General features: G+C 30.0%; 53 protein-coding genes (1 of these 53 running past the window's edge). 38 read left to right on the top strand and 15 right to left on the bottom strand.

The window, feature by feature from the left end; all coding sequences use genetic code 11:
- On the top strand, positions 1-289 hold the 3' portion of the coding sequence (locus VIM70_RS20395) for a GNAT family N-acetyltransferase (RefSeq protein WP_331947619.1). 245 nt of this gene lie to the left of the window's left edge; 289 of the gene's 534 nt are visible here — the last part of the coding sequence; its start codon lies beyond the left edge, outside the window; the stop codon is at positions 287-289.
- 247 nt (positions 290-536) lie between these two features.
- Here VIM70_RS20395 and VIM70_RS20390 read toward each other — a convergent pair whose 3' ends face one another.
- A complete protein-coding gene (locus VIM70_RS20390; protein ID WP_331947626.1) occupies positions 537-1040 on the bottom strand; it encodes an ATP-binding protein in 504 nt (167 codons plus the stop codon).
- 131 nt (positions 1041-1171) lie between these two features.
- Here VIM70_RS20390 and VIM70_RS20385 point away from each other — a divergent pair, with 131 nt between their 5' ends.
- Together VIM70_RS20385 and VIM70_RS20380 are read left to right on the top strand one after the other, a co-directional pair.
- A complete protein-coding gene (locus tag VIM70_RS20385; protein WP_331947618.1) occupies positions 1172-1585 on the top strand; it encodes a hypothetical protein in 414 nt (137 codons plus the stop codon).
- 83 nt (positions 1586-1668) lie between these two features.
- Positions 1669-2163, top strand: coding sequence for a GNAT family N-acetyltransferase (locus VIM70_RS20380; RefSeq protein ID WP_331947617.1), 495 nt, complete (start codon positions 1669-1671; stop codon positions 2161-2163).
- Positions 2164-2946: 783 nt separating this feature from the next.
- On the opposite strand, the gene VIM70_RS20375 is transcribed toward VIM70_RS20380, so the two are convergent.
- The 3 genes from VIM70_RS20375 to VIM70_RS20365 form a co-directional block, all read right to left on the bottom strand.
- A complete protein-coding gene (locus VIM70_RS20375) occupies positions 2947-5880 on the bottom strand; it encodes a DEAD/DEAH box helicase (RefSeq protein ID WP_331947625.1) in 2934 nt (977 codons plus the stop codon).
- Between the two features lie 440 nt (positions 5881-6320).
- Positions 6321-6719, bottom strand: a complete 399-nt coding sequence (locus tag VIM70_RS20370; RefSeq protein WP_331947616.1) for a (deoxy)nucleoside triphosphate pyrophosphohydrolase — start codon at positions 6717-6719, stop codon at positions 6321-6323.
- Between the two features lie 36 nt (positions 6720-6755).
- Entirely contained in the window at positions 6756-9407 is a 2652-nt protein-coding gene (locus VIM70_RS20365; RefSeq protein WP_331947615.1) for a hypothetical protein, read from the bottom strand.
- Positions 9408-10043: 636 nt separating this feature from the next.
- On the opposite strand from VIM70_RS20365, the gene VIM70_RS20360 reads away from it, so the two are divergent.
- From VIM70_RS20360 to VIM70_RS20315, 10 genes are all read left to right on the top strand, one after another.
- Complete coding sequence (locus tag VIM70_RS20360; RefSeq protein WP_331947614.1) at positions 10044-10682, top strand: CPBP family intramembrane glutamic endopeptidase; 639 nt, start codon at positions 10044-10046, stop codon at positions 10680-10682.
- A gap of 158 nt (positions 10683-10840) precedes the next feature.
- Complete coding sequence (locus VIM70_RS20355) at positions 10841-12370, top strand: RNA-binding domain-containing protein (protein ID WP_331947613.1); 1530 nt, start codon at positions 10841-10843, stop codon at positions 12368-12370.
- A 249-nt stretch (positions 12371-12619) separates the two neighbouring features.
- Positions 12620-12880 (top strand): hypothetical protein, encoded by a 261-nt coding sequence (locus VIM70_RS20350; RefSeq protein WP_331947612.1) that lies wholly within the window; start codon positions 12620-12622, stop codon positions 12878-12880.
- 1 nt (position 12881) lies between these two features.
- The gene (locus VIM70_RS20345; RefSeq protein ID WP_331947611.1) at positions 12882-13076 is read left to right on the top strand and encodes a hypothetical protein; all 195 of its coding nucleotides are present in this window, start codon (positions 12882-12884) and stop codon (positions 13074-13076) included.
- Between the two features lie 354 nt (positions 13077-13430).
- Positions 13431-14018, top strand: a complete 588-nt coding sequence (locus VIM70_RS20340; protein ID WP_331947610.1) for a hypothetical protein — start codon at positions 13431-13433, stop codon at positions 14016-14018.
- Positions 14019-14089: 71 nt separating this feature from the next.
- The gene (locus VIM70_RS20335; protein WP_331947609.1) at positions 14090-14929 is read left to right on the top strand and encodes an SEC-C metal-binding domain-containing protein; all 840 of its coding nucleotides are present in this window, start codon (positions 14090-14092) and stop codon (positions 14927-14929) included.
- A 98-nt stretch (positions 14930-15027) separates the two neighbouring features.
- Positions 15028-16230 (top strand): plasmid pRiA4b ORF-3 family protein, encoded by a 1203-nt coding sequence (locus tag VIM70_RS20330; protein ID WP_331947608.1) that lies wholly within the window; start codon positions 15028-15030, stop codon positions 16228-16230.
- A gap of 845 nt (positions 16231-17075) precedes the next feature.
- Positions 17076-17882: a serine protease gene (locus VIM70_RS20325; protein ID WP_331947607.1), complete on the top strand. Its 807-nt coding sequence runs from the start codon at positions 17076-17078 to the stop codon at positions 17880-17882.
- 91 nt (positions 17883-17973) lie between these two features.
- The gene (locus tag VIM70_RS20320) at positions 17974-18138 is read left to right on the top strand and encodes a hypothetical protein (protein ID WP_331947606.1); all 165 of its coding nucleotides are present in this window, start codon (positions 17974-17976) and stop codon (positions 18136-18138) included.
- A gap of 124 nt (positions 18139-18262) precedes the next feature.
- Entirely contained in the window at positions 18263-19258 is a 996-nt protein-coding gene (locus VIM70_RS20315) for a hypothetical protein (protein WP_331947605.1), read from the top strand.
- A 99-nt stretch (positions 19259-19357) separates the two neighbouring features.
- Here VIM70_RS20315 and VIM70_RS20310 read toward each other — a convergent pair whose 3' ends face one another.
- Positions 19358-19798: a hypothetical protein gene (locus VIM70_RS20310; protein ID WP_331947604.1), complete on the bottom strand. Its 441-nt coding sequence runs from the start codon at positions 19796-19798 to the stop codon at positions 19358-19360.
- Positions 19799-20059: 261 nt separating this feature from the next.
- Between VIM70_RS20310 and VIM70_RS20305 the strand changes: the two genes are divergently transcribed.
- A complete protein-coding gene (locus VIM70_RS20305) occupies positions 20060-20941 on the top strand; it encodes a lipoprotein (RefSeq protein WP_331947603.1) in 882 nt (293 codons plus the stop codon).
- A 71-nt stretch (positions 20942-21012) separates the two neighbouring features.
- Here the strand turns inward: VIM70_RS20305 and VIM70_RS20300 are convergent, their stop codons facing one another.
- The 3 genes from VIM70_RS20300 to VIM70_RS20290 form a co-directional block, all read right to left on the bottom strand.
- Positions 21013-22596, bottom strand: a complete 1584-nt coding sequence (locus VIM70_RS20300; RefSeq protein WP_331947602.1) for a hypothetical protein — start codon at positions 22594-22596, stop codon at positions 21013-21015.
- Positions 22589-23299, bottom strand: a complete 711-nt coding sequence (locus VIM70_RS20295) for an ABC transporter ATP-binding protein (protein ID WP_331947601.1) — start codon at positions 23297-23299, stop codon at positions 22589-22591. The genes VIM70_RS20300 and VIM70_RS20295 overlap by 8 nt, the downstream gene beginning before the upstream one ends.
- Positions 23300-23432: 133 nt before the next feature.
- Positions 23433-23738 (bottom strand): putative quinol monooxygenase, encoded by a 306-nt coding sequence (locus VIM70_RS20290; RefSeq protein WP_331947600.1) that lies wholly within the window; start codon positions 23736-23738, stop codon positions 23433-23435.
- Positions 23739-24022: 284 nt separating this feature from the next.
- Here VIM70_RS20290 and VIM70_RS20285 point away from each other — a divergent pair, with 284 nt between their 5' ends.
- From VIM70_RS20285 to VIM70_RS20245, 9 genes are all read left to right on the top strand, one after another.
- On the top strand, positions 24023-25048 hold the full coding sequence (locus tag VIM70_RS20285) for an aldo/keto reductase (RefSeq protein ID WP_331947599.1): 1026 nt from the start codon (positions 24023-24025) through the stop codon (positions 25046-25048).
- Between the two features lie 134 nt (positions 25049-25182).
- Positions 25183-25536, top strand: a complete 354-nt coding sequence (locus VIM70_RS20280) for an acylphosphatase (protein WP_331947598.1) — start codon at positions 25183-25185, stop codon at positions 25534-25536.
- 80 nt (positions 25537-25616) lie between these two features.
- Positions 25617-26462: a DegV family protein gene (locus VIM70_RS20275; protein WP_331947597.1), complete on the top strand. Its 846-nt coding sequence runs from the start codon at positions 25617-25619 to the stop codon at positions 26460-26462.
- 80 nt (positions 26463-26542) lie between these two features.
- Positions 26543-27379 carry a nitroreductase family protein gene (locus tag VIM70_RS20270; protein ID WP_331947596.1) on the top strand — a complete coding sequence of 279 codons (837 nt, stop codon included), beginning with the start codon at positions 26543-26545 and terminating at the stop codon, positions 27377-27379.
- Positions 27380-27639: 260 nt separating this feature from the next.
- Positions 27640-29583, top strand: coding sequence for a sigma-54-dependent Fis family transcriptional regulator (locus VIM70_RS20265; protein ID WP_331947595.1), 1944 nt, complete (start codon positions 27640-27642; stop codon positions 29581-29583).
- 337 nt (positions 29584-29920) lie between these two features.
- Positions 29921-31003: a 2,3-butanediol dehydrogenase gene (locus tag VIM70_RS20260; RefSeq protein WP_331947594.1), complete on the top strand. Its 1083-nt coding sequence runs from the start codon at positions 29921-29923 to the stop codon at positions 31001-31003.
- 248 nt (positions 31004-31251) lie between these two features.
- A complete protein-coding gene (locus tag VIM70_RS20255; protein ID WP_331947593.1) occupies positions 31252-31824 on the top strand; it encodes a hypothetical protein in 573 nt (190 codons plus the stop codon).
- A gap of 130 nt (positions 31825-31954) precedes the next feature.
- Positions 31955-33334, top strand: coding sequence for a bifunctional UDP-sugar hydrolase/5'-nucleotidase (locus VIM70_RS20250; protein WP_331947592.1), 1380 nt, complete (start codon positions 31955-31957; stop codon positions 33332-33334).
- A gap of 30 nt (positions 33335-33364) precedes the next feature.
- Positions 33365-34180 carry a purine-nucleoside phosphorylase gene (locus VIM70_RS20245; RefSeq protein WP_331947624.1) on the top strand — a complete coding sequence of 272 codons (816 nt, stop codon included), beginning with the start codon at positions 33365-33367 and terminating at the stop codon, positions 34178-34180.
- 74 nt (positions 34181-34254) lie between these two features.
- Here VIM70_RS20245 and VIM70_RS20240 read toward each other — a convergent pair whose 3' ends face one another.
- Positions 34255-34383 carry a small, acid-soluble spore protein, alpha/beta type gene (locus VIM70_RS20240; RefSeq protein ID WP_331947591.1) on the bottom strand — a complete coding sequence of 43 codons (129 nt, stop codon included), beginning with the start codon at positions 34381-34383 and terminating at the stop codon, positions 34255-34257.
- Positions 34384-34622: 239 nt separating this feature from the next.
- On the opposite strand from VIM70_RS20240, the gene VIM70_RS20235 reads away from it, so the two are divergent.
- A complete protein-coding gene (locus VIM70_RS20235) occupies positions 34623-34787 on the top strand; it encodes a hypothetical protein (RefSeq protein ID WP_331947590.1) in 165 nt (54 codons plus the stop codon).
- Positions 34788-34883: 96 nt separating this feature from the next.
- On the opposite strand, the gene VIM70_RS20230 is transcribed toward VIM70_RS20235, so the two are convergent.
- A complete protein-coding gene (locus VIM70_RS20230) occupies positions 34884-35789 on the bottom strand; it encodes a YitT family protein (protein WP_331947589.1) in 906 nt (301 codons plus the stop codon).
- A 168-nt stretch (positions 35790-35957) separates the two neighbouring features.
- Between VIM70_RS20230 and VIM70_RS20225 the strand changes: the two genes are divergently transcribed.
- Positions 35958-36233, top strand: coding sequence for a GNAT family N-acetyltransferase (locus VIM70_RS20225; protein WP_331947588.1), 276 nt, complete (start codon positions 35958-35960; stop codon positions 36231-36233).
- A 49-nt stretch (positions 36234-36282) separates the two neighbouring features.
- On the opposite strand, the gene VIM70_RS20220 is transcribed toward VIM70_RS20225, so the two are convergent.
- Positions 36283-37635 carry a metallophosphoesterase gene (locus VIM70_RS20220; protein ID WP_331947587.1) on the bottom strand — a complete coding sequence of 451 codons (1353 nt, stop codon included), beginning with the start codon at positions 37633-37635 and terminating at the stop codon, positions 36283-36285.
- 306 nt (positions 37636-37941) lie between these two features.
- On the opposite strand from VIM70_RS20220, the gene VIM70_RS20215 reads away from it, so the two are divergent.
- The 3 genes from VIM70_RS20215 (at position 37942) to VIM70_RS20205 (ending at position 41176) form a co-directional block, all read left to right on the top strand.
- Complete coding sequence (locus tag VIM70_RS20215) at positions 37942-39345, top strand: glutamate decarboxylase (protein ID WP_331947586.1); 1404 nt, start codon at positions 37942-37944, stop codon at positions 39343-39345.
- A gap of 234 nt (positions 39346-39579) precedes the next feature.
- The gene (locus VIM70_RS20210; protein ID WP_331947585.1) at positions 39580-40812 is read left to right on the top strand and encodes an FprA family A-type flavoprotein; all 1233 of its coding nucleotides are present in this window, start codon (positions 39580-39582) and stop codon (positions 40810-40812) included.
- Positions 40813-40834: 22 nt separating this feature from the next.
- Entirely contained in the window at positions 40835-41176 is a 342-nt protein-coding gene (locus VIM70_RS20205) for a cupin domain-containing protein (RefSeq protein ID WP_331947584.1), read from the top strand.
- A gap of 97 nt (positions 41177-41273) precedes the next feature.
- Here the strand turns inward: VIM70_RS20205 and VIM70_RS20200 are convergent, their stop codons facing one another.
- The 3 genes from VIM70_RS20200 to VIM70_RS20190 form a co-directional block, all read right to left on the bottom strand.
- Entirely contained in the window at positions 41274-42896 is a 1623-nt protein-coding gene (locus VIM70_RS20200) for a mannitol dehydrogenase family protein (protein ID WP_331947583.1), read from the bottom strand.
- A 31-nt stretch (positions 42897-42927) separates the two neighbouring features.
- Positions 42928-44001, bottom strand: a complete 1074-nt coding sequence (gene uxuA, locus VIM70_RS20195; protein ID WP_331947582.1) for a mannonate dehydratase — start codon at positions 43999-44001, stop codon at positions 42928-42930.
- A 158-nt stretch (positions 44002-44159) separates the two neighbouring features.
- Complete coding sequence (locus tag VIM70_RS20190; RefSeq protein WP_331947581.1) at positions 44160-44843, bottom strand: GntR family transcriptional regulator; 684 nt, start codon at positions 44841-44843, stop codon at positions 44160-44162.
- A 290-nt stretch (positions 44844-45133) separates the two neighbouring features.
- Between VIM70_RS20190 and VIM70_RS20185 the strand changes: the two genes are divergently transcribed.
- From VIM70_RS20185 to ilvD, 6 genes are read left to right on the top strand one after another with little or no spacing between them, the layout of a single operon-like run.
- On the top strand, positions 45134-48067 hold the full coding sequence (locus VIM70_RS20185; RefSeq protein WP_331947580.1) for a sigma 54-interacting transcriptional regulator: 2934 nt from the start codon (positions 45134-45136) through the stop codon (positions 48065-48067).
- Between the two features lie 49 nt (positions 48068-48116).
- On the top strand, positions 48117-48734 hold the full coding sequence (locus VIM70_RS20180; RefSeq protein ID WP_331947579.1) for a bifunctional 4-hydroxy-2-oxoglutarate aldolase/2-dehydro-3-deoxy-phosphogluconate aldolase: 618 nt from the start codon (positions 48117-48119) through the stop codon (positions 48732-48734).
- An 11-nt stretch (positions 48735-48745) separates the two neighbouring features.
- A complete protein-coding gene (locus VIM70_RS20175; protein WP_331947578.1) occupies positions 48746-49213 on the top strand; it encodes a PTS sugar transporter subunit IIA in 468 nt (155 codons plus the stop codon).
- A gap of 29 nt (positions 49214-49242) precedes the next feature.
- Positions 49243-49521, top strand: coding sequence for a PTS sugar transporter subunit IIB (locus VIM70_RS20170; RefSeq protein WP_331947577.1), 279 nt, complete (start codon positions 49243-49245; stop codon positions 49519-49521).
- A gap of 23 nt (positions 49522-49544) precedes the next feature.
- Positions 49545-50915: a PTS galactitol transporter subunit IIC gene (locus VIM70_RS20165; protein ID WP_331947576.1), complete on the top strand. Its 1371-nt coding sequence runs from the start codon at positions 49545-49547 to the stop codon at positions 50913-50915.
- A gap of 41 nt (positions 50916-50956) precedes the next feature.
- On the top strand, positions 50957-52597 hold the full coding sequence (gene ilvD / locus VIM70_RS20160) for a dihydroxy-acid dehydratase (RefSeq protein ID WP_333783853.1): 1641 nt from the start codon (positions 50957-50959) through the stop codon (positions 52595-52597).
- A gap of 173 nt (positions 52598-52770) precedes the next feature.
- On the opposite strand, the gene VIM70_RS20155 is transcribed toward ilvD, so the two are convergent.
- Positions 52771-54765: an FAD-dependent oxidoreductase gene (locus VIM70_RS20155; protein WP_331947575.1), complete on the bottom strand. Its 1995-nt coding sequence runs from the start codon at positions 54763-54765 to the stop codon at positions 52771-52773.
- A 170-nt stretch (positions 54766-54935) separates the two neighbouring features.
- On the opposite strand from VIM70_RS20155, the gene VIM70_RS20150 reads away from it, so the two are divergent.
- The 4 genes from VIM70_RS20150 (at position 54936) to VIM70_RS20140 (ending at position 57540) form a co-directional block, all read left to right on the top strand.
- Complete coding sequence (locus VIM70_RS20150; RefSeq protein WP_331947574.1) at positions 54936-55481, top strand: PadR family transcriptional regulator; 546 nt, start codon at positions 54936-54938, stop codon at positions 55479-55481.
- Between the two features lie 28 nt (positions 55482-55509).
- Positions 55510-55584, top strand: coding sequence for a small, acid-soluble spore protein, alpha/beta type (locus VIM70_RS23490; protein WP_414648732.1), 75 nt, complete (start codon positions 55510-55512; stop codon positions 55582-55584).
- A 254-nt stretch (positions 55585-55838) separates the two neighbouring features.
- Positions 55839-56903 carry an acyltransferase family protein gene (locus VIM70_RS20145; protein ID WP_331947573.1) on the top strand — a complete coding sequence of 355 codons (1065 nt, stop codon included), beginning with the start codon at positions 55839-55841 and terminating at the stop codon, positions 56901-56903.
- A gap of 217 nt (positions 56904-57120) precedes the next feature.
- Positions 57121-57540 carry a PilZ domain-containing protein gene (locus tag VIM70_RS20140; protein ID WP_331947572.1) on the top strand — a complete coding sequence of 140 codons (420 nt, stop codon included), beginning with the start codon at positions 57121-57123 and terminating at the stop codon, positions 57538-57540.
- Positions 57541-57671: the final 131 nt, after the last annotated feature.

The following is a 57671-nucleotide window of genomic DNA, read 5'->3' as shown; positions in this document are numbered from 1 at the left end:
GGTTATACTTACTGGCATCGCTATATTAAAGAAAAAACAATCAGAAAAGAAAATCTGTACTTTTAGAGTTCATGAAAAGTATCGTAATCAAGGTATAGGAACTGAATTGTTTGAGGAATGTTTTAAATATCTAGGTACAAGGAAACCTATAATAACTATAGCTCATGATAGGAAAGAATTGTTTGAAAAGCATATAAGTAATTTTAATTTTAAAGAAAATCAAAGTTTAAAAGATTACTATACACAGGGGTCTATAGAATATGTGTATAATGGATTTTTAGAAGATTAGAAAAACAAAAACATATAAAATAATACTTTAATCTTCATTATAATAATAAGAGTAGAATGACGTCAATTTAGATGTTTGGATATGCTTAAGGAAGCATCATATAATGATTATAAGCTGAGGTCTATATAATGAACTTACAGCATAGGTGTTGGCCAATATTACTGTATAAAATTAAGTTATTGATAGATGTTAGACAGTGAGTGATTAGGTACCCATAGCATATGGGTACCTCTTTTATATGAATATGTTAATCAAAAAAATCAATAAGTTTATTACTTACACACTTATCATCCATTACAGATAAATCTATACATATATAAGGTACATTTAATATAGAAGCGATTTTTTGTGAATAGGCTAACTCTTTGTTATTTAAATCTTGTAACATATTTAAATCATATTCATAGTTATTTCTTGATTTTAGTCTGGTATAGATAGTATTTATGTCCACAGTTAATACTACTATTTTTTTTATGCCCAAATTTATAAAAGTTCCTTTTGGAACTTGTTCGGGCTGCTTATATTTATTAATGAGATAAAAATGACCATCTAATAAGTAGTTCTTTTCATTATTAAATGAAGCTCTGATGATTTTAACTAGTACATCTTGGTTTTCAACAATTTCATCAATAAACAAAGAGTCAAAGGGTTTATTCTTATAGTTGGATATTAAACTACTAGCGGAATAATGTTCTAAGTTATATTTTTTAGAAATACAATTACAAAAGGTTGTCTTTCCAACACCGTGTATACCGCCTATAAAAAATATATTTTTATTAATAGTATTACCTCCTAAGATCTAATTAGAAAATATCTATGTATAGTGATACAATAATGGTACTATAAACATGTTTTATAGATGTTATATTAAAGGAGTAATAAATGTTATATGATATGATATTATCTATTAACCCCTGTTATGTGAAAGAAATCATAAGTGGCAAGAAAATATATGAATTTAGGAAATCTAAACATTGTAAAGAAATTCAAAGAGTATATATATACGAGACAAGACCTACAAAAAAAATAATTGGGTATTTTAAATACAATGGTATTATCTCTGATGATAAGTATAACATATGGGATATGTGTAAAGGTAATGCCGGTATCTGCAAGGAGGATTATTTTGATTACTATAAGCATTCACTAAAAGCATATGCGTATATAATAGAGGATTTTGTATTGTTAAAAGACCAAATAAATCCATATGAATTAATAGAAGGATTTACTGCACCTCAGTCATATCGGTATATTAAAAGAGGGATAATAGATGAATTGATTAGTAACCTAATATAATTAATAGGGGGTTATAAAATATATATTAAGTCTATATGGCTTTGTGTTATAATATAATAAAACTAGGTGGGGGATGGGTGAAGGTGAATAAATACATATATCTATCAGATAAGGATACTTCTTCACAAATATTTAGAGATTATACAGATGAAATATTTAAAAAGCTTTATTTTTTAAAAAGGAGCTATCCAAATTTTAAAGACTGGTATTATAACAAGGTAGTGCCTGATATTCAGTATGGAAGACGAGAAATTATAATTAATAAAACCGATGGTCATATTTCTGCTGTAAGTATATTGAAAAAAAGTGAAGAAAAGAAGATTTGTACATTTGTAGTTTTTCCCAAGTATCAAAATAGAGGTATAGGAAAAGAAATGTTACAAAAGAGCATGAAATTTTTAGATACTAAAAAACCTATTATAACAGTTTCTTCAGAAAACATTGATAGCTTTAGGCATCTTCTAAATGAGTTTAACTTTACGAAATATGATGAGATAAAAAATTGCTATAAAAATCGATCATCTGAATATGTTTTTAATGGTTATTTAAACATTAAGGAATGCTATAAAAGTGCCTAATTTAAAGGTCAAATATAAGTTAGAATCAATTTGAGATTTTTCTGCTAACTAAATTGTAAATGTGATTTGTAATGAAAGGCCCCCTAATTAAATGGGAGCTTTATTTTTGTAGGTTAAAGACATAAAGTCCCACTGATTCATAATTAAAAAGAACATAGAATAGCAGTAGAGAGAAGCTATTCAGTTTTTATGTTTAACATTAAAAACAATAGCTATAAACCCTAGCCCTTTCATATATATATAATTAAAGTTAAATTTATATATGAATTAATCTACAGGTCTAATGTTTCTCCATTATTGAAGCATTTCTATTGACTTATTTTAACTAAATTTAAGGATAGCTAAATTTTAATATTGAGATTTAATTATATTTATTAGTAATAATAAAAATTATATATTTCATATGGTACGAATCACATACCAGTAGCCAATAAGTGTAGGTGAAGGTCTACGAAGTTGTTTAAAGCTTGTTGGAGACTATTTGGAGACTATGGATATTAAAAGGTATAGTAAAATAGTATAAGTTACTATAAAATAACAATATAAATTGTTGATATACAAGGGATTGGCGGTATATGATTTAAGCTGGAAGAGGCCATCTACCACACTATGAACCAATTGGTCGCACGTTTGACCCCAGTTCGTCACCATAAAAGCCCTAGAAATTTTAATCTTCTAGAGCTTTTGTTGTTTTTAAAATTGTCTACAACAACCTGTTCTTTAGTTAAGAAAGAAACACAGAGAGCAGTTCATAATTGTTGTAAACATAAAATACCGCTGTTGCTATGAGATAATGAAATCAAACAAATCTTCTCTTATAGGAGTATATAACTGATACCTAATTTCCACAGCAGTCTTATTAGTATTTCCCATAATAATTGGGTTAGGAGTGCCTACGGTATTAATTTTTCCAAGATAATAAAACTCTTTTGATAATTTATCATCCTTGTTTTTTCTTACAAATAAACTCATTTCAACACCATCTTTTTTAGCATTATATGCTTGTACAACATCTGCAGATTTTTCTGTTCTCCCTGATTTAGATATTGCAATTAATTGTGATGCGGACTCAAATCTATCTTCATAATTTATAGAAGCATTAATATCTTGGGATTTGTTATAATTAATAAATACAGGGTAGGTTTTAGTTTTCTTATCAAATCTATAACCGCCAATATTAAGAGCTACTTCGCATTTTTCCCATTCTAATAATTTACACACGTCCTCATATGTATACTTTTGATACAATTGAAAATTTGTATTCATATAATTGGTACTATAAAATCTTTTATGTCTATCTATACCAAACTCTATAAGTTCTAGAACCATATTCTTAAATTCTTCATTCTTCAGATTCCCAATGAAAACCTCTGAGGTTTTATAATCTAAACCATCTTTTTCTATGAAAATACAATCCTTATATGTTGCTTTAGCAGTACCGCTTGCAAACTGATTTGTAAGCACATTTACTATTGAGGTCTCTGTACTATCCTTGAAATCTATATAATATTGCTCTTTTAAAATATGTCTTAGCCTATATATTAAATCAACTTTATAATTTATAGCACACCTAATCATCTCTAACTCATGGATTCGTTTTCCAGAAGCAAGTTTTTTAGAAATGAATTCTATAAAAGATTCTTGGACAGCATCAAGCTCAATAGTATATTCTTTTTCATACTTTGTTAAAAACTTATGATATGAGCCTAAGCTGTTATTATCAAAAATTCTTATAGGATCAATGGAGTCATGTAAATCAAAATCATTTAAGCTAGGGATTTTACCTAGTTTTTGTTTTAAATTTTTGTAACTCTCTTTAATAATTTTAATATCATTAAAATTGGCTTTATCAATAGATTCAAAAATACGTTTCTTAGAAATTTCATCAAAATTCACAGTAGAGCAACCTGGAATTATTCTATTACCTTCCATAACATATTTCCTAATAGTATCTTTATTATAGGTTCGATCTCCTGAAAGTGCTATAGGAATGAAAAAGTTACTATCATAGTTTCCTACAAAGTCTATGATGACAACAAATTCTTTATAATTGTATTTTCTAAGACCACGTCCTAATTGTTGGATAAAGATTATGGCGGATTTAGTAGCCCGTAGCATAACAACTTGATTAACTGAGGGTATGTCTATTCCTTCATTAAAAATATCAACTGTAAAAATATAATCCAAACAATTAGTGAGTTCATCTTGTTCTAAGCGCTCAATAGCTGTTTCACGTTCTAGTTGAGTATTATCTCCTGTTAAAGCTAATGTTTTTAAGCCACATTTATTAAACTTAATCGATAATTCTTTAGCTTCTTTTTTATCACTACAAAATATTAGGCCTTTTACTCGATCACCACAATAGCCATAAAAGCTAATTTTATTGATAATATGATTAACCCTTTGGTCATCTACTAAATATTTAAAATCTGTAGTATCATCTAATCCATTACCATCTATAGATATATCTGTGATTCCAAAATAGTGGAATGGACAAAGTAAATCTTCTTCTAAAGCTTGTTGCAGACGAATTTCATAAGCCACATTATGATCAAACATTTTAAAAATATCAAAATCATCAGATCTTTCTGGAGTAGCTGTCATACCTAATAGAAATTCTGGCTCAAAATAATCAACAATCTTTTGATAACTAATAGCACCGGCCTTATGAACTTCATCTATAACGATATAATCAAATTCCTTCTTAGGAAAGCTTAATAATACTTCATCTTTGGATAAAGTCTGAACTGTTGAAAATATAAAATCTTTATCAATATCTTTTGAGTTACCTGAAAGAATACCCATACTTTTAGTATCCCCGAAAACATCTTTAAAGCTATCTAAGGCTTGTTTTGAAATTTGTTCTCTATGTACAATAAATAGCGCTCTTGTTGGATTAAAATTTCTAATATCAAAAGCTGATAAATAAGTTTTACCTGTACCTGTAGCTGAAATTAATAAAGCTTTTTTAGCTCCGTTTTCTCTTACCTTGTCTAAAGCTTGAATTGCAGATACCTGCATTTTATTTGGCTTTAGTGTGTATTGAGAAAGTCTAGGAACACTGCTTTTCCTAGCAGATTCTCTTTGTTTTAAATATATCTTTTCATAAACATCAATCCACTCTAAAGTTAAATTAGCAGCTTCATGCCACATAGCTCGAAACTCATTTAATACTTCATTTGTTAACGAGCCTTCTTCTAAAGAGGATATCTTTATATTCCATTCTTTATTTTTAGTTAATGCAGCTTGAGTCAAGTTAGAACTACCAATAATAAGCCTATAATGATCACTATGTTTAAAAATGTATCCTTTAGTATGAAAGTTATTTTTAGAATATAGTTTAATATTAATATTCGAAAACTCTAAAAGCTTCTTTAATGCCTTAGGTTCACTAAAGTTTAGGTAATCTGTGGTTAAAATTTCACCTTTGATTCCTTTGTTCTCTAAGTATTTAAAGGTCTCTAATAGAGGTGTAACACCGCTACTTGTAATAAATGCCACAGATATCATAAACTGATCGCAGTTCATCAGCTCTACAACGATATCACTTAATACTTTACTACCTTTACTATAATCATTTAAAATAAGCTTTGGTCTCAATGCTAAATTGGAATTTACTAAGTTGTTTATTAATCCTGTTTCATTCGCACTTAAAATTTCCTTGGCAATATTAATTTGAATATGACTGCTTTCATCAATAGGTTTAATATCTATAATAGATTCTAAATCTTTATTTTTATCTATTTCAGTTAAAGTTTTCAACCTTACACTTCCTTCAAAAGCTGCTTATTTTTATTTGTGAATCTATAATTAATTATGGATTTAAGGTTATCTATCAACTATTTATCATATATATACGTTTATAGATGTAGACGGTTTTGTTATAAACATAATAAATATCCTGATTGGTAACAACCTCAATATGATGTAATTTCACTTAATATTATAACAGATATGTATAATTATAACTTGGACAATTATATTGGAAAATACAATCGTATTCTACCTACACTATTAATGTTTATTAAGGCATACTAACTAGTCAAACAGTTTTCTTGAGATGTACTAGTAATTATAGAATCCAAGTTAAAATAAGAGGATGGAATGCCAATATGCTTATATACAAAATACAGAAAAGGTATAGCAATTTAATTATGCTATACCTTTTCGAGTGTTAGCTGATTTACAGCCTTCATATCTGCTGGAGCCCAGTTTAGAGAAAGTAAATTTTCTCTATGTAACCATATCAATTTTGAATGTTCACTTGCGGTAGGTGTACCAGATGTTATGCGGCACTTAACAGTAATTAAATTTACTTTAAACGTATCATATTCATGAGTATTATCATTGAATACATCAATAAATTCAACATCACAAGCAAGTTCTTCTTTTATTTCTCTTTCAATAGCTTCTTTTAAAGTTTCACTACCCTCTATCTTACCACCAGCAAACTCCCACATGTTTGGGAGAGACATTATCGGCGAGCGAAGTGCGCATAATATTTCATTATTTTCATTTTCTATAACTGCACCTACAACTTTTATTAGTCTTTTCATATAAAACACCTCTAATTAAGTTTAGCATAAAAGGGGTTAGTCTACCATGTTATCATCTGCAATAAAATCTATATCAACATTCTTCTCACGAAGTTTACTAATATAAAGCACTGCACACCTAAATGTCTTTTTATTCTTTGGATTTTCTTGTCTCACTGAAAAATTCACAGGCTTATTGTAGCATTTACAGTATTGCATATTACTTAATTGTTTTTTGAAACTACTCAGTGGTAACACCTCATGAGTCACATTATGCTCTCTACAGTACTTTACAAACCTATCGTAAAAGCATGTATAATTAAGGCGAAGCACAAAATCTCCATCTAAATCCAGCACAGCATCATAGTCGATATTTCTTAAAAGTTCATTATTAGCTGCCATACGATTCATGGTTTCAAAATTTTGTTCTATAACTGTTTTATTGGAAGAACCCCCATCTAACAAGTCCTCATAAGCACCTGTTTCAATTGATGAAATAATCTCCTTCATAGTAAAACCTGTGCATTCCTCCATATTTAAATTTAAATCATCAAATACCTTCTTAAGTAAAGCTATACCAATCATACAGTTAGCTATAGAAGTTTTAACTCTATCATTTTTAATATCATTACCAATCAGTTTTTCAAAAATCGCACTATGGATTTCTTTAATTTTTTCCTCTTCCATTTTTAAGGCCTCCTTCAAAAGACTCGCTCCAAGTTTATTAAGTAAAATAGAATTTTTCTTTAATTTTTCTAGACTTTCTTTTGTTATCTCATCAAAATAGGAAGTTGCAAATATAACTCTAAGGCTCCTTCCTATGTTTGCCGTTTCCTCAATACCTACCTCTCCAGACAAAATCACTGAAGCTCTAGGAATAAAACTTCTATTTTTATCTAAGGTGGCTACCCCTTTTATTCCTTTGTAGTTATCATAGGAATTTCTCATAACCCCTGATATTAAATCCACTTTATACTTACCTATTATGTGAGGCTTGTACTCTTCCAAAATAAGAGGTATAAAATTACTACTGCTGGCGGTTTTATTTAAGGCAAAGTCTGTACATTGCGCCGCATTTAATATTCCATCCTCCATGCACAATATGGGTGTAATAATATATTTTACTGCGCTGCTTTTACCACTACTGCGTTCACCTTCTATTAAAAGGTGGTTGTATTGAATTTTATTATGTTTAAGCTTTTCTTTCAGAAACAAACCACTTACATAACCTAATATGGCTGCAGTATTTTTAAGTATGCTAAATTTAAATAAATAAGGTGTTATTGTTAAAAGCTCCTCTTTTGTAATAACATCATTCTTTAGAATGTTAGTATTAAGTTCCACATATTGATTTTGCATAGCTATATCTAGCGTGGGCTTTCCCTCAGAATTTATAGCACCATGCTCAGTTGCGAAGAACCACTGATTATTAATTCTATGAAAACCACTGAAGGTAACACCCTTCCTTATTTCACGAGTTTTACTTGAAATAATAAATCTTATATATTGAAGGTCCTCTATCCTTCCTATATAAAAAGTTTTAAAGCTGTTTAGTGCTCTTCTAAAAGATAATACATCATCAAAATCAGAGCTTTTAAATGTCCTCTCACCTATAACCCCTTCCTCCGTAACAATATGTCCTATAATTTGAGTATCCCCTTCATTTTCAATGTAATATTTAGGATTAATGATAAAATTAGAAATATTGATTATTTGTTTCTTATAATATTTGTAGTAACAAAACTCATCTTCATAAATATTTCCTATAGGTTTATTCTGCTTTGCGTCACTATCTACTGTTTCATCTGTTGCATTAACCAAAGTAATTAATTCTTCTAGAGTGCCTCCATTTCCTACCCAATCTACAATATCCTCCTTAAGTTTTAAACGTGGAAGTTCTATTATTTTTATAGATTTAGCCACATTTTTTATTGCATTTAGAACATCTTTTGCATAAGCCTTACCACTTTCATCATTATCGGGTAGGATTACTATATTAGCATCGGTTAGTGAAGCAACATAATCTGCACTATAAGCTGAAAATCCCCTAGCTCCAAAAGCAGTGGTAGTTCCGACTTGTCCTAACTTGAAAATTTCATCTGCACATTTTTCTCCTTCTACAAAGAAAATAGTCTTATCATTATTAATGCCCTCTAAAACCTGCGGTAGCTTATAAATAATATGTCTTGTACCCTTTAATCCAAAGCTCCAACTACTATTATCTTTAGTATAAGCCATGAAATCCTTCTTTCTGTTGCCTTTATCCATCCACTCTCGTCTACAAATCTTATATAATATATTTCCAAGTTCATCCTCATAATAATAATTAGCTATAGTCTCCTTGTGATAATCAAAATTTTGTTTTGCCGGTAAGTCACATTTTGTAGAAGTTTCAGGTTTTTCTGTTTCAATTTCAATATTATATTTTGCACTTAAAAATTTCATCCCATTGTGGAATCCCTCAATTCCTTCTTTATACGAGGCGGCAGCTAAAATATCACCTTTAGCTCCACAACTAAAGCAGTTCCAATACCTTCCACTGCTTCCTGGCACAATGGCTGCACTTGGATCCTCATCTTTATGACTATGTGCACTTTTATTAAAACAAGTAAATTTTCTATTTTTATTTTTGCTACTATGTTCCATTACATATTCTTTTAAATGGTCCTGTATTTCACTAATACATTTTTGTGTAATTTTGATTCCCATAAAAAACCCCCTAATTACTTTTGTACGGCTTAGATCACTAAGCATTATCTCTAGGATAAATCCCTGAAAAATAACAAGAATTGTGTTTGTATTACACTTTCAGTAAACATATATGACCTTGTGCTGGAGATTTGCAGCAAAATCATTAAATTATTACTAAAAACTTTTAATAATAGTAATATTGTAAATAAATAAGAAATATGTAATTAGCTTAGTTCATTGATTTATAAGGCTTTATCAGTAATTCACTTATTGAATTACAAATTTATCATGGGGGTATTCACTGTAGAAGAGTTTTAAAAGTTCAAATTTCATTTTTAAAGACAATTTTTGTACTTATATTAATAAGGTTTTTTTGTTTTTTTGTAATATATATATATATTTATGTTTCAATGTAGATTTCTTAGGGGATTGCGAGAATTACATGAGGTGGTAATAAATTAAAAAAAACTGTAATGAAACGGTAATTAGTAGTAAATTCATGTTGCACATAAAATCCTCCGTGAAGAATTATATTGCAAATAAATTTGATAGATTATGTTATAATTTTTAATATTTAAAACTTATGTTATAATTAATATATATAATTGTAATATATGGAAAAAAATTATAAATAATGTGAAAAGGAGTATTTGAATGAAAAATAGAAATGAATTATTGAAAACTTATATTCAAATTGCAATTTTTGGATTTCTATGCTTAAGTGTAGGTTTGAATAATGTTGCTGGCTTAAGCTTAACTATTCTTTTTTCAATATTGTATTTATTTATTGAAAACAAAAGGAACGAAGGGATGGAAGACATCGGTTTTATTCGAAAAAACATTTTATCTGATATAAAAAAATATTGGTGGTTAATTTTGATTCCTGTTGTTTCGTGTATTGTATCAGTTAGTTTGTCTAAATTTGTCCTGCCAGGGTTCTACTTGTCTCTTTTAGACACAAAACCGATGTTATCATTTGATAAATCGTTTTTACAGATACCTAAATTATTGATTTTAGCGTTTGCTGAGGAAATAGCATTTAGAGGTTTTTTTCAGACTAAGCTTTGCAATATTATTAAACCAATTTGGGCTATCATCATTACTTCATTATTTTTTGTCATAGCAAATTTTTCGGGTGGCTTCACTTCAGCTCTTATTTATATCTTGTTTTTTATTTTTATAGATAATATTATTTATGGCGTGATTTATCAAAAAACTAAGAATATTTACACGTGCACTATTTCACATTTTTTAGCAAATATCATTGGGACATTTATTCTTTTACTTATTTGATTAAACATAGGGAGTATGAGAGAACTCTGTAGAGTTTTCACTTATTTTTTTGTTTAAGAAAGGTAGCACATGGTATATACTAATAGTATAAGAAAATGATTAAAGTTAAATGAAAATATTTTTGAAATAAAGAATTTATATAAAATGGAGTGATATTAATGGGATTGCCGATAAATATAGAACAACTTTTTAATGGAACTACCATTGAATGGGAAAGAATTGAATTTAAAAAAGGATGGAATCCAAATGAAATAATGCATACTATATCAGCATTTGCTAATGATATAAACAACTGGGGTGGTGGATATATTGTTGTTGGTGTTGACGAATTTAATGGTAGACCAACATTACCACCGGATGGTGTAGAGGCAGATCATATAGATAAGATACAAAAGGAACTATTGAACTATTGTCATTTACTAAAGCCTGTATACTTTCCAATTTTAGAGCCATTAATATATAAAGGTAAACATATTTTAGTGATATGGGTTCCTGGTGGACAAAATAGACCATATGAATGTCCTAAAGATTTTTATGGAAAATATAAAGAATATAAATACTATGTAAGACATTTTTCTAATACAATAGAAGCAAAAGATACTGAGAGACGGGAGTTATATAATTTAGCAGGGAATATACCATTTGATGACAGAGTTTGCTATAACGCGGAGATAGAAGATTTGAAATTAAACTTAATAAGAGAATACTTGGGTTCTGTTAAAAGTGATTTATATGACCGTATAAATGATATTCCTAAAGAACTATTATGTAGACAGATGAATATTGTAGAAGGTTCACAAGAGTATATAAAACCTAAAAATATAGGAATTCTTATGTTCAGTAATAATCCACAAAAATTCATGCCTATGAGTCAAATTGAACTTGTATACTTTGAAAACACATCTGCTGATGATGTTTTTATTGAAAAAACTTTTACGGGACCTATACATGAGCAAATAATAGATACATTAAAATATATAAAAAACTCAATTATAAAAGAAAAAATAATAAAATTACCAGATGAAGCTGAAGCTATTAGGGTCTTTAATTATCCTTATGCTGCTTTAGAAGAAGCTATAGTTAATGCTGTATATCATAGAAGTTACGAAGTAAGAGAACCTATAGAGATAAGAATAGATGCAGAAAAAATAATTATATTAAACTATCCAGGACCAGATAAATCTATTAGAAAATCTGATATAGATTCCGGTAAAGTTGTGGCTAGAAGATATAGAAATAGAAGAATTGGGGAGTTTTTAAAAGAATTAAAACTTACCGAAGGAAGATCTACAGGAATCCCTAAAATAATAAAATCAATGGCTACAAACAATTCACCACACCCAATATTTGATACAGATGAAGATAGAAGTTATTTTTTAGTGGAATTACCTATAAATCTATATTTTAATGATGAAAATAAATATCAAGATAAGGCCCAAGATAAGGCCCAAGATGATGTTTATTTACAAGAATTAAAAGTTTTAGGGCTAAATGAAACTGAATTGAAAATACTTCAAATGCTTAAAACAAGCATAATATCTAAAAGGCAAATTGCATTTAATTTAGGATATAAATCAATAACAGGAAATATAAAAAAAGCTATACGAAATCTATTAGATAACAAATTAATTGAATATACAATACCGAATAAATCAACTAGTAAAAATCAAAAGTATAAATTAAGGTAATAATTGGTATAATTTTCAGGGTATTTGTCTAAAAAACTTCATACCAGTTTTTATATAATCGAAAATCATCAAATTCGATTCGCTCCTAAAACCGCCAAGTTATGTGAATGAACTGTATTTATATTACGAATCAAGATATTTTATTCTGAGGCAGGTATTTCTGCCTCTTTTAGGGTTCCATCTACATATTTTTGCTTAATTGATCCATATTTAATTCAATACAATTTTTAAAAGACATTTGTTTTTCAAATGGCTCCAGGCTACAGAGAAGTTTATAAAAAGTATATTATGCTAAGTAAGGGACTAGCTTTAGGTGATGGGCTTTATCAGATGACTCCAAAAAACTATATTTACTCTATGAGATGTGGTGTTAAAGGAAGTCAATTATTTAATAATGCAGAAATAGATGGGGATGATTTACACAGAATATTGCTAGCAATAGCAAATTTATTCGAATATCTTAATACAAAATATGGTGAGGATGAAAAATTAAATGAGGAAGGTGCGTAATATGACTAAGACTCTGTATGATCCAGCTGTAGAACAAGGAGGGAAAGAAAAAGGGATGGAAGAAGGAGCTATTAATGCTAGAGAAGAAATGGTAAAAGAAATGTTGTTAGATGGAGAAAGTATTGCAAAAATTAAGAAGTACTCTAAGCTAAGTGAGGAAGAAATAACAAAAATACAAAATAAAATAATGCAATAGAAATATCATAAAATAATAGAAAATACAATGAACCTATACATCAATAATGATGTGGGGATTTTTTGTTGTAAAAGTTAGATTTAGTACTAATGTTTGAACGCTAATATTTTAAAGAATATTTTACAAAATTGAATAGATTTATTCTATTGAGAAAAATTTTAAGCATATTATGTTAAACTGTGATATGGTTAATAAATTCGGGACGTTCTTTGCAAACAAGAGCACAGATGCTCATTTTGATAACGATCATCTATATGAGTTTTACTAAACTCAGTCCCACCTTGTTTGAAGCATCGATAGATCTGCAGAAAGATTGACTTAACAAATGATATATTAGAGGGATGTGTAAAATTAATGTCAAAATGTTTGTTATGCAATAAGAAAATAAAAATCCATAGAAGTTGCCAGGCTTTGAATGCCGAAATATGTTCTACTTGTTGTGGTACAAAAATAAATAAAGAGATTAAATGTACTGACGATTGTGGTTACTTTATTGAAAGTATCATTAAAGAAAATAAGAAAAGCATTATGAAATTAGTAAAAGAATCTTTTAATGAAGTTTATCCAGATTTGTTTCAAGAAGAAAAAGTTTTAGATGTTGTAGGACCGTTTGAAGTATTTTTATTACAAGATTATTATAAAAATCGTGAGGTTAACGATGAGTTTTTATTTGAGTGTTTCATGAAGATGTATTACTCTCTAGAGGGTAAAGGAGAAATTTATATTTACAATACTTATGAATTTAAAATAATTGATGAGTTTAAAAAAATTGCTGTTGACACCAAAACAGATATTGAATTACAGAAGAGAATATTGCTAAGACTCATGAAATCTATAGAGCAAATGACTGGTGGAATGTTTCGTAATAGAATGTATTTTGAGTTATTAAGAGGTCAGTTTACTGGTACAGTAAATATCGCGCCTATGTTTGATCAAGAGTAATACAATATATTTAACTACTATAAAAATCATATAATGAATTGTATCATTAGATTATAAAGGTGGGAGAAATAATGAAAAAAGAAATTCCAAAGGATTTGATAATTAAATCAAAGTTTTATTCATCAAGAATGATTATAAAAGAAATATATTGCACTAATGCCAACTGTGAGTGTAGGCAGGTTACACTTAAATTCTTGAAAATAGATGAAGAAAATAATGAAGACAAAATAATTTTTAGTGTAACATTAAACATTGATACCCTTAAAATACTAGATAAAATTAGCTATGATATGTCTGTTAAGGCTGATCAGATAATAGCTGAGTTTATAACTGATTTTGATTTGTTAATAAAGGATAGATTTAATAAAAATGATAGAATAAGCAAGGGACTGGAAGAGGAAACCATTGTAAAACCTATTAGTCAGAAAGCAATAGACCTTACATTGGATGGAAGTTGTGTATCTTTTGATGAAATATTTGACAATGTGGAAATAATCAACTTCAGAGATAAAAAGAGCAATTTAATTTATATTCAGGATCAATATTGTATGAATCCTAAGTGTCCTTGTAATGAAACATTTATTTCTTTTATAGTAGTTAATGAAGTGGATGAAACTGGTGAAAATGTTTTTACATTAAGATACAGTTTAATGAGTGGAAAATATGATGTTGAATCTATGGTATGTGATGATAATTATATGAATGATATATTAAAGTCATTTAAAAAAGAAGAAAAACAAATACGGGAAAATTTAAAGAAACGGTATAGGGACATGAAAATCATCGGTAAGCAAATATATAATGAAAACAAGATGAATACAGTGCCACGAATATCTAGGTTGCAAGTAGGAAGAAATGATGTGTGCCCTTGTGGAAGTGGCAAGAAGTATAAAAAATGCTGTGGGCGATAACGCAAGAGCAGAAGAATATGGTTAGAAAAGTAAGGGAGCAGTATTTTATAAGGAGCATGGCAGATAATCTATGGTGAAGGTGGGAGAATTAAAACATAATGAAATTTAAAAGCAACGAAAAGATAAAGAATTTCTTATCAGATTTCAATAAGTTTGTAGATTATATATGCACAAAAGATGTAACAATAGGAAAAGCTACTAAATATATATCAAAAAAGTTTTTATTCGAAATGAATGAAATAATGAGTATTAAACAACAAGACATTACAGTTAATAGTACTCAAACATCATATCCTATGCTTTATTTATTTTATAGATTGGCAGTAGAAAGCAAATTATTTACTGAATTAAAAATAAAGGGTGGTAAATTAGCATTAAAACCTACAGAAAGAGTTGAGGTTTTCAAGCAGTTAAATGAGTTAGAGAAATATATTTTTTTGTTAGAAGTATTATGGGTAGATTGTGACTTTGAAAAACTTGAATTTCAATCTTATAATCGTTTAGAAGCAATGAAAGTTGCTATAGGAATGGAAAGGGTTGTTGGAAAAAAAGCAAATAAACGGTTTTTAATAAATGAATTTGTAAGGGATATAAGCACCATATTATTATATTTATCTTATTTTGGAGTTATGGATGTTATGGAAGATGATCAAATGAAATTGAAATATAGTATATCGCAAATTTTCTATGTGAAGGAGGTTATAATAACTCCAGTGGGCGAAAAGATAATTAAAATATTAGATAAAAAAAGAAATTTAACAGAGTGGAATATTAGCCACAGAAAAGAATATGGCGAATGGAATGTAGAATTTGATGAAGAATTTTTTATTCCATTCAAAGGTATATTTGATGATGTAGAGCTAGAAAAAACACTACCTAGAAAGAAAATTAAGTTTAAAGAAGGGATATATACATTTAAGGTATCACTAGATAAAAATACTTGGTCAAAAATACAATTATCTGCACATGATACTTTAGATGAGTTGCATATTTTAATTCAAAATGCATTTGAATTTGATGATGACCATATGTATTCATTTTTTATGGACGGAGAACCATGGTCAAAAAATTCATTTAAATGTCCTTTTGATAACGAAGGCCCTAGTACAGATGAAGTGGAAATTGGAGAGTTAGATTTAATAGAAAAACAAAGTTTTCTATATATATTTGATTTTGGTGATGAGTGGCGATTTAATATAGAAGTTATCGGGGTTCAAAATGAAGATATTAAAAATTTCCAGGGGAAAATAATTGAAATCAAAGGGGAATCACCTCAGCAATATCCGTATGATGAGTGGTAATTATATTTACTCGAATAAGGAGATATTAATGCTAGAGAAGAAATGGTAAAAGAAATGTTGTTAGAGGGAGAAAGTATTGCAAAAATTAAGAAGTACTCTAAGCTAAGTGAGGAAGAAATAACAAAAATACAAAAAAATAATGCAATAAACCGACAATTAATATTTATACTTAAGCAGAACTAGCATAAGTAAGGATCAGTAATATGGTGCTTATCCAAATTGCCAGACACTGTCCGGCGAATTAGGGTGGTCAAATAATAGTGAATTAGCATTTTTCTTATATAAATGCAAAAACGATAATTGTAAATTGTGGACAAGTATATTTTTATCATAATATTGTGGATAAAATGGTTATTGACCCAGTGTAAATTGTGCATAAGTTGCATTTCTAATTTTTCAACAGCAAAAAGGGAATTCAATAAAATGAATTCCCCTTTAATATATTCGTATATTCAATTTTAAATTAAGTAGGGTATAGTAATTTATTTTAATTTAAGTTATTTTTCTTTGTCTTATCACATATCCTAAAGACCTCTTATTTATAAAATGCTACTACCCTCTAAAAACTCTGAAGATTTAATTTTATACATTGGACTATCCCCTTTCTATTAGCGATTACTTTACTTTATCTAATGAAAGTTAATATCTGTGTGGAATTAATTCCACTTCTTGTACTAAGTTAATTCTGTTTCTTTGTTTATAAACTAATGATAACACGGTAATTGATATTTGTAAAGACTTATTTTTAATTAATAATAAATATTGATAATATTTTGTAAAACAAGAGACGTAATGTTATATGTATAAAGTACAAAGAGACAACACTATTGAGGAAGGTAATATAGATGAAAACTAAACAAAAAATAACATTTATAATGATACTTGTTTCCATTATAATCATTCTTCCATCAATTAAGCCATTCTACAATCAAGCGATGAATAGAGAATTTATAGAGAATGTCGGGAGTAATGCACTTTCAGCGAATATTAAGATTGTTCAACTTAAATATAGTAACGGTGGAAACAGCAGTTCCATAGCTGTTTCAGCTGGAGGTAGTGGAGTGATTATCCGTAAGGAAGACAATAGGTACTTTGCACTAACGGCCAAGCATGTGATTTCTGAATTGGATGATGTAGATAAAACTCAAATCGTCGTTATGGGATATGATGAGCTGGACTTTAAAGATACACTAAATATGGGAGGAGAATATAAAGGAATAGCGAACTATTACATGCAATTTCCTGAAATAACAGTGGAATACACGGACGCAAAATATGATTTAGCTTTGATTAGTTTTATGAGTGATAAAGTCTACACCACTTTATCATTGGCAGAAGATATCCCTAAATATGGGGATAAAGTAGCATCTATGAGTAATCCATATGGTAAAAGAAACATTATTACTGCAGGAAAACTAGGAAGTAAGAAATTTTGGACCTATGTAGATAAAGCAGGAAAAATAAAATATCCAATTGTAAAACATTCAGCTATAATATCTGGAGGAAGCAGCGGCAGTGCTTTACTTAATGAAAACTTGGAGATTGTGGGTATAAATTTAGGGGGTAATGAGAAGTTATTTCACCAGTTTACTTCTGGGATGGCGATGCCAATTGATCGAATCCATGATTTTTTAAAAGAATGGGAAAATTAAATTTTGGTATATCCCATACAATTTAGCAGAATTTATATCAATAACTTCATTAAAAAAGTTGCTGAATTGTATCAAAATCATAGTTATAGTAGTGAAAGAGGGAGTAGCAAGAATAAACTTAGAATCTATAAAAGAAATAGATAACATAGTCCCAATTCAAACAGGAACTAGACTTGTAACTTATAAGGGTGATGGTGTTGTAACCGGTGTGAGGGGATTAGAAGTGGGGATTTTAAATGTTATGGTGAATTTATAAGTAGAAGTTTTTTAGGTAATAGAACATAAGGTGTGAGCTATTATGAAAGAAATATATGTGATGGAATTGTAAAGTACGCATAAAAATGATAAAATAAAACAAAGATAGAAAGTAGGTGTAACGGTTGATAAACACTGAAAATGAACAACGGGTAAAGTTAGATGAGATATTAAAGTCGCTGTTTGCAGTATCAAAGAAAGTACTAATTACAATGATGAATAGCTTATTCAAAGAAGATTTTGATGCTGAAATGACAGAAATAACATTCGAAAATAATGAATTTGTTTCAGATGATTACGATATAATACGTGGTGATTTGTTTTTAAAGATTTCTAAGGGGAATAAACCATATCATTATCATATAGAACTTCAAACTAAAAATGATGCAACTATGGTAATAAGAATGTTTGAATATGGATTTAAAAAAGCAAAGGAACTAGCAAAATATAAGGTAGATGATACAGAAGAAATAGTTATATTTATTCCAAAGCAATTGGTGATATTTGTTGAGCAGAATAGAAATATTAAAGATGAATTAAAAATGAAATTAATCTTCCCAAATGGACAGGAAATAAAATATGCTGTGCCAACAATGAAATATTGGGAATATAGTGACATTGACATTATGCAAGATAAAATATATCCACTGCTTCCATTGCAAGTATTCAAACTTAGGTACAAAATGGAACAAATAAAAAAGAAATATGGTGAAGGAAGTTCTGAAATAAAAGAAACTATTATGGAAGCCAAAAGGATATCAGAAACAATATCTAAAGAAGGAAGTCAATTATTTAATAATGCAGAAATAGATGGGGATGATCTACACAGAATATTGCTAGCAATAGCAAACTTATTCGAATATCTTAATACAAAATATGGTGAGGATGAAAAATTAAATGAGGAGGTGCGTAATATGACTAAGACTCTGTATGATCCAGCTGTAGAACAAAGAGGGATAGAAAAAGGGATAGAAAAAGGAATAGAAAAAGGAGCTATTAATGCTCGAGAAGAAATGGTAAAAGAAATGTTGTTAGATGGAGAAAGTATTGCAAAAATTAAGAAGTACTCCAAGCTAAGTGAGGAAGAAATAACAAAAATACAAAATAAAATAATGCAATAAAACAATACAAAATACTGTAGATTAATTTCTGCGGTATTTTGTACTTAGTGGTTGATATTGATAAGGATGCTACAACTAGTGTAAAAAAATCGAAGTAACTTAAATTTTCTCGTTATATTTGAAAAAACTTGTAATAACCACATATCCAAGTATCACTTGAAATAAGGATATATAGCTTGAACCATACCTAAAGAAATAATGTAATGGATATGATATTATTTCTCGTAAAAATTGACTCTTACCTAAAAACCAGACATTTGTAAGAGAAAAATATAATGATGGTATTCCAACTAAAATTAATTTTGGAAAATTAATTTTCCACATTCCCTCTTTTCTGAATTCACTTAATAAATGTTCTAACCCCAAAATCAACCCAATACATACACCAAGAAGCAAATTAATGACTAAATAGAAATACATAGCAGATTCAAATCTTAAGTGTGAATCTAAATATAATTTTTCGACATACTCCCTTAGAATTATCATGAAGAATATTAATATAATGAAAATTAAATATTTTAACCAAGATTTCATTTTCATAGTTGCCCCCTAAATTAAATTCTGATATGCAATTTTTTAAAAGTGTTTACTAAATTATAGTTTATCTATACACTAATAATAACATAAATTTCAAATATAAGGGATTGGAAAAGTTATATTAAAAAATAATGGTGTTTTTTCAGAAGGGGCCAGTTTCACAGATTTTAGCTTTAATACTGATTAATATTTAAAATAACAACAAAGACGTCGTAATTGTAATGTTATAATAAGGAAAATATAATATATATAGGAGAGATTAATGTGAAAAAAATAATATTAATTATTATGTTAACAACTATATTGACAGGGTGTTCAAGTGAAAAACAGGCAGTAAGAAATGCTCAACTTAATAATAATCAAGAACAGACAAAATCAGTAATTACAGAGCAAAGTGCTAAAGATACTAATAGTAAAGCGTTTTCTAGTTTGCTTAAAAATATGGATATTAGTAAGAGTTTATTTAAAAAAGGATATTACGATTATAACGGAACTATAAATAATAATATTAAAATTCAAATGAGTATATATAAGCAAGACAGAGAGATAGTTGGGACATATTTTTATGAAAAGCAGGGGAAGGAAATTAAACTAAAAGGGAAGTCGGATGAGAAAGATATTATTTTATATGAATATGATGCGGCAGGTAAAAATACGGGTATATTTATGGGGACAATGAAAACTGTTGATAAAATTGAGGGAAAATGGGTAAGTGCTGATAATAAAACTAGTTATCCATTTACATTAACACTTAAAAGTAACATTGTGGCAGACGTATATGGGAAAAGATATGCGGTAGCGTTGAATACTAAAAGTGACAAAGATGTTGAGGATTTCGCTCGCAAAATTCAAAGCTATGTAGTAAATGGAGATAAGCAGCAATTAGCTGAGCAAATAAAATACCCTATAAATGCTAAAATTAATGGTAAAGTTGTAAATATACAAAGTAAAGAGTATTTTATTAAGAATTATGATCAAATTTTTTATCCGAATTATAAGATAGCAATTAGTAATTCCTTTACAAAAAATCTATTTGTAAATTATCAAGGGATAATGTTTGGCCAGGATGAATTTAATATTTGGATTAATGAGGTGACTCCTACTGGTGGGATTCCTAAATTACTAATAACGGCTATAAATAATTAAAATGTGAATTTGTGTCAACACTGTTGACACAAATTCAATACTCTTACTTAAGCAGAGTTAGCAAATTTTTATTATCTTAACTTAAAAGTTCTAGGAGCTAATTTATAAGTTAAAATAAGCGCCACTGGCATATATAAAATGGTTACTATTAGCACACCTAGTGTAAAGAAGTATGAAGAAGTATGAATTTGAAGGCAACCATAACATACCAAATACATTACTACAGTTATGATTGTAAATGATGGACTTTCTACCGTTAGTTCTGCAGTATACGGCTGTAGTACATAATACATAAATAAATGATGTATGGAAAAAAAACAGGATAAGCAAATTATACATAAAAACAATGGTATTAAGCTAATAAGCCTAGAACTAGACCCATTTGCAACTATAACACCAGCTATAGCTAGACATAAAGCTATGGCAGGCACTATATTAAGGAGAATAGTCATCTTAAGTCTTGTTGTGAAGTTAGTTAAAATTATATTACCTTCACGATAATAATGGTATCTTAAGAGGCTTATATCACAATTATAGAACATAGCCTTGCAAATTGTGTCTCCCGTTGACATGAGGTACATTATGAATACTAGAAATGGCGTACTCCTCCCAATTATATCCGGTATAAGTAACCTAGTACTCGGAAAAAACAGAATTATACAAATACAAATTAAAAATATAACACCTATAGTCGTAACTATTGCTTTTATCGGAGATACCAAAATTCTTCTATGACGAAGGAAGAACAATGAATTTAAATATTCATAGCCTTGTTTCTTATCATAAATCTTTGTGATTAAGTCTTTTTTATTCATTTTGGTTTCATCTAGTTTTACACTTTCAAAATTTAAATCCGCCTCAAAGTTCTCCATTCCAAATAGCTTATCTCTAGTTAACATGAATTTTGATATTTGGGGGTATTTATTATATTTCCATAGATATATGAAAGAAACTGCTCCCAAAATTAATAGTGGAATTATTATATAAATATTAAATAGTATAAACTGAAAATTAATAGTTATTCCAAGTACAGGTAAAACATAGCTAGCTGCAAGTCCTCCCAGTAGTGCCGAGAATATAAATATGGATTTCTCTGCAAGTATCATTCCCGTCTTTTCATATGTATAGAGATGTAGCCAACCACTCATAAACCTGAACGCTATTAATTCAATTATAAGAACTACAGCCTTAAGTGGTGAAAATCCAAGCATTAATCCCATAACAAGCATAGGAAAGAGAAAATATATAAATTGTGTTAATCTTATATATATTATTTGGCCAAGATAGTATTTTCTAGGGTCGACTTTCATTAGGTTTATCATATAAAAGGCTGACATATTATTAATATCAAAAACAGTAGATTCCATCAGTGATCCCAAAATAAAACTTAAAAAGAAAAATATATGTAGGAATTCAGGTAAAATTGGTGATGAAGTGCCCGCGATAAAAAGTGAGGGCAAAATAATCATAAATCCAAGGTACAGGAACTTCTTAAAAAAAGTACATAGTAATTCCCAAACTTCAGAAATAATTCCCATAATAACTATAGAGTGTGTTTGCTTTCCAACCAAAGGAATTCTCTTAAGAAAATATATAGATATGTTAGCATTCTGAGTGAAGGAAACCTTAAAGCTATTTACAAAGGTTCTAACCATTGGTTTCCCCCTTCAACAGCTCCATAATCTTCTCTTCAAACTCAAGACCCTTTATAACAGTAGTATCTATTTCTTTTAAAATGCCGTTATTTAATATTACTATTTCGTCGCATAAGTCTGTGGCAAGCTGCAAAATGTGAGTAGAGATAATAATAATGTGTTCACTTTTCATTTTCTTCAATAAATTTTTAATCTCAAGAGCAACGATCACATCAAAGGAAGTCAAAGGTTCATCTAGTAAGATTGTAGGGGGCTTAGTTATTAAAAGACAAACCATTTGTAGTTTGTTTTTCATTCCATGAGAATATCCCTTTATCAATCGGTATCTGTCACCTTCATTTATTTTAATAATATCAAAATACTCATCTATGCTAAGTAAATCTTTAATTTTATCCTTGTTAATATCGATATAAAACTTTAAGAACTCTTGCCCTGTTAGAAACTCTGGTAGAACAGGATCAGAAAATACATACCCTACCTTTGAGTAATCTATGTCCTCTTCAATATGTCCTTCTTCAAGCATCATTACCTTACCATTTTCAAACTTAAGATCACCGCTTATACAGTTAAAGAGGGTGGTTTTTCCTGCTCCATTACGTCCCAGTAGTCCATAGATTTTACCTCTTTCAAAAGTAAAGGATACCTTTTTCAGCACCTGGTTTTCACCATAATCTTTTTCGATGTTTTGGAATACTAATTTCATGTTTATTCCACCCCACTATTTACGTTCTATTATATAAAATAACATTACTATATAAATTAAATCATAACAATAAGAATTAATTGGTAAATAAGGGGGTGAGCATACTTATGTTAAAATTTATAGGAGGGATAACTTAATAATTATCTTCAGTAGGGGCAATAACACTATACATAACACGTTCTCTTGGTTTTGCAAGTAAAGGATTTACGGTGTTATCCCATTTAGTAAAATGTTTAGTTTTTTTATGTTCTTCAACAGCCACTTCATTTTTATAGACTTCATATAACATAAAACTATTTGAGTCATCTTTATTTTGTAGCACATCAAAACGTATAATTCCTTCTTCTTTTATTGAATTTTTCTGATTTTCTATGGTTGCCTCTATAAATGTTTCTATACATTCATCTTTTACAGTTATGGTTGCGCTTTTAATTATCATTATACATACCTCCAAATTAATTTAAACTATGTGTTTTCTTAATATAGGGTGCAATTTTTTACTGAATTATATTTTATTTATATACTAACTATAACATAAATTAAATATTTAAGAATACTTTGTACTGGGTAAATTACTTATAGCAGGATTTCTTTAAATAGTGTTGAATACTTATATATAAAGTACTTATGAAAAGCTTCAATTTCTATATAATTTTTAATAGTTTTACACTAATAACCGAATGTATTAGAATCAAAGATATAAAAACTATGGAGGTCTGTAAAATGGATAAAATAAAATTAGGAAGAACAAATTTAATGGTCACAAGAAGTGGTTTTGGAGCATTACCAGTGCAGAGGGTGTCTTTTGAAGAAGCCAAAAATATTCTACGAAAAGCATATGATAATGGAATAAACTTCTTCGATACTGCAAGAGCATATTCTGATAGCGAAGAAAAAATAGGATATTCCCTTTCAGATGTAAGAGATAAAATCATAATTGCAACTAAAAGCCATGCAACAGATAGGAAAAGTCTACTTGAGCATTTACAAATAAGTCTAAAAAATCTGAAAACAGATTATATAGATATTTATCAATTACATAACCCTGATGTACTGCCTGATCCTAAGGATCCAGAAGGTCTATATGCAGGTCTTTTAGAAGCTAAGCAAAAAGGTCTTGTTCGTTTTATAGGAATTACAAATCATAAATTGAAGAATGCAATGGATGCTGCCGCTTCAGGATTATATGACACTATACAATTTCCCTTATGTTCTTTATCTTCTGAAAAAGATTTATTGTTAATAAACGAATGTAAAAAAAGAAATGTGGGACTAATTGCAATGAAGGCACTCTCCGGAGGTCTATTAACTAATGTTGCCTCAGCCTTTGCATTCCTAAGACAATATGATAATCTTGTACCAATATGGGGAATACAAAGAGAAACTGAATTAGATGATTTTATTTCCCTTGAGAAAAATCCTCCATTATTAGATGAAGTCATGTGGGAAAATATTAAAAAGGATAGAATTGAATTTGCAGGAGATTTCTGTCGTGGTTGTGGGTATTGTCTTCCATGCCCTGCTGGAATTGAAATTCCTACAGCTGCTCGAATGTCACTTCTTCTTAAAAGGGCTCCTTATCAAGGATTCCTAGAGGATAGTTTTAAAGAAAAAATGGAACTTATAAATAATTGTATAGAATGTGGACACTGCAAAAATAACTGTCCTTATAAGCTCGATACTCCTAATCTTTTAAAAAGAGAACTTAAAAACTACACTGAATTTTATGCTAAACATAAAAATGCTTAAACAAGCATCACAAAAATTTTCACTAAGAAAAGGCATCTGTTTGGTCAGTTGCCTTCTTTCCGTCCTAGCCTTGCATATAATAGAAGTAGTTTTAAGCAATAGAATGTCAATTAGGAAAAGGAGCACGTTTAAGAATGAACGCTTTTAAGCAATTAAGAGACGGTTATATAATTAGCCATGTAAACCATATTAAGTTTCCTATAGTTACTTCAAGCAATATAATCAGAAAAAAGGTTACTTTTTCTGGAAGAGTACAAATGGTAGGATTTCGCTTTGAAATATATTGTATTGCAGAAAGAATGAAATTAACGGGATGGGTGAAAAACTTAGAAGACGGAAGTGTGGAAACAGAATTACAAGGGGAAGAGTCGCAAATTTATTTTCTGGTCAATAACATGAAGTCATTGAAACGAGCATATGTAAAGAATATGACTATGCGTGATGTGCCTATAAGCGCAGGTGAGAAAAACTTTACAATATTAAGATAAAAAATAAATAATGATTTTTAATTTTAAATATATAAAACATCTTATTATTTTTTTATATGTGTGAAAGGAGGGTTACTAAAATGAATAAAATTACAATTGTAACTGATAGTACATGTGATTTAGACATAAATTTAATGGCAGAATACAACATAAAGTTTGCTCCTATAACTGTAGACATAAATGGAGAAGTATATCTAGATAAAATTAATATAGATAGTACTACTTTTTTTGAAAAAATAAAGGGAAAGAACATTTATCCTAAAACTGCACTTGTACAACCCTATGCTTTTGAAAAAATGTTTGAAAAAGAGCTAGCCGAAGGGAATGATATATTATGTATAACCCTTTCAGGAGAGCTTAGCGGAACTAATAATTCTGCGCATATAGCAAAAGATAGTATGGAAAGTGATAGGATACATATAATTGACTCTAAAACAGTAACTATTGCGTTAGGTTTTCTAGTAGTTGAGGCTGCAAAAAAGGTTAGAGAAGGTAAAAATATAGCTGAAATAATAAGTTATATAAACAAATTAATATTAAGGCAAGAATCAATTATTTATTTAGATACAATGGAAATGCTTAAACGAGGTGGAAGAATTTCTCCAGCAAAGGCGGCTATAGGAGGGATGTTTGGTATAAAACCTATTCTCTCTATAAAAAAAGGTTTGCTTGAGCCAATTGATAAGGCTAAAGGCAGAAAAGCAGCAGTCAAAAAGATAGTGGAATATATAAGAAGTAAGAACTTAGATACAGCTTTTACAATAATGGTGGCATATTCAGGAGATAAAATAGAATGCGATAAATTAGTCAAAATATTATCTCAAGAATTCAATATAACAGATCTTATGATAGGAGAAATTGGACCTTCTGTTGGATCACATAGTGGGCCAGGCGCATTAGCTGTATTTTTTATAAGTAAATCATAAACCCTTTAAAATTAGGAAACGAAATGGTATAAAATATCAAAACGAAGTTAAAACTCAATAATAAATTAAAAGGAGCTAATATGGAATTTCAAAAGTCAGTTATTGAACTTATAAAGATGAGGAAATCAAGCAGAACATTTGATCAAACAAATATTAAAAGTATAACCCTTAAAAGTCTAGAGGATTATATTACAAAAATTAATGAAGAAACAAAATTAAGGGCTAGGTTTATACTTACTCAAAGTAATGATAATGATGGTAGGAAAGTAAAAAAATTAGGGACATATGGGATTATAACTGGTGCTAATTCATTTATCATTGGAATAGTAGATAAAGAAGAAAAAGATGCACTTGAATTTGGGTATTTATTTGAAAAAATTGTGCTCTTCGCAACGGATTTGGGGCTTCAAACATGTTGGCTCGGTGGAACTTTTAATAAGGGTAATTTTGAACAAAATATTAATTTACTCGATAATGAATTTATACCCATTGTTTCTCCAGTAGGAACAAAAAAAGAAAAGCCTAGAGTTTTTGAATCAGCTATGAGAGCAGTTATTGGTGCTAATAAAAGAAAACCCTGGAGTGAATTGTTTTTTGAAATTGATACTTTAGTGCCACTAAATGAAGAGAATGAGGGTGAATATGCTGTTCCATTAGAGATGGTAAGACTTGGACCTTCTGCTTCAAACAAACAACCTTGGAGAATCATAAAGGATAAGAATGCATATCATTTTTTCGTTTGCAGAACAAAAGGATATGGATTAACTGGTTTTGATATGCAAAAAAATGATATTGGTATAGCCAAATGCCATTTTGAGTTATCTGCAAATGAACTTGGGTTAAAAGGCACGTGGGAAAAAATGAAAAATATAAATACACCAAATGACTGGGAATACATTTGTACTTGGTCTAAATAATATTTTTAACAACAAAAAGGGGATTCTATAAAATGAATTCCCTTTAATATATTCGTATATTCAATTTTAATTTAAGTTATTTTCCTTTGTCTTATCACATATCCTAAAGACCTCTTATTTATAAAATTCTACTACCCTCTAAAAAAAAGGGGTCTGGATAGCATAATAAACAAAACTAGAATTAAATATGTGTTTTATTAGTGTAAAAATTACCTTAAAGTGTCATAATAAAATTATACTAGAAGTAAGGAGTGAAGATTATGTCAGGGTATATGCAGTTTATTTCTAATGCTTGGAAAGTATTTGTGGAGCAAGGGGATATGAATAATGAGGTAAGATTAGAAATAGCAGACTCCTGGAAAAGATGCAAGGGATACGGTGTAGATTTTATGAATGGTTGTGGTAATGATGCTTATAGGGTATCTGTAGAATCTAAAATTAAAGAAAATGAAGAACTTGTTTCCGTAGCCCATACTATAATGGAGGATATACATAATATCATAGTGGGTTCTGGATTTGCTTTGTTTTTATCAGATAGAGACGGATATATACTTGATATTGTTGGAGAAAGTAACATTATACAAAAGGCAAATGAGTTGAAGTTTGTAAAAGGAGCACTGTGGTCAGAAAGAACGGTGGGCACTAATGCTATAGGAACAGCTCTTTATTTAGATAAACCTTTACAGACCATAGGGGCTGAACATTATGGCATAAAACAACATTCTTGGACATGTTCTTCAGCACCTATTCATGATGAAGAGGGAAATATAATAGGATGTATAAATATGTCAGGTATCTGTCGTGATGCACACTTACATACTTTGGGGATAGTTACTGCAGCAGCTGAATCTATAAAAAAGCAGCTGGCACTTATTATTTCTTACGATTTATTAAACATAACAGTTGATTCAATTGTTGAAGGTATGATAGTAATTGATGAGAATTTTAATATCAAAAGGATAAATGATAGAGCTGAAAAAATTTTAGGCATAACACAAAATGAAATATTTAAAATGAATATAAAAGAAACATTAAAAGATTTAAATTTTGATAATATGCTATCAAGTTCTAGGCATGCTTATAATAATATAGAATGTGATTTTCACATAAGAAATAAGAGAATAAAATGTATAATAAATGCAGTTGCCATGAAGGTTAATCATAAATTTATGGGTGTAGTTATAACTTTTAGAGAAACTGAGTATGTACATAAGTTGGTTAATAAGGTAGTAGGATATAAGGCAACCTATAAATTTGATAATATTATAAGTGATAATGAAAAAATGAAAAGTGTAATAGAATTTGCAAAGAAAGCTGCGAAAAGTGATTGTAATATACTAATTGAAGGTTCAAGTGGTACAGGTAAAGAGCTAGTGGCTCAATCTATACATAATTATAGTAAAAGGGCACAGGGACCTTTTGTAGCTATAAATTGCGCATCTATACCAAGAGAATTGGTAGAAAGTGAACTTTTTGGATATGATAGAGGCGCATTTACGGGAGCTATAAAAGAGGGGCACCCTGGGAAATTTGAGCTTGCAGATGGAGGAACTATTTTCTTAGATGAATTAGGAGAACTTCCTTTAGATATTCAATCTAAATTATTAAGGGTATTAGATAACAATAAAATTGTTAGAGTTGGTGGAACCTATGAGAAGGATGTAAATGTTAGAATTATATGTGCAACCAATAAGAGGCTAAAGGAAGAAGTAAAAAAGAAAACTTTTAGAGAAGATCTTTATTATAGGTTAAATGTAATGAACATAAAAATTATTCCACTTGTAGAAAGAAAAGAGGATATTGAAGTACTAGCAAAATATTTCATAGACAAACTAAATATAAAAAATAATGATAAAATTAAAATTATGAGTAAGGCTTACATTACAAATCTCAAGAATTATGAATGGCCGGGTAATGTTAGAGAACTTAGAAATTTTATAGAAAGAGATTATTATTCAAGCGAAGGTAATATAATTGGAATAGAAAACTCAGATATAGGAGAAACAAGTAAATGTATAGAAAAAACTAAAGATAAAGAAATTAAAGATCAAGACATTATACCTATAGATGTTTTAGAGAAAGAGAGTATAACAAAGGCTCTTAAATTTTGTCATGGGAACATAGTAAAAGCGGCTCTAATGTTAAAAATAAGTAGATCTAGTATATATAGGAAAATTAAAAAATATAATATTAACAATGTTTAAATAAATATTACGTTTTTAATTGGAATTGATAAATAATTAGATTTAAAGTGTATCAAAATGAGAGTTTAAATATGTAAAATGTCAAAAAGACACACTAATTAATGTGTCTTTTTGACATAATAGTTATTTTTAATGATTTACTTAAGACTTTTTATTTTGTAAAATGAAAAAAATTAAACGATTATCTTAAGCTATAGCTATTCTAAAGCAGTGAGATAAATAATATTTCAATAATATTACCTTGTAATTATTATTTTGGAATGATAATTGCTATATAAGTATGTGAGAAAATTAACAATAAAACATATGATTTTATCATTTAGGAGGAATTTTTATTATGAAAGCAGCATTATGGTATGGAGTAAAAGACGTTAGAGTTGAAGAAATAGAAGAACCAAAAGTTAATAAAGGAAATGTTAAAATTAAAGTAAAATGGTGTGGAATATGTGGATCGGATTTACACGAATATTTAGGCGGACCAATTTTTATACCAGTCGGACAACCTCATCCTTTAAGTGGTAACGTTGCACCAGTTGTTTTAGGTCATGAATTTTCAGGTGACGTTGTAGAAATTGGAGAAAACGTAACTAATATTAAGGTTGGAGATAGAGTTACAGTGGAACCTATTGTAGCTTGTGGTAAATGCCCAGCATGTAAAGAAGGAAAATATAATCTATGCTCATCATTAGGATTCCATGGACTTTGTGGAAGTGGCGGTGGACTTGCTGAATATACTGTATTCCCAGAAGAATATGTACATAAAATACCAGACAGTATGTCCTATGAACAAGCAGCGTTGATAGAACCAATGGCAGTTGCGCTTCACTCTATTAGAATGGCTAATTTTAATACAGGAGATACTGCAATTGTACTTGGTTCAGGTCCAATAGGTCTTGCAACAATTGAATGCCTAAAAGCTGCAGGGGCTAGACTTATAGTAGTCCTACAAAGAAAATCAATAAGACAAGAATATGCAAAAAGAGCAGGCGCAAATGTTGTTCTTGATCCAAATGAAGTTGATATAGCTAAGGAAGTTAAAAAACTTACAGGTGGAGTAGGTGTAGATGTAGCTTTTGAAACTACTGGAGCTAAAATAGGGTTTGATACAGGGATTGATAGTATAAAATACGAAGGAACTATGGTTATAACAAGTATTTGGGAAGGTGATGTAAGCTTTAATCCTAATGTTTTAGTATTCACTGAAAAGAAAATAGTCGGGACATTAGCATATAGGCATGAATTCCCATCGACAATTGCATTAATGAATGATGGAAGAATTAAAGCTGAGGGATATATAACTAAAAAAATAGCTCTTGATGATATAGTAGAAGAAGGCTTTAAAACTTTAACTGGACCAGAAAAGAAGAAACAGGTAAAGATACTTGTAACGCCAGATAAGTCACTTTTATCTGACTGTTAAAAAATCTAGTTAGGCTGAAGTAAAATATTGCAACTAGTATTAGAAAGAAGGTATAGCAAAATTAAATTTTGCTATACCTTTTCTTATTTAAGGCGGTTTAAGGAAGTTAATAGAAAGGGTGGATAACAAAGTTACCTAATAAATACCTTATATTTGAAATATATGTTATATTTAGTATATACATAAAATATAATTTAGTAATTACGTGTAAAGATTATGAAATTAAGTAAGAATAAAGGGGGATTTCAATGATGAAAAAAATCTTATTAGTTACTTTGGTTAGTTCAATATTAATTTTAAGTTTATCAAGTTGTAAATCTAAAACTTTAGAAGATTCACCTATGGTATCAACTTCTCATCAACCCCAAACTAGCGTACAAATAAAAAATCAATCTGTATATGACAATAGTATACTTTCAGCCAACAAATTGATGAATAGCTTTAAAATATCGTCAACTAACACTTCATTTCCTGATGATTATGCTGGCCACTATTTAGATGGTAATGGGATATTGCATGTCAATTTAGTTTCAAATAAAAATCTACAAACTTATAAATCAATTGTTAATAATGATAGTGTAATTTTTTCAATTCAAAAATTTTCACTTAATTCACTTTATGGTATACAAAAATTATTAACTCAGTATATGATAGAATATGAAATAAATTCTATCAGTATTATGGAACAAACAAATACAGTTGATATTAGCTTAAAGGATATTAAGTTTAAAGATGATATTATCAATATAGTTACCAAAGCAGGCTATAATATTAAATGTGTTAAATTTGATGTAAATGCTAAGGGTATACAACCTGCATAAGTAAATATTTTCTAAAATAACATTGCTCACAATGATGTTTCCAGGAAGGCCTTTTATTAATTATTTCTATAATTCAGTGGTATAATTACCATAATAATATAAATATTGCATAAGATTGGGGAGATATAAAATGAAGCTAAATATACTTCATACCAATGATATTCACAGTAATTACGAGAACTTTTCTAAGATAGTAAGCAAAATAAAAGAATTAAAAGATGAAAATACAATAATATTAGATGCAGGTGATTTTGCAGATTTTAAAAGGTTAGAATTGCAGGGAACAGATGGGCTTGCGGCTATAGAGTTATTAGAGTATGCGGGTTATGATGCCATAGCTATAGGTAACAATGAAACTTTTAATGGATACGATACATTAGTTAATATGGCAACAAAATCAAAGGTTCCTTTTCTAAGTTGTAATATTGTTACACTAAAGAAAACTGACGTTGAAGGCGTGAAAAAAAGTATTATATTACATAAAAATAATCTAAGGATTTTAGTTATAGGAACATCACCGGATTTGGGCCCATTTAATGAACTATCTGGTTTTAAAGTTGAAGATTATTTAGAGACAATAAAACAGGAAATAATGCTAAATAAAGATAAGTATGATTTGTGTATAGTATTATCTCATTCAGGAATAGATGCTGATAGAAAAATAGCGGAGCTAGAAGAAGTTAATGTAATAATAGGTGGTCATTCTCATATACTTATGGACAAGCCTGAGACTGTTTGTAATACTATAATTCATACCTCAGGATGTTTTGGAGAACATTTGGGACTTCTAAGAATAGAAATTGATCACACAAAAGTAGAATTATTAGAGGATAAGAATATTAGAACTTACGAATGTTCCTCCAATGACAAAATCAATCAGATATTAAAGGAAAATAAAGAAAAAGCAATAGTAACTCTTAGTAAAAATTTATATAATATTGACGTCGATTTATGGCACGATGTAGTTGAGGAGAATCCTATTACTAATTTATTGGCTGATGCATTGGCAGATGTTTTTAAAACTGATATTGGATTAATAAATAGCGGAGTAATAAATGGTGGAATCAGAAAAGGTGGAGTTTCTCGAAAAAAACTTTTAGAAATATGTCACTCACCATTGAATCCAACATATTTTGAGGTGTTAGGTAAACATCTTAAAGAAGCCCTTCAGAATTCCTTAGATAGTGAATTTTGTTTTATGGAAGGTAAGGGACCGGGGTTTAGGGGCAAATATTTAGGAAGACTTCATGTTTCTAATGCTTTGATAAAGCATGATGGAAGAAGGATAACAAATATTATTATTAATGGTGAAAGTCTTGAGCAGGAGAGATGGTATGGTGTTGCCTCTTCAGATTATCTTCATAGAGGAACTGGATATACTTCTCTAAAAAACAATAGAAATGTAAGATATAACAAAGAATATTTAAGAGATACCTTAAGAGAATACCTATGTAAGAAAGAGTTCGTTAAAAAAGCTTTTAATGATAGATGGATACTAAAAGATATTTAAAATTTCTAGGAGGATAAGAACATGAATAACATGTATGATAAGGTTACAGAATCAGTAAAATATATACAAAGCAAAATGAATTTAAAGCCTAAGGTGGCAATTATTTTAGGCTCAGGACTCGGTGATTTGGTTGATGCCATAGAAAATAAACAATACATTGATTATAAGGATATACCAAACTTTCCTCAATCAACAGTTGAAGGACACGAAGGCAGATTAGTCCTGGGAAAAATAAAGGATGTAGAGGTCCTTGCAATGCAGGGCAGATTTCATTATTTCGAAGGTTATACCATGAAGGAAGTTGCTTACCCAGTGTTCGTGATGAAGCTTTTGGGGATTGAAAAGCTTATAGTAACTAATGCCTGCGGGGGCATAAATACAAGCTTTAAACCAGGAACATTAATGATTATTAATGATTTTATTAATTTAGTTTCTGATAACCCTTTGATCGGAATTAATGATGAAAGATTTGGACCAAGATTTCCTGATATGTCTGAACCATATAAGCTTGTATTAATAGATAAAGCAAAGAAGATTGCTGGCGAAATGGGTATTGAATATAAAGAAGGCGTGTACGCAGGGTTCATGGGACCTTATTATGAAACAGCAGCAGAAATAAGATCAATAGGAAGACAAGGTGCAGATGCTGTTGGAATGTCTACAGTTCCTGAAACAATAGCTGCAAATTATTTAGGCATAGATGTACTTGGAATAGCTTGCATTACAAATATGGCTACAGGTATACAAAAGCAAAAACACTCTCACGCAAGAGTTATTGAAACTGCTAAAAAAGCATCAGTAGATTTATGCAAGTGGGTAGCTAAAATAGTAGAGAATATTGGGTAGTTACTTAAAAAGAGAGATGTCCGAGGACATCTCTCTTCTACTAATATTAAAGAAAATTTATTTGTGTTTTTTTCTTATTTTTTAAAGCTTTTATCAAACGCTATTTCATTAGCAGTTTCGTACTTCACTTTATCTAATTCCTTTTGTGTTTTTTGAACAGGTGTTTTACTTTTTTGATTACTTTTTTTGTCTACATGTGACATTGCAAGAACCTCCTTATATTAATTAAGAATACAAAAAAATATTAGTTTGCCTCTGAATAATAAATATTCTAATATTAATATAACCAAAGTTTTTAAGTGTATGTAAGAAAATTTCAAGTGGTATAATCATTGATTTTTATTTCATAAAATATCATTTCATTTGGGATACTACTATTAGACATCTTTAATGTTATTTTATCCAGATGCTTAAATAGTATATTTAAAAGGAGGAATTTTTCATGAATGAAAAAGGCGATGGACAAAAATTTGTTAATATGGCAAAGGTAGGTAACTTTACTAAACATGCTGTAGAAGATTTTGAAGAAAATATAGTAAATCAAAAGGATTATTTAGAGAAAGTTAAGGAAAATGAGGGGGCTAAGACACCTAACAAGTTTCATTAGCAAGTAGCTAACCGCTAATAATTTGCTGCGAGTCCAGTCAATCCTAAAAAAAGGGAGTTAATTTTATTATGAACTCCCTTTTGTATATAAAAATTTTTACTTTTCTGATAAACGATCAAATCCTATTCCTTTGCCCCATACTGAGATTACTGGCAAAACATCTATAAAGGCATCAGGGTCCGTTTCTGCTATATATCTCTTAATTAACATAGATTCTCTTGGAGAACAGAGTGTTTGAAGTTTTAAGCGTGTTAAGTTCTTATAACCACCTTTTATCTCATAACTGGTAACTCCTCTTTTAATGTTGTGAATTATATATTGAGTTATAGCTTGATGATGATCGCTTATTATCTCAAGCATGACCTTCTTTGAACCAAATCCAAACATCACAGCGTTAATCATATTAACCATTATGATTTGTGAAATAATAGCATAAAGTGCGATATTAGAATTATATACTATAACTGATGATGCAATTAGTGTTCCATCAATACAAAGTAAAATCTCACTTATGCTTATAAAAGTAAAAATCTTATGATGAAGAATTTTGGCAACAGTATCAGTCCCACCCATTGAAAATCCTCTTTTTAGCACAAGGCCAGATCCAATTCCAGCAATAAGTCCAAAATAAACTGAGGCCAGCATCAAATCATTTTTTATAAAGCAATAATTAAATCTCTCAAAAACTATCAATACAAAAGGAAATACTATGGACAGTGTAATTATTTTAATACCTTCTCTTTTACCCATAGATATCCAAGCAACAGCTAAAACTAAAATAGATAGAACATAATAGATATAGGTATACTTAATATTAATCAATTTTTCTAATATGATTGATACCCCAGTTATCCCTCCTGTTATTAATCCATTGGGTCTTAGAATAGCAGTAATTGAAAATGCAATCAATACACAGCCTACTGCTACAAATAGGAAATCCACTACATTCTTATTAAAGTCAAGGTTCTTCAAATTATCACCTTCCTGTAAATTAGTACTCATTTAAATTATGTCCACTTCAAGTTTTTCCATGCCCAATAGTATTATAATCTATAGAATTTTTAAATTTAAATAGAGCGTAATTTAAGAAAAGAGGATATAATAAAGTTAGTTTGTAAACTAATTTTATTGTAAATGATTCAATGAATAGCTAAGTAAGGAGGATTTATTATGATAGATATAAAAAAAGGAGAAAAGAGTTTTTTTGTAGGTGATAATGAAGAAGAAGCATTAGCTAAGGTAGAACTGGTACATGATGGAGATGTGATAATCATTGAGCATACTTTTGTATCTGAGCAGTTAAAAGGCCAAAATATAGGCGGACAATTGCTTAAAAAGGTTGTTGATTTTGCGAGAGAAAACAACAAAACAATAATTCCTATCTGTCCCTATGCTAAAGCTAAATTGAATAAAGATGATCAGTATTTTGATGTCTTGCACAAGTAAGCAAATGATCGGGCCTTTATTTGTTTTTTTTTTATTACTTAAAGGCCTCTTATTTTATATTAGTATAATTGGGTATATGCAATTTATTATTATCTATTCCATTATTGTATGCACTTTCTAAAAATTTTTTCAGAAAATTATCCTCATTTGACTCTAATAATTTGAAGCCCTTAGAATTTATTATTGTTTCTTTATTTTTATTTGTTGTTCCCATATTTCGTGCTTCATTCTGCATTACTTTAGTTTTAGCAACCTCTTTACTTTGCTCATCCGTAAACTCCTCGGTTAGATATAACCTACTAATTGCAGTATTATAGGTATGGCTTTCGTAGAAGTTTTTTGAATACTCGTTAAAGTTAATTAAATTTGGATCCTGCAAGTTTAATTTTTTTGCATAGCTTTGAACATCTACTTGAGAAGTACTATAGTCAAAGCCATTTTTAGGTGAATATTTTAAAATACCATATTGCTCTGGGTATACAATTAGCGCACTTGTTGCAATATCATAAATTGGACCACTACCATTATTTTGTAGCTTTATATCTTGAATATGAATATGTCCACTTAAAGCAATTCTTAAGCCTGCTTCCTTAAAAACCTTGACTGCCTCTTTGCTGTTATCAATTGTAAAATCATTAGTAATTCCCTCTACATGGTCTAATAGATTTTGGTGCATCACTGTAACAATCTTTGCATTATGATCCTTTGCAAGTTTGCTACACTTTTTTATCCAATCAAGAGTACTAGCACTGATTTTTCCTCCGGCCTCTGGATAACCAAGTTTTATATTATCTTTATATTTAGTGGTATCCAGCATTAATAACCAAGTGTCACTTGAAGGGGCTGCTAGATAACTTAAGGTGCTTTTATCTCTTAATACTGCTTCATTGTAACCAAAGTTTGCATATATTTTACTGAAATCAACATCGCTTATATAGTCTGTTTTATATTGCTTATCGCCTTTAAAGCTTCTTGCGTAAGGATTGAAAACATCATGATTTCCTGGAATCACATAAACTGCTGTACCTGAACTTTCCACTTCTTTAAGTTTCTTCGCAAGTTCTATATGACTAGCTTTTTCTCCATTTGTTGTTAAATCACCACTTAGAATTAGCACGTCAGGTCTCTTAATTTTAATATTAGCTACAAATGCATTTACGATATCTTCTATATAATTTAGTTGTCTTCCATCTCGTGTGTCTGTAAATGTCTTATAAGCTTTTCCATTGTCACTTAGACTTTTAGCTAAATAATGAATGTCTGACGCAACAAAAAACGTAACATTCTGATTTGCTTTTATTTTAGGATTAATTTTATTAGATGCTAATTTAATGGTGAAGGAAGTAAAAATAAAAGCAAGTATAAGAAGTCCTGTTATTAATAATATTTTTTTGTTTTTCATTTATATCCTCCAAAGTGGCCATCGCTTTTTCTTAGTTATAAGAGTATTTATTTTTTAAATTGCTATAACTATATTATAAACAAAAATCTTATGAAAACTCAATTCTTTTAGGATTAAATAATAATATATTGAGGATGAATTTGCTGTATTTAAAACTTGTTTACCATTAATCATACAGTAGTTGGGTAAATAGTGTGTAATGTAGAAAAAAAGGATATAATAAAGTAATGTGTACAAAGAAACTTTGTGAGATTTAATTCAGAATCAGTAAAATAATATTATGTAGAGAGTAAGGTGGAATAGAATATGGCATTGCATCGTAAGAAGAAAAATAGACAAGAAGATGGGTATAAGGATCTATATGCAAATTCAATAGCTCTGACTCAGTTGCCAAAAAATGAGTTGCCTGAAAGAACTTCTGATCCTAAAGTTATTCGGCAATTGGTGATTGATGAACTTTTCATGGATGGCAACTCACGTCAAAACCTGGCAACCTTTTGTACTACTTACATTGAAGATGAAGTTCGTGATCTCATGGATTTGTCAATTGACAAAAATATGATAGACAAAGATGAGTACCCGCAAACTGCTGAGATTGAACATCGATGTGTGAGCATATTGGCAAATCTTTGGCATTCACCTAAAAAAGAAGATACCATTGGATGTTCAACGACCGGATCTAGTGAGGCCGCAATGCTTGGTGGCTTGGCGCTGAAATGGAAGTGGCGCAAGCGACGCGTAGCGGAGGGGAAATCTACAAATAATCCTAACTTTGTATGCGGACCTGTGCAGATATGTTGGCATAAATTTGCACGGTACTTTGATGTTGAAATTAGAGAAGTTCCATTAACGCTTGATGAGTTAGGTATTAATCCAGATAAACTAAATGATTATTGCGATGAAAACACAATTGGAGTAGTGGCAACTTTGGGCAGCACATTTACGGGAATTTATGAACCTGTGGAGGAGTTAGCTAGAGCACTAGATAAAATCCAAAATGAAAGAGGCTTAGATATCCCTATTCATGTAGATGGAGCTAGCGGAGCATTTATTGCACCATTTATACAGAGTAACCTAAAGTGGGATTTTTGTATTCCTAGAGTTAAATCTATTAATGCCTCAGGTCATAAATTTGGAATGGCCCCACTTGGTGTTGGTTGGATAATTTGGAGGACTACAGATGATTTGCCTAAGGAATTAATCTTTAATGTTGATTATTTAGGAGGGCAAATGCCAACCTTTGCACTGAATTTTTCAAGGCCAGCTGGCCAAATTATTGCTCAGTACTATAATTTTTTACGATTGGGTCGTGATGGCTATACTGAAATTCAAAATGAATGTGCGAGTACTGCTCAGTATTTAGGTGAGCAATTAGGAAAAATAGATTTATTGGATATATTATATGATGGATATGGCGGTATACCAGCAGTTTGCTATGCCCTGAAAAATGAAACTACAACGGGATTTTCACTTTATGATCTTTCTGATCGTTTAAGAATGCATGGTTGGCAAATTGCATCCTATCCACTCCCAAGTAACCGTCAGAATATAACCGTGCAACGTATTTTGATTCGTCACGGGGTTAGTCGTGATATGATATTTTTACTTCTTCGTGATTTCCGTATTGAATTGGAATATTTAAAGAATAATCTTGTACTAAAAAATAATCCAGTATTAAATAATAGCGACAAAGTTAGTTTCCATCATTAATTAATACGTGAATAAGTCCTGTAACCATGGAGTGGGACTGCAATAAATAAATAAGATTTAAATGATAAACATAAAAATCACCTGTAGATATTTGAACAATATCTACAGGTGATTTTTGTTGTTATTTTAAAAATGTGATTTAAATCATATTCTTATAACTTAAATAAATATAGAATAGGGTTATAGGAAAGCAAGAACATGTGAAAATAAATTAAAGCATTGGAGGAATAGATTATGAAAAAAAATATTATGCTAGGTGAAAATATATTTTGGGTTGGTAAAGTAGATGATAGAGATGTACCTTTTCATAGATTAACATTAACTAAAGGAACTACTTATAACAGTTATTTATTAATGACTGAAAAGCCTACAGTGATTGATACTGTTGATATGAGTTTTGGAAGAGAATATATTGAAAATTTAAAAAATATAATTGCTCTTGATAAAATTAAATACATTGTAATTAATCACACTGAACCTGATCATTCTGGTGCCCTTGGAAGTTTGGCAGCTAGTGCTAAAAATGCAGTAATTGTGTGCACAAAGCTTGCTGTAGATCAACTTAAGGAAATGTACAAACTGCATAATAGAGAATTTCTAGTAGTAGGGGATGGAGATACTCTTGATATAGGAGGCAAGACACTAAAATTCATTGAAACACCGTATCTTCATACTCAGGAGACTATGATAACTTATAGCATCGAAGATAAGATTTTATTTCCTTGTGATATCTTTAGTACCCACATAGCTAATTATGAGTATTTTAATGATATGGCAAAAGAGGACATAAAGGATGATTATATTGGGTACTATAAATTGATAATGCACCCTCATAGAAGATATGTTCAGAATATGATTGAGAAAATAAAGGATTTAGACATTAAGATAATAGCACCATCCCATGGATTTATTATTAGAGATAATGTTCAAAGTTTTATAGATATTTATGATGATATGAGTAAAAATAAAGATGCAGGTAAAAAAACACTTATTTTATACTCTACGATGACAGGTAGGACAAAAAAAATTGCTACTGTAATTAAGGAGAAATTTGAAGACCAAAATATAGCTTCTGAGATTATGGATGTAAATAAGATATCAAAAGAAGATGTGATTAAAGCCATAAAAGAAGCCGATGCAATTTTCTTTGGTAGCTCCACTAAATATGCAGATATTATTGGAAATATGGAGGATGTATTGAAGAATCTTAGTGTTATGAACCTAGAAGATAAGATAGGTGCAGCATTTGGTTCTTATGGTTGGAGTGGAGAAGCTGTAGAAGTGGTTCAGGATTACTTGACGGGAAGCAATATTAAAGTTCTTAATACTTCTGATGTAATTAAGTCTACTGGTATGATTGATATAGAATTCCCAATAAGAATTAAATTTTCACCAAGTGAGGACAATCTAAAGAGTATTAAAAGGGCCATTGTATATACTGCCGATTTATTACTAAGTACAATATAAAATTAAAAGAGGAGGAATAAATATGAATGCAAAATTTTTCAAAAATATTGAGGTTGCAAAAGCATTAGGACTAAAAGAAGAGGTATTATACGTAGAGAAACAAGTTGTGAGTAAAACACTAACACAGACAAGTAACGTTAATATATCACTATTTGCTTTTGATAAAGGAGAAGAAATAAGTACACATTCAGCACCTGGAGATGCCTTAGTATATGTAACAGAAGGACAGGTAACGATAACAGTAGGAGATAATGAGCCTGTTAAAGTTTCAGAGGGTGAAATGATATTGATGCCAGCTAACATTCCTCATGGATTAATTGCTAATGAGAAATTTAAGATGATGTTAGTTATAGTTAAAGGATAGTAAATATATAGATTATATTATAAGTTTAAAGGTATAGCAAAATTTTGCTATACCTTTTATTTGTTGAAATTATGAACAATGGCCTTAGGAATTAGGTTCAAATAAAGCCATGTAAGCTGCAATATTTTTTTAAGGTAGAACGAATTGCACCTTTTCCAGCAATTAATTCACTAAAGTAAGATTCAATTTTTTCACCCAATCCTACTTCATATAAATCAACACCAAAGATCGACTTATTAGATAAAATTTTAATTAAAGTCTCATGAATATTTTGAACACTATTAAGTTTAATATCAGCTATTATTTGAGTTAATGATGAAAGCATAGGATCAGGGCTTAATTCAAATGAATTTCCTTCATCATCTATTGCCATTAAATAACGACACCATCCTGCTACAGCGAGGGGTATAAATGTTAGTTTTTTAGCATCCAAGTCAGGATTTTCAGTGTATGCTTTAATGGTCTCACCAAAACGTATACCTAATTTTTGTGAAGTATCGCTAACAATTCTTTGCGGTGTATCTGGCATAAATGGATTTGGCAAGCGTACCTTCATTACTTCATCTATAAAGTCTTTCGGTGATATAATTCCTGGGTTTACAACAACAGGTAATCCCTCTTTGTACCCTATATTTTCTATTAGTGTTACAAGCTCTTTATCTTTCATTTCCTCTGATATTTTAGTGTAAGAAAGTAGACATCCATATATAGCTAATGCTGTATGAAGAGGGTTTAAACAAGTACAAACTTTCATTTTTTCTACTTTATCTACAGTCTCTTTATCAGCAAACATAATGCCGCCTTTTTCAAGTGGAAGACGACCATTTTTAAAATTATCTTCAATAACTAAATACTGAGGTTCTTCAGCATTAACAAAGGGTGCAATATATGTGTTTTTTGAAGTCTTAATTACTTCTGTATCTTCAAACCCAATATCATTTAAGATATTTATAACAGATTCGGCTGGTCTTGGTGTAATTTTATCTATCATAGTCCATGGATAAGATATGTTTTCTGTTATATAAGTTAAAAATCCAGGTTCTACTAGTTTATTCTCAGTCCAATGTTTTGCAAATTCAGTAATAGCATTCATGAGCTTTGTGCCATTATGAGAGCAATTATCCATGCTAACCAAAGTTAAAGGTAATTTTCCATTTTTAAATCTTTCATAACATAAAGCTGTAAGTTTGCCCATATAACTTGAAGCTTTTGTTGGTTCATTATTAAAATCTTTATATACATCTTTTAAAAATTCTCCGTTTTCATTTATTAAATTATAACCTTTTTCTGTAATTGTAAAAGAAACCATTTTTAAAGATGAAGCTCTAAAGATTTCTTTTAATCTATTCCAGTCATTTAAATTATTTGTATCTATACTTAGTAATTCTGCAATACTTCCTATTACTTTTTTTTCTAAGCTACCATCAGTTTTTAAAGTTACAAGTATATTTAAATTATCAAATTTTTTATAACTTTTTTCAATTGTTTCCGTGTCATAACGCACGGCAACTATTATCCCTGTATTTAATATTCCTCTATTTAATAAATCTTGGCAAACGGCTGCTGGGAAAGCCCTGAATATATTACCTGCGCCAAAATGTACCCATTCAGGATTTTCTTTAGTATCTTTTATCATTTTATTTCGATCAAATTTAGGTAGTTCAAAACCGCTATCTTCCCAAAGCTTTTTATTTTTTAATTCTTCTTGTCTAAGTCTCAAATCATTACCGCCTTGTATTTAAATTTTTCTACTATTTAGTTTTACTTGATTTTTCAACTGCCTCTATAAGTCCATTTAAATAGGTAGCACCCAGTGCTCGATCATATAAACCGTATCCTGGCATTGCAACTTCACCCCAAATAGCACGGCCATGGTCAGGACGTACAGGTCCATCAAAGGAAGTTTCATGTAACGCTTTGATTATTTCATACATATCTAATGAACCATCTGTCGACAAATGGGCTGCTTCATCAAATTTACCTTTTGCAATATAAATTATGTTACGTACATGAGCAAAATGAATTCTTCCCTTAACGCTACGAATTATATCGCAAAGATCATTATTAGGGTTTGATCCCAGGGAGCCTGTACATAATGTAAGTCCATTAAATTTTGCATCTACTGTATTTAAGAGTTTTAAGATATTTTCTTTAGTATTTATAATTCTTGGCAAATTAAATACAGGCCATGAAGGGTCATCTGGATGAATCGCCATCATTATATTATACTTTTCACAAACTGGACGAATTTTATTTAAAAAGTATACAAGGTTATCAAATAATTTCTCATTATTAACATCTTTGTATTTTTCAAATAATTCTTTTACATATTCTAATCTTTCTGGCTCCCAACCGGGCATTACAAATCCATTACTATTTTTATCAATTTGTTCGAACATTTTCTCAGGATCAATTTTATCTATTAAATCTTGATCATATGATAAAACAGTAGAGCCATCTGATCTCATTTTAGCAAGATCTGAACGAGTCCAATCAAATACAGGCATAAAGTTATAACAAACCATATTAATACCTGCTTTTCCCAAGTTCTCTAATGTCTTAATATAATCTTCAATAAATTGTTCTCTTTCAGGTAGTCCTATTTTAATAGAATCGTGAATGTTTACACTTTCGATTCCTTCTATTTTTAATCCACTTGCTTCAACTTCTTCTTTTAATTTCAAAATATTTTCTAGTGGCCATACTTTTCCTGCTGGGATATCGTAAAGCGTTGTAATAACACCTGTAACACCCGGAATTTGTCTTATTTGTTTAAGTGTAACTGAATCATGTTTGCTACCAAACCATCTTAATGTCATTTTCATTAATTTTTCCTCCTCATATTTGTTATAATTTTGTTGATGAAAATATAAAATTATAAATAATTAGTATTTAATATTTTTGTATCCAAAGTATACTTGCATACAAGTTGAAACAAATAAATATTAGAAGTATAAACACCTTCATATTTATTTTATAATGACTATCTAAAATATGCTGGATACTGACCTATCAAAATTATTTTGTCATCGTTTACTTTTGTTAAATGTTCATTAACTACTTTTATACCTAGCGCGTAATCTTTATTTTTAATTGCATTCATAATTCTTTTATGTTGATCAACAACAATATCCATGTTCTTAGTAGATATTAAATTAAGTGCTCTTATACGATCGAAATCTCCATTCATATAATGAATTGTATTCCAAATTCGTTCTTTCCCACACCCTTTGAAAATAAGTTCATGAAATAAATTATCTAACTCTAGAGCTGCTATATAATTTTTTTTAGCTATGCAAAACTCCTGTTGATTGATATTAAATTCCAATTCAAATAGATAATCTTTGGGAAAATCTTCACAGGCCAGTTGTACAACTGCTTCTTCAAGTTTTAATCTCATAAATCTTGCTTCTTCAGCACGTTTTAAGTCAATATAAGAAACTTGAGTACCCTTTTGAGGGAAAATTTCTAACAATTCCTCAGAAACTAATTTTGCAAAAGCTTCCCTAACTGGGGTTCTACTCACATTAAGTATATTTGCAATTTCATTTTCAGAGATTGTTTCTCCTGGCTTAATATTAAGATCAATAATATTATTTCTTAATACTATATAAGTATAATTTTTTATAGAGTCAAAAGATTTCTTTTCTAACAATTCAAGATTCATAATTAAATTTTCCTTTATATTATAAATTTTTTAATTTTTATCACTAGTATACTTGCATACTAGCACTAGAAATTTAAACTGTCAATGCTAATTCTACAAAATTTGTTCTCATACCTTGTAAATTCACTATCCATATAGGGTTCATAACTAGGTTTTTAAATGTCTGTAGATGTAAGGAATAAGTTACCGATTGTAAATTAAATTAATCTGCTATAATATGAAGTGAATTATAATTATAGGAATAATAAGTATGAAAGAGACTAATGTAGGGTTACTGGGAGGTAGTACAGATGATAAATATGGAACTTAAGATTATGGAGATAATAAATTATGAAGATAAGAAAAACCCATATACCGATGAAGCTATTTCAAAACAGCTTAAAATTCTAAGGGAAACTGTTACAGAATACAGAAAAGAGCAATGCATTGAGGATTCAAGGCAACGGAGAAAAGAGTTAATAATTAAGGATGCGTTGGAAATTTTAAAAAAGGATAAAAAAATGTCAGATAGAAACTTTACAAAAGAGCTCAATATCAAAGGTTATAGAATTGAACGGTTTGCAGCTTCTAATATTAGAAAAGAGGCTAGTAGCTTTTTAGATAAGGAGGTTAATAAGTTAACCATTGAAAATGAAATCAATTGTAATGAAAAATTAATTAAAGAAAAGAAAATTGATCCTTTCGAGTTATTAATAGGATATGAAGGTAGCCTAAAAATTCTGGTTAATCAAGCTAAGGCAGCAATTTTATATCCGCCAAAAGGTCTTCATACTTTACTTCTTGGACCATCAGGTGTGGGGAAAAGTTATATAGCTGAAATAATGTATGCTTTTGCGAAAACCACAAAAAACTTTACCGCGGAATCACCTTTTATGGTATTTAATTGTGCTGATTATGCTGATAATCCACAATTATTGTTGTCACAGTTATTTGGACATGCAAAGGGTGCGTTTACAGGTGCTAATGATTTGAAAAAGGGGGTCGTTGAGTTATGTCAAGGAGGAATATTGTTTCTCGACGAAATTCATAGGCTTCCAAAAGAAGGTCAAGAAATACTTTTTTATTTGCTTGATAAAGGTAAATTCAGAAGGCTAGGGGAAACAGAGATATCGAGGGAAAGTAAGTTAATGATTATTGCAGCAACTACTGAAAGTCCGGAGAACTCATTACTTTTAACTTTTAGAAGAAGAATACCTATGATAATTGAAATACCATCCATTAGTACTAGGGCATATAATGAAAGATTTAATATAATAAAGAGTTTCTTTAGAAATGAAAGTATTAGAATAGGTAAAAATATTTTTATTGGAAGAGATGTTATTAAATCCTTTATGACCTATGATTGTCCAGGAAATATAGGTCAACTAAAAAGTGATATTCAGGTTTGTTGTGCGAAAGGTTTTTTATATTCTACTCTTAACAATAAGGAAAAGGTTAAGGTTACCTTCCAGCATGTACCCGATTATATAAAAGAGCAGGTTCTAAATTTAAACAAAAAAGATGAAAAACTTGAAAAGTATATTTGCAAAGATATAATAGCGTCCCCCACAGGAGTAGAAATACTATACAGGGATGAAAATAATTCTATGGAAAAAAACAATATATATCAATTCATAGAGGATAGATACAAGGAACTAAAAACAGAGGGCTATAGTGATAAGAATATTAACAAGGTGATTGGTCAACAGGTGGAGGGAGAGCTTACGAGGGTTGCATCTTTTATAAATTCAGCAACTACAAATAAACAAGAGCTTGTTAATATAATTGGATCAGATATTTTTAAAATTACAGAGGATATTTACAAATTAGCAAAAGTACATATAAATGGACTGCAGAAAAAAATAATTTATCCACTAGCAATTCATTTAAGTTCCACTTATGATAGGTTATTAAATGGCCGAAACGTAGTTAATCCTAATTTACAAATGGTTAAGGATAAATATAAAAAGGAATATAATGTTGCCACAAAGATGGCGATATTAATTAATAATGAGTTAAAAATTAATTTACCAGATGATGAAATCGGATTTATTGCTTTATACTTAAAACACTTTCAACAGAAAAATGATATAAATGAGGGAAGGGTTGGAGTAATAGTATTATCTCATGGTAGAGTAGCCAGCGGAATGGCAGAAGTGGCTAATAGGTTGCTGGGAGTAAATCAAGCAGTAGGACTAGAGATGGATCTGAGTGATTCTCCTGATATAATGCTTGAAAAAAGTATTAAACTTGTTCAAAAGGTCAACCAAGGTAAAGGTTGCGTTTTATTGGTAGACATGGGTTCCTTAACAACATTCGGAGATATAATTACTGAAAAAACAGGAATAGCAACAAGAGTAATTTCCAGAGTGGATACCTTAATGGTTTTAGAATGTGTTAGGCGTGCACTGCTGCCTGAATATACTTTAGATAGCGTTGCAGATGGGATAGTCAAAAAAGATAATTTCTCTAGAGGTTCCAATATAGAAGGGACGAATATGTCTAAAGCTATAATTACGGTATGTATAACAGGTGAAGGATCTGCTAAAAAAGTAAAAGAATATATCGAAAATTCATTAAGTGAAAGTATTAAGGATATTGATATCATTCCCATAGGGTATATAAATAACATGGATATTACAGCAACTATTGAAAAAATTTCAAAGTATAAAGAAATTTTAGCAATTGTAGGAACTATAAACCCTGAATTTAAAGAAGTACCTTTTATTTCAGTAGAACAACTAGTAACAGGTAAAGCGATTGGAAGGCTTAAGAAATTAATTAATAATGAAAAATTATTAATTAATAACCTATCTGAAGTAATTCAACCTGAAATGATAACTATTAATAAAAGTTACAAATATAAAGATGAAGTTTTAGACGATATGATAGGTGCATTGGTAGAAGCTACTTATGTAGAAGACGGTTTCTTGCTAAGCGTATATAAAAGAGAGACGTTAGGGGCCACATATTTAAAGGGCGGAATAGCTATTCCACATGGAGATGGCAAGTTTGTTACGAAACCAACCATAGTAATTACAAAGCTCGCCAAACCCATAAGTTGGGACGGAGTAAATGATGTGGATTTAATTTGCCTTATTGCTTTAAAAGAAAATTCAAAGGAATATTTTGAACAATTCTATAGGGTAATCTCCAGTAGTGAAGCGCTTGCGAAGATAAAGGAAGCTAAAGATAAAGAAGAAATTATGGAGATTTTGTTTGAGAATACAATAACATCCAAATAATTGGCATTTAAATTGCTCTATATAATAGTAATACTAAGGAGGTAGAAAAATGGACATTAAAAACTTCCCCAAGATTACTATTATTTTGCGTGGATACAATTTTTCACAGGCAAGAACAGTAATGAAAGCATTAGCTGGAAGTAGTATAAAAGCAGTAGAAATTACAATGAACACTCCCAGTGCATTAGATATGATAAGTAAACTAACAAGTGAGTTTGGAAGCACAATACTTATAGGTGCTGGTACTGTAATTACTTTAGAGCAAGCGACGGACGCGATTAAGGCAGGAGCAAAATTTATTCTTTCTCCAGTTATGCTTACTAAGGAAATAATTGATTTATGTAAGAAACACTCAGTAATATCAGTTCCAGGAACTATGACTCCAACAGAAATCTATAAATCTTTTAAGGATGGAGCAGATATAATTAAAGTATTTCCGGCTATAAGTTGTGGCATGAAATTTTTTAATGGGGTAAAGGCACCACTTGGAGATTTGCCACTGATGGCTGTTGGCGGGGTTACAAAAGACAATGCAAAAGAATTTTTAAACAGTGGTGTTGATTTTCTCGGAATAGGATCAGGTATATTCAATAAAGAAGATATAATCAATGAAAACCTTGAGGGATTAATAAAATCAGTAGGCGAATTTGAAAAAAAGATAGAGTAGGGGATGAATAAATGAGTTCAGAATTATATTTTGAAAAAGACCTAGTGTTTAGTGATTTAGAATTCGCAAATAATGTGGAAGCATTAAAATTCTTATCCTCAAAGCTATATGAAAAGGGTTATGTAAAAGAAGGGTATCAGCAAGCTATTTTAGATAGAGAGAAAGAATATCCTACAGCACTACCATCATTAGATATTAAAATAGCTATACCTCATGCAAATCATATGTTAGTAAATAAAGCAGCTTTAGCTATAGGAATTCTTAGAAATCCAGTAGAATTTAGCTCAATGGAAGATCCTGATATAAAGTTAAATGTACAGATTATAATTATGCTGGCCCTAAATGAACCTCATGGGCATATTGAAATGTTACAGAAAATAGTTAAGCTTATAAAAAAGCCAGAGGTATTAAAAGCAATAATTAATGCGACTTCTATTGAGGAAGTTATGAATAAATTAGAACCATATTTAATCAAATAATAAATATAACATAAATGGAGGAATTTAAAATGAAAAGAGTATTAGTAGCTTGTGGAAATGGAATTGCGACATCGACGGTAGTTGCAATTAAAATTAGAGAAATATGTGAAGAACAAGGTGTGGCTGTAACAGTATCTCAATGTAAACTTTTAGAAGTGCAATCAAAGGTTTCAGATTATGATTTATTAGTAACTACAGGTAAATTTGATGCATCTGAAATAGATATTAAAGTAATAGGGGCGATATCTCTACTAACTGGTGTAGGGGAAGAAGAAACATTAGAAGAAATAGTAAACGTTTTAAAATAATCTTAAGTTAAGGGGGTTCATTAATGATTTATAGTATTTTTAATGTTTTACTAAAGGCAGGTCCAACAGTAATGTTGCCAGTAATTATGTTTTTTATAGGACTTATATTTAGGGTTAAACCTGCAAAAGCTTTTAGATCCGGGTTAACAATAGGAATAGGGTTTGCAGGTATTAAATTAATAATAGGTCTTTTATCATCAAATTTAGGTCCAGCTGCACAAGCAATGGTTAAAAACTTTGGAATAAAATTAGACGTATTAGATGTAGGTTGGGGTGCGATAGCAGCTATAACCTGGTCATCACCAATAATTCCAATCTTAATATTTTCAGTATTAATTACTAATGTTGTAATGCTTGTTCTTAGGAAGACCAACACTTTAGACGTTGATATATGGAATTATCACCATATGGCTATTGTTGGTGTAATGACTTATTTTGTTACAAAAAATATTGGACTCGGAATAGCTGCAACTGTGACAATGGGTATAGTTGTATTTAAAATGTCAGATTGGTCAGAACATCTTGTAAGTGGATATTTTGAACTTCCTGGAGTGTCACTGCCAACAGTATCAGCCCTTTCTTCTCTAATTATAGCAGTACCTTTAAATTGGCTTTTAGACAAAATACCTGGTATAAATAAAATAACATTTCAGGCTAAAGACGCAAAAAAATATCTAGGACTTTTCGGAGAACCAATGATGATGGGACTTATTCTAGGCGGAGTTATAGGAGCCTTAGCCAAATATGATATAACTAAGATACTTACTGTAGCAGTTAACATGGCCGCTGTAATGGTACTTATTCCTAAAATGACATCTTTATTCATGGAAGGATTAATGCCAATTTCAGAAGCTGCAAAAAAACTAACAAAAGAAAAATTTAAAGGAAGAAAGTTCTTAATAGGACTTGATGCTGCCGTAGTTGTAGGAAATTCAGAGGTTATTACTACCTCATTAATAATAATACCTTTAACAATTGCACTAGCTGTAATTCTTCCAGGTAACAGAGTATTACCTTTTGCGGATTTAGCAGTAGTACCTTTTAGAATAGCATTGGTAGTTGCACTAACTGATGGAAATATACTTAAGAATATTATTATTGGTTTAGCATGTATGGGTGCAATACTATTAGCGGGTACTAACTCTGCACACGATATGACCAACTTAGCAAAATCTTCTGGTATAGACTTGTCTCTTGCAGCTGGTGCACTTATTTCCTCCTTTGCTGCAACAAGTTTAACTCTTAGTTTCATAGTATATAAAGTATTTACAGGTAATGTATTTATAAATTTACCTATATTCATTGTAGTATTTATAGCGATATGGATTTATATTGAAGTAATAAAGAAGAAAAAACAACTTGAAGTAGAACCTAATGCTAATTTTACAGAATAGATAGTGTAAGTATTATCTTAGAGATTATGGAGGGATAAAATATGATACAAAGAGCAATTGATAAATTGGAACCATTTCAAAGAGCAATTTCAAAGGCTCATCTTGCTTCAGCAGGGATATCGATAGATGCATTAGATAAAAAGCCATTGATCGCTATTTGCAACAGCTGGAATGAGGTTTGTCCAGGACATGAACCTTTAAGAAAGCTGGCAGAAGAAGTTAAAAAAGGTGTTTATGAAGCAGGTGGACAACCTATTGAATTTAATACCATAGCTATGTGTGATGGTATTGCACAAGGACATCCGGGTATGAAATATTGTTTACCTCATAGAGAAATAATTGCAGATTCTGTTGAGGCAATGGTAGTTGGAGAAGGAATATTTGATGGAATGGTTATGCTAACTGGATGTGATAAAATCACTCCAGCTATGCTTCAAGCAGCAGCACGTATAAATATTCCTACTACTATAGTTACTTCTGGGCCAAGTGTTCCAGAGATTACACCTAATGAGTCAAAGGATTTACGCTCTAAGTTTTTAAGTGGTGAAATAACTGAACGTGAACTAATTGAAGGTACTTTGAAATATTATACGGGCCCTGGTATATGCCCATTCTTAGGCACAGCTAATACAATGAATGCATTAACTGAAGCCCTTGGAATGATGTTAGCTGGGACTAGTTTAATACCTGCTGGTTCAAGTTTTAGAAGATTTGCTGCAAGAAATTCAGGAATTGAAATCATGAGACTGGTAGAAGAGGGTATAACACCAAGAAAAATAATGACGAAGGAAGCACTGCATAATGCAATAGTGTTACTAACTGCAGTAGGTGGTTCTTTAAATGCATTTTTACATTTACCAGCACTAGCAGCAGAACTAGAACTAAAGCTGCCTTGGAGTGATTTTTCAGAAATTAGTTCTAAGACTCCCGTGCTTTGTGGTATAACTCCTAATGGTAATCAAACAGTGGTTGATCTTAACCGCGGCGGAGGAATACCTTCAGTACTACGTGAGCTAAAATCACTTTTAAAGTTAGAGGCTATTACAGTAGATGGAAAGAATATAGGACAAATTATTGAAGAAGCAAAAGACGGGGATAGAAATGTAATAAGAGCTTTTAATAACCCAATACAAGCGGCCGATGGTATACAAATTCTTTATGGAAATTTAGCTCCAAATGGTGCTTTAGTTAAGACCTCTGCAGTTCCTAAAGAGCAGAGAGATTTTGTAGGAAAAAGCATTGTGTTCAATAGTGAAGAAGAGTGTCATAAGGCTTATAAGGATGGAAAAATTAAACCGGGACACATAGTTGTTGTAAGATATGAAGGTCCTAAAGGTGGACCAGGAATGAGAGAATTACATCGCGTAACAGAGATACTTAAAAAAATACCAAATACTGCAGTAATTACAGATGGACGTTTTTCTGGAGCAAGTGGTGGATTAAGTGTTGGATACATTTGTCCTGAAGCTGCCGAATGTGGACCTATAGCATTAGTTAAGGATGGAGATATAATAAAAATAAATCTTAAAAAGGAAATTATGATGTTAGAAGTTTCTGAAGAAGAAATGGAAATTAGAAGATCAAAATGGACTTATGTAACAAAAGAGTGTGGTAGAGGAGTGTTACCGCGATATGCGCAGCAAGTTTCTTCTGCATTGGAAGGCGCTATTTTAAAACACTAGAATATTAAAAATAATGATTAACAAACAATAACTTCCAATTATTTTTACGCCCCTTGAGGTCGCAATATAAATTGGAAGTTATTGTTTTACTCAAACTGTTGAACAAATGAGTATTCAAATTTGTGAGGTTTTTATAATTAATCATTAAACCTTTGAAACTAAGTTCTGCTTAATTATATATGGTTTGCAACTTCATAAGCATCCCAAATACCATACATGATATTAGAAACCTTTCGTGCGTCTCCTAAAAGATAGATTTCTGGGACTTCAAATTCTAGTTCTTTATATAAATAATTTTCCTCTTTGTATCCTACAGAAAGTATTACTGAATCACATTCAATCTTCTCAATTCCATCTTTTGTTTCAATTTCAAGCATTCCATCTTTATATGCTTTCACCTTTGAATCTGTTTTTACATCAATATTATTGAATGGAATTAATTTCTCAAGCATTTCACTATTCGCAGAACATAAGGGTCCATTCAATGCAAGTAATTTATTTAGAGCCTCTACAATAGTTACATTTTTACCTTTTTTAGCAAGGTATAGAGCAGTTTCACATCCAACTAGGCCACCACCAACTACAACTGTTGTACTCTTACAGTCTTTCTTTCCAAGTAAAACATCTACTGCTGTAAATACTTTTTTATCATCTCCCAGAGGAAATACTTTTGGAGTAGATCCTGTGGCGATTATTACACTATCGAAATTAGCATTTAAAATTTGTTCTTTTGTAACTTCGATATTTAAATTAACATGAACCTTTAATTCTTTTAATGTATTTTCATACCAATTAGCTAAAGCAATATCATCTTCTTTAAAGTCGGGTACTCCACCTGGTATAAGATTTCCACCTAATCTATTATTCTTCTCATAAATAATTGCCTCATGACCTCTAAGGGTCAAAACTCTTGCTGCTTCACATCCGGCTACTCCACCGCCAACTATTAAAACTTTTTTCTTCTTCAATATTGGTGTAAGTGCATTATCTTTTTCCCTACATGCTTGAGGATTAACAGCACAGTTAATCATTGAATAATGCTGAATACGTCCCATACATCCTTCTTGGCATGAAATGCAAGGCCTGATTGATTTGCAATTGCTACTTCTTAATTTATTTACATAATCAGGATCTGCAAGTAATGGTCTACCAAGACTTATAATATCACAAGTCCCATTTTCAATAGCCTCCAGAGCCATATCTGGGTTGTCCATTCTTCCCGCACACATAATAGGTACGTCTACTGTTTCTTTCATTAATTTAGCATATGGTCTATATAATCCCTTATCTTGATACATTGGTGGATGACTCCACCACCATGAATCGTAAGATCCAACATCGGTGTCTAAAGAATCGTATCCATAGGAAACAAGTAGTTTAGCAGCTTTAATTCCTTCTTCAAGGTCTCTACCTTTTTCAACAAACACTTCGCCAGGAAGTGCTCCGTCTCTGAGATCTTTAATAAAACTCTTTGGTGAATACCTAAGAACTACAGGGAAATCTTCCCCACATCTTTTCTTAATTTCTTGAACTATTTCACGGGCAAAACGAAGCCTATTATCTAAGCTTCCACCATATTCATCAGTTCTATGATTAAATAATGACATAGCAAACTGGTCTATAAGATATCCTTCATGAACGGCATGAATTTCTATTCCATCAAAGCCAGCTCTTTTTGCATTATAAGCACCATCTCCAAACTTTTTAACAATAGATTTAATTTCGTCTATTGTTATTTCTCGACAAGTTTTATCCAGCCATCTGTGCTGAATTGGCGATGGTGCAATTGGTGGAAATTCTCCAAGGTTAGTAGGGATAGTAACTCTACCAAATCCACCTGACATTTGAAGAAACACTTTTGCATTATATGCATGTATTCTTTCAGTCATTTCTTTTCCTGTTCTAACAAATTGAACTGGGTTATATGTAGAACATGGGCAATTTGGCATACCATGTTCTTCGACTTTGTTATCCACAAAAGTAACACCCGTAATAATTAGACCTGTGCCACCTTTTGCTCTCTCAGTATAATAATCAATTCCTCTTTGATTAAATCCACCTTCACTATCAGCTAGTCCAAGCGGACCCATTGGTGCTAATGCAAAACGATTTTTTATTTCACATTTTCCTATATTAATTGGTTCAAATAATTTTTTATATTTATTCATGGAAAACCTCCTAAATTAAATGTTAAGCAATGTTTAACTATGCCAAGCTTTAATATGTATTATATTATTTATACTTAAACATGTCAATGTATACATGTTTGTTATAATAGTATTTTATTTTAAGCTTAGTAATGGTAAAATAATAATTACAAAGAATGAGGTGTTACTATATGAGAATTTTAAAATACGCAATTTTAGGATTAATTAACAGAAAGCCATTAACAGGCTATGATATAGCAAAAGAATTTAATAATGGACTAGTTGATTTTTGGTATGCAAAACATAGTCAAATTTATCCGGAATTAAAGAAACTAACTGATGAAGATCTACTTTCATACGAAATTATCATCCAAGGTGAAAAGCTAGAAAAAAAATTATATACTATAACTGAAAAGGGAAAGACCTGTTTGCAAAAATGGCTTGCAAAAGATGAACCTTTAGAACCAACCCCTAAAGATATTTTCAGGCTTAAAGCATATTTTTGCGATGAAATGGATAATGATACTTTATTAAGACAATTTCAAAGCGGATTAAACAAACATTCTTATAAATTACAATATCTAGAAAAATGTATGGAAGAACTCTTGAAGAAAAAAGCTGTATTAAAGGTATCTTCTCCTAATTTCGGTGATTATATTGTTTTAAATGGTGCTATTATGAGAGAAAAGGCTTATATAAACTGGCTTGAGGATTGTATTGAAAAGATATCTTTATAAACTTTAGACCTTATTACTTTAGAAAAGTATGAATAAAAGGCTGTGTTCAGTAGGCGGACAAATGGTTAAAAAAATGGTTGAAGCATACGAAAAGAATTTATAATAAGAAAAGTCTAGCGTAATTGCTAGACTTTTTTTACGTAGTTTCGTAATAAATAATGGGAATTGGGTGGAAATTTAAGAGAAGTCGCTAATACTGTTGTGTAATAGGTAGCAGGTCGTGTAAATCATCTTAAATTAGTTATTACTCCTCTCTATTATATGATAAAATGTAAACTATATTGTTATAATATAGTTTATATTGTCGTAATATAGATTATATTGTAAATAAGAAATAAATAGGAGGAATTAATTAGCATGAAAATAAAAAGGTTGAATTGGATTGACATGGCAAAGGGATTTGCAATGATATTAGTTATGTTTGGACATGCCCCCATTTCATTGCGTATTCGTGCAGAGATATACACCTTTCATTTGCCATTATTTTTCTTTGTGTCGGGATACTTATTTTCAAACGTAAAATATAATAATTTCAAAGCTTTTTTTAAAAAGAGATTTATAACGATAGGTATACCATATTTTTGTTTTTCTTTTATAGAGTATATATATTTTTTTGTAGCAAATAACAAACAAAATGTTAGTCCTTTACAATCACTCATTGGGACACTCATACCATTAAGATATAACAATGGTACTTTGCACAATGGAACACTGTGGTTTATAGTTTGTTTGTTTATGTCTGAATTAATATTTTTCTTAATAGTAAAATATTCTAAAAATGATAAAAAGAAAATTATTGTCGGTTTAGTAGTTTGTGCAATTATAGGAGTCTTTTACAACATTTATATTAAAAAACCATTACCTTGGAGTATCGATGTAGCTTTTATTGCTGTAGTATTTTATGGAATGGGTTATTTAATTAAAGGGATAGAAAACAAAGTAGAAAGACTTGTGAATATAAAATATTTAATTCTATTTTTAATTGCTAATGTACTTTTAGGACATCTAAATATTCGTTATTTAAATACTAATGTGGACATGGCAGCTAGTAGATATGGTAATTATTTTTTATTCTTTATGGCAGCCTTTTGTGGAATTATGGCATCATTAATATTTTGCAGATTATTACCAAAATTGAGGATATTAATATATGTAGGTAAAAATAGTATAATATTTATGGCGATCCATCAAATGATACTATATCCTATTATAGATAAATTAATAACGCCTATTAGTTTTCTAACTAGTCAGAAATCATATATAATAGCACTGAATGGTATAATACATGTTGGAGTAACTATGTTAGTCATGATTCCAATAATTTATGTAATTAACAATTACATGCCATTTATATTAGGTAAAGGATTTTCAAAGAAGGTTATAAAATTAAATGATATATCCACAACAGATAAGACACAATAGGAATTTGCTATTGAAAATACTAAAGGGAGTTCACTGAGTAAAGTGAACTCCCTTTGTATTTTTAATTGGGTAGCCTAATGGATAAATTATGTTAGCTAATTCTATATTAAAATAAGAGTTATTACATATTTATATGGTATAATTATGAAAATAAGATAAATATTTCAATAAAACTTTCACGCAATAATATATTTCCATTAAGAAGGGAAGGTATTTTATGGAAACAAGAGATATTAGAAAATCTGTTAGAATCGAATGTAAAACACCGATTTGTACGCAAATTTCTATTGTTAAATTTAATAATAAAATAGTTACTACAGGAAAGGGTAATATTTGTGTAGAAAATATCAGCTCGGGTGGTCTTAAGTTTCTGTTTAGTTTAAATCTTCCAGTAAGTGATGTTATGGTTATTGAGTTTAAGTTGATTATTGAACAAGTAAGTACTGCTTTTTATGGTTATATTGTAAGAAAAGAAGAAATAGATAGAGGTATATATAGATATGGAGTTCAGTTTATTAATAAGGCTTATGGTAGTGAACAGTTCATAAAAAAGCTTAATGATTTAAATAAAGAGGGTATTTTAAAGAATTCCGAACTTTGTACATGTGAAGTAGTAGATTGTATTAGCTATAAATGAGCGAAAATGATTCCACCAATTTCCATATATCAAAAAAAGAAAAACATCTATGCATTCTCCTGTTATAATTAAGTCACTACACAAAACATAACTAAGGAGAAAACATAAATGTTTAACAACTCAATTGTAAC

Origin of the sequence: Clostridium sp., from assembly GCF_036569345.1 — a bacterium.
In the GTDB taxonomy this organism is placed as follows: Bacteria; Bacillota; Clostridia; order Clostridiales; family Clostridiaceae; genus Clostridium_AD.
Note: the sequence above shows the minus strand (reverse complement) of the source record. Positions and strands in the feature narration are given on the sequence as shown.

Coding starts and splice junctions, on each gene's coding strand:
- VIM70_RS20185 (WP_331947580.1), top strand. CDS start 45,134: ATGATAAATATGGAACTTAAGATTATGGAGATAATAAATTATGAAGAT.
- VIM70_RS20165 (WP_331947576.1), top strand. CDS start 49,545: ATGATTTATAGTATTTTTAATGTTTTACTAAAGGCAGGTCCAACAGTA.
- VIM70_RS20225 (WP_331947588.1), top strand. CDS start 35,958: ATGATAGATATAAAAAAAGGAGAAAAGAGTTTTTTTGTAGGTGATAAT.
- VIM70_RS20205 (WP_331947584.1), top strand. CDS start 40,835: ATGAATGCAAAATTTTTCAAAAATATTGAGGTTGCAAAAGCATTAGGA.
- VIM70_RS20250 (WP_331947592.1), top strand. CDS start 31,955: ATGAAGCTAAATATACTTCATACCAATGATATTCACAGTAATTACGAG.
- VIM70_RS20245 (WP_331947624.1), top strand. CDS start 33,365: ATGTATGATAAGGTTACAGAATCAGTAAAATATATACAAAGCAAAATG.
- VIM70_RS20290 (WP_331947600.1), bottom strand. CDS start 23,738: ATGATAATTAAAAGCGCAACCATAACTGTAAAAGATGAATGTATAGAA.
- VIM70_RS20285 (WP_331947599.1), top strand. CDS start 24,023: ATGGATAAAATAAAATTAGGAAGAACAAATTTAATGGTCACAAGAAGT.
- VIM70_RS20365 (WP_331947615.1), bottom strand. CDS start 9,407: ATGGGAATCAAAATTACACAAAAATGTATTAGTGAAATACAGGACCAT.
- VIM70_RS20350 (WP_331947612.1), top strand. CDS start 12,620: ATGGCTCCAGGCTACAGAGAAGTTTATAAAAAGTATATTATGCTAAGT.
- VIM70_RS20295 (WP_331947601.1), bottom strand. CDS start 23,299: ATGAAATTAGTATTCCAAAACATCGAAAAAGATTATGGTGAAAACCAG.
- VIM70_RS20180 (WP_331947579.1), top strand. CDS start 48,117: ATGGACATTAAAAACTTCCCCAAGATTACTATTATTTTGCGTGGATAC.
- VIM70_RS20340 (WP_331947610.1), top strand. CDS start 13,431: ATGTCAAAATGTTTGTTATGCAATAAGAAAATAAAAATCCATAGAAGT.
- VIM70_RS20155 (WP_331947575.1), bottom strand. CDS start 54,765: ATGAATAAATATAAAAAATTATTTGAACCAATTAATATAGGAAAATGT.
- VIM70_RS20310 (WP_331947604.1), bottom strand. CDS start 19,798: ATGAAAATGAAATCTTGGTTAAAATATTTAATTTTCATTATATTAATA.
- VIM70_RS20280 (WP_331947598.1), top strand. CDS start 25,183: ATGAACGCTTTTAAGCAATTAAGAGACGGTTATATAATTAGCCATGTA.
- VIM70_RS20385 (WP_331947618.1), top strand. CDS start 1,172: ATGTTATATGATATGATATTATCTATTAACCCCTGTTATGTGAAAGAA.
- VIM70_RS20215 (WP_331947586.1), top strand. CDS start 37,942: ATGGCATTGCATCGTAAGAAGAAAAATAGACAAGAAGATGGGTATAAG.
- VIM70_RS20175 (WP_331947578.1), top strand. CDS start 48,746: ATGAGTTCAGAATTATATTTTGAAAAAGACCTAGTGTTTAGTGATTTA.
- VIM70_RS20255 (WP_331947593.1), top strand. CDS start 31,252: ATGATGAAAAAAATCTTATTAGTTACTTTGGTTAGTTCAATATTAATT.
- VIM70_RS20230 (WP_331947589.1), bottom strand. CDS start 35,789: ATGAGTACTAATTTACAGGAAGGTGATAATTTGAAGAACCTTGACTTT.
- VIM70_RS20325 (WP_331947607.1), top strand. CDS start 17,076: ATGAAAACTAAACAAAAAATAACATTTATAATGATACTTGTTTCCATT.
- VIM70_RS20275 (WP_331947597.1), top strand. CDS start 25,617: ATGAATAAAATTACAATTGTAACTGATAGTACATGTGATTTAGACATA.
- VIM70_RS20360 (WP_331947614.1), top strand. CDS start 10,044: ATGAAAAATAGAAATGAATTATTGAAAACTTATATTCAAATTGCAATT.
- uxuA (WP_331947582.1), bottom strand. CDS start 44,001: ATGAAAATGACATTAAGATGGTTTGGTAGCAAACATGATTCAGTTACA.
- VIM70_RS20335 (WP_331947609.1), top strand. CDS start 14,090: ATGAAAAAAGAAATTCCAAAGGATTTGATAATTAAATCAAAGTTTTAT.
- VIM70_RS20150 (WP_331947574.1), top strand. CDS start 54,936: ATGAGAATTTTAAAATACGCAATTTTAGGATTAATTAACAGAAAGCCA.
- VIM70_RS20220 (WP_331947587.1), bottom strand. CDS start 37,635: ATGAAAAACAAAAAAATATTATTAATAACAGGACTTCTTATACTTGCT.
- VIM70_RS20355 (WP_331947613.1), top strand. CDS start 10,841: ATGGGATTGCCGATAAATATAGAACAACTTTTTAATGGAACTACCATT.
- VIM70_RS20210 (WP_331947585.1), top strand. CDS start 39,580: ATGAAAAAAAATATTATGCTAGGTGAAAATATATTTTGGGTTGGTAAA.
- VIM70_RS20300 (WP_331947602.1), bottom strand. CDS start 22,596: ATGGTTAGAACCTTTGTAAATAGCTTTAAGGTTTCCTTCACTCAGAAT.
- VIM70_RS20345 (WP_331947611.1), top strand. CDS start 12,882: ATGACTAAGACTCTGTATGATCCAGCTGTAGAACAAGGAGGGAAAGAA.
- VIM70_RS20270 (WP_331947596.1), top strand. CDS start 26,543: ATGGAATTTCAAAAGTCAGTTATTGAACTTATAAAGATGAGGAAATCA.
- VIM70_RS20260 (WP_331947594.1), top strand. CDS start 29,921: ATGAAAGCAGCATTATGGTATGGAGTAAAAGACGTTAGAGTTGAAGAA.
- VIM70_RS20240 (WP_331947591.1), bottom strand. CDS start 34,383: ATGTCACATGTAGACAAAAAAAGTAATCAAAAAAGTAAAACACCTGTT.
- VIM70_RS20190 (WP_331947581.1), bottom strand. CDS start 44,843: ATGAATCTTGAATTGTTAGAAAAGAAATCTTTTGACTCTATAAAAAAT.
- VIM70_RS20140 (WP_331947572.1), top strand. CDS start 57,121: ATGGAAACAAGAGATATTAGAAAATCTGTTAGAATCGAATGTAAAACA.
- VIM70_RS20370 (WP_331947616.1), bottom strand. CDS start 6,719: ATGAAAAGACTAATAAAAGTTGTAGGTGCAGTTATAGAAAATGAAAAT.
- VIM70_RS20170 (WP_331947577.1), top strand. CDS start 49,243: ATGAAAAGAGTATTAGTAGCTTGTGGAAATGGAATTGCGACATCGACG.
- VIM70_RS20145 (WP_331947573.1), top strand. CDS start 55,839: ATGAAAATAAAAAGGTTGAATTGGATTGACATGGCAAAGGGATTTGCA.
- VIM70_RS20265 (WP_331947595.1), top strand. CDS start 27,640: ATGTCAGGGTATATGCAGTTTATTTCTAATGCTTGGAAAGTATTTGTG.
- VIM70_RS20235 (WP_331947590.1), top strand. CDS start 34,623: ATGAATGAAAAAGGCGATGGACAAAAATTTGTTAATATGGCAAAGGTA.
- VIM70_RS20330 (WP_331947608.1), top strand. CDS start 15,028: ATGAAATTTAAAAGCAACGAAAAGATAAAGAATTTCTTATCAGATTTC.
- ilvD (WP_333783853.1), top strand. CDS start 50,957: ATGATACAAAGAGCAATTGATAAATTGGAACCATTTCAAAGAGCAATT.